The 49,184-nt window shown below is 43.9% G+C and carries 45 protein-coding genes and 1 riboswitch; of the genes, 15 read left to right on the top strand and 30 right to left on the bottom strand.

The window, feature by feature from the left end; genetic code table 11:
- The first annotated feature begins 152 nt into the window (after positions 1–152).
- Positions 153–2,723: a diguanylate cyclase gene (locus D9603_RS04280; RefSeq protein WP_128730378.1), complete on the top strand. Its 2,571-nt coding sequence runs from the start codon at positions 153–155 to the stop codon at positions 2,721–2,723.
- Here the strand turns inward: D9603_RS04280 and rep are convergent.
- Complete coding sequence (gene rep / locus D9603_RS04285; protein ID WP_128730380.1) at positions 2,709–4,724, bottom strand: DNA helicase Rep; 2,016 nt, start codon at positions 4,722–4,724, stop codon at positions 2,709–2,711. The two genes, D9603_RS04280 and rep, sit on opposite strands and share 15 nt — an antisense overlap.
- A gap of 194 nt (positions 4,725–4,918) precedes the next feature.
- Here rep and D9603_RS04290 point away from each other — a divergent pair, with 194 nt between their 5' ends.
- Complete coding sequence (locus tag D9603_RS04290) at positions 4,919–5,188, top strand: accessory factor UbiK family protein (protein ID WP_125251507.1); 270 nt, start codon at positions 4,919–4,921, stop codon at positions 5,186–5,188.
- 174 nt (positions 5,189–5,362) lie between these two features.
- On the opposite strand, the gene can is transcribed toward D9603_RS04290, so the two are convergent.
- The 9 genes from can to ilvG all read right to left on the bottom strand — a co-directional run bounded on the left by can (position 5,363) and on the right by ilvG (position 15,292).
- Positions 5,363–6,034, bottom strand: coding sequence for a carbonate dehydratase (gene can, locus D9603_RS04295; RefSeq protein WP_128730382.1), 672 nt, complete (start codon positions 6,032–6,034; stop codon positions 5,363–5,365).
- Between the two features lie 14 nt (positions 6,035–6,048).
- Positions 6,049–7,221: a methyltransferase gene (locus D9603_RS04300; protein WP_128730423.1), complete on the bottom strand. Its 1,173-nt coding sequence runs from the start codon at positions 7,219–7,221 to the stop codon at positions 6,049–6,051.
- Positions 7,222–7,257: 36 nt separating this feature from the next.
- Positions 7,258–8,310, bottom strand: a complete 1,053-nt coding sequence (locus D9603_RS04305; protein ID WP_128730384.1) for an ABC transporter substrate-binding protein — start codon at positions 8,308–8,310, stop codon at positions 7,258–7,260.
- Positions 8,311–8,416: 106 nt separating this feature from the next.
- Entirely contained in the window at positions 8,417–8,794 is a 378-nt protein-coding gene (locus tag D9603_RS04310; RefSeq protein WP_128730386.1) for a hypothetical protein, read from the bottom strand.
- Positions 8,795–8,953: 159 nt separating this feature from the next.
- A complete protein-coding gene (ilvA, locus tag D9603_RS04315; protein WP_125251503.1) occupies positions 8,954–10,495 on the bottom strand; it encodes a threonine ammonia-lyase, biosynthetic in 1,542 nt (513 codons plus the stop codon).
- A gap of 2 nt (positions 10,496–10,497) precedes the next feature.
- Complete coding sequence (ilvD, locus tag D9603_RS04320) at positions 10,498–12,354, bottom strand: dihydroxy-acid dehydratase (protein WP_128730387.1); 1,857 nt, start codon at positions 12,352–12,354, stop codon at positions 10,498–10,500.
- Positions 12,355–12,442: 88 nt separating this feature from the next.
- Positions 12,443–13,366: a branched-chain amino acid transaminase gene (locus D9603_RS04325; RefSeq protein ID WP_125251501.1), complete on the bottom strand. Its 924-nt coding sequence runs from the start codon at positions 13,364–13,366 to the stop codon at positions 12,443–12,445.
- Between the two features lie 25 nt (positions 13,367–13,391).
- Positions 13,392–13,634 (bottom strand): acetolactate synthase 2 small subunit, encoded by a 243-nt coding sequence (ilvM, locus tag D9603_RS04330; RefSeq protein WP_125251500.1) that lies wholly within the window; start codon positions 13,632–13,634, stop codon positions 13,392–13,394.
- Positions 13,631–15,292, bottom strand: coding sequence for an acetolactate synthase 2 catalytic subunit (gene ilvG / locus D9603_RS04335; protein WP_128730389.1), 1,662 nt, complete (start codon positions 15,290–15,292; stop codon positions 13,631–13,633). Before ilvG ends, ilvM begins: the two co-directional genes overlap by 4 nt.
- A gap of 524 nt (positions 15,293–15,816) precedes the next feature.
- Between ilvG and D9603_RS04340 the strand changes: the two genes are divergently transcribed.
- Positions 15,817–16,692, top strand: a complete 876-nt coding sequence (locus D9603_RS04340; protein ID WP_125251498.1) for a TraB/GumN family protein — start codon at positions 15,817–15,819, stop codon at positions 16,690–16,692.
- 158 nt (positions 16,693–16,850) lie between these two features.
- Positions 16,851–17,468 carry a hypothetical protein gene (locus D9603_RS04345; RefSeq protein ID WP_125251497.1) on the top strand — a complete coding sequence of 206 codons (618 nt, stop codon included), beginning with the start codon at positions 16,851–16,853 and terminating at the stop codon, positions 17,466–17,468.
- A 6-nt stretch (positions 17,469–17,474) separates the two neighbouring features.
- Here the strand turns inward: D9603_RS04345 and D9603_RS04350 are convergent, their stop codons facing one another.
- A complete protein-coding gene (locus D9603_RS04350) occupies positions 17,475–19,166 on the bottom strand; it encodes a response regulator (RefSeq protein ID WP_128730391.1) in 1,692 nt (563 codons plus the stop codon).
- 208 nt (positions 19,167–19,374) lie between these two features.
- Positions 19,375–19,550, top strand: a riboswitch (Lysine riboswitch).
- 115 nt (positions 19,551–19,665) lie between these two features.
- On the opposite strand from D9603_RS04350, the gene dapA reads away from it, so the two are divergent.
- From dapA to D9603_RS04375, 5 genes are all read left to right on the top strand, one after another.
- Entirely contained in the window at positions 19,666–20,550 is an 885-nt protein-coding gene (gene dapA, locus D9603_RS04355) for a 4-hydroxy-tetrahydrodipicolinate synthase (RefSeq protein ID WP_128730393.1), read from the top strand.
- A gap of 11 nt (positions 20,551–20,561) precedes the next feature.
- On the top strand, positions 20,562–21,302 hold the full coding sequence (locus D9603_RS04360; RefSeq protein ID WP_128730395.1) for a 2,3,4,5-tetrahydropyridine-2,6-dicarboxylate N-succinyltransferase: 741 nt from the start codon (positions 20,562–20,564) through the stop codon (positions 21,300–21,302).
- The gene (locus tag D9603_RS04365) at positions 21,302–22,507 is read left to right on the top strand and encodes a PLP-dependent decarboxylase (RefSeq protein ID WP_128730397.1); all 1,206 of its coding nucleotides are present in this window, start codon (positions 21,302–21,304) and stop codon (positions 22,505–22,507) included. The genes D9603_RS04360 and D9603_RS04365 overlap by 1 nt, the downstream gene beginning before the upstream one ends.
- Positions 22,508–22,509: 2 nt before the next feature.
- Positions 22,510–23,622, top strand: coding sequence for a succinylglutamate desuccinylase/aspartoacylase family protein (locus tag D9603_RS04370; protein ID WP_128730398.1), 1,113 nt, complete (start codon positions 22,510–22,512; stop codon positions 23,620–23,622).
- 253 nt (positions 23,623–23,875) lie between these two features.
- Positions 23,876–24,898 carry a phospholipase A gene (locus D9603_RS04375; protein WP_128730400.1) on the top strand — a complete coding sequence of 341 codons (1,023 nt, stop codon included), beginning with the start codon at positions 23,876–23,878 and terminating at the stop codon, positions 24,896–24,898.
- 48 nt (positions 24,899–24,946) lie between these two features.
- On the opposite strand, the gene D9603_RS04380 is transcribed toward D9603_RS04375, so the two are convergent.
- Positions 24,947–25,846 (bottom strand): bifunctional GNAT family N-acetyltransferase/hotdog fold thioesterase, encoded by a 900-nt coding sequence (locus D9603_RS04380; RefSeq protein WP_128730402.1) that lies wholly within the window; start codon positions 25,844–25,846, stop codon positions 24,947–24,949.
- Positions 25,847–26,017: 171 nt separating this feature from the next.
- Here D9603_RS04380 and D9603_RS04385 point away from each other — a divergent pair, with 171 nt between their 5' ends.
- A complete protein-coding gene (locus D9603_RS04385) occupies positions 26,018–26,707 on the top strand; it encodes an SAM-dependent methyltransferase (protein WP_125251489.1) in 690 nt (229 codons plus the stop codon).
- Between the two features lie 92 nt (positions 26,708–26,799).
- Here the strand turns inward: D9603_RS04385 and dtd are convergent, their stop codons facing one another.
- The 3 genes from dtd to D9603_RS04400 form a co-directional block, all read right to left on the bottom strand.
- Complete coding sequence (gene dtd / locus D9603_RS04390; protein ID WP_128730404.1) at positions 26,800–27,240, bottom strand: D-aminoacyl-tRNA deacylase; 441 nt, start codon at positions 27,238–27,240, stop codon at positions 26,800–26,802.
- 16 nt (positions 27,241–27,256) lie between these two features.
- Complete coding sequence (locus tag D9603_RS04395; protein WP_128730406.1) at positions 27,257–28,201, bottom strand: alpha/beta fold hydrolase; 945 nt, start codon at positions 28,199–28,201, stop codon at positions 27,257–27,259.
- Between the two features lie 109 nt (positions 28,202–28,310).
- A complete protein-coding gene (locus D9603_RS04400; RefSeq protein WP_128730424.1) occupies positions 28,311–29,192 on the bottom strand; it encodes a virulence factor BrkB family protein in 882 nt (293 codons plus the stop codon).
- Between the two features lie 154 nt (positions 29,193–29,346).
- Here D9603_RS04400 and D9603_RS04405 point away from each other — a divergent pair, with 154 nt between their 5' ends.
- The gene (locus D9603_RS04405; RefSeq protein WP_125251486.1) at positions 29,347–29,994 is read left to right on the top strand and encodes a DUF2959 domain-containing protein; all 648 of its coding nucleotides are present in this window, start codon (positions 29,347–29,349) and stop codon (positions 29,992–29,994) included.
- A gap of 390 nt (positions 29,995–30,384) precedes the next feature.
- Positions 30,385–30,990: a PLAT/LH2 domain-containing protein gene (locus D9603_RS04410; protein ID WP_128730408.1), complete on the top strand. Its 606-nt coding sequence runs from the start codon at positions 30,385–30,387 to the stop codon at positions 30,988–30,990.
- Between the two features lie 77 nt (positions 30,991–31,067).
- Here D9603_RS04410 and D9603_RS04415 read toward each other — a convergent pair whose 3' ends face one another.
- Genes D9603_RS04415 through D9603_RS04425 form a run of 3 tightly spaced genes read right to left on the bottom strand, consistent with a single transcriptional unit; the run spans position 31,068 to position 34,335 of the window.
- Complete coding sequence (locus tag D9603_RS04415; RefSeq protein WP_128730410.1) at positions 31,068–31,823, bottom strand: 3-hydroxybutyrate dehydrogenase; 756 nt, start codon at positions 31,821–31,823, stop codon at positions 31,068–31,070.
- Between the two features lie 13 nt (positions 31,824–31,836).
- The gene (locus tag D9603_RS04420; protein ID WP_128730412.1) at positions 31,837–33,015 is read right to left on the bottom strand and encodes a homoserine O-acetyltransferase; all 1,179 of its coding nucleotides are present in this window, start codon (positions 33,013–33,015) and stop codon (positions 31,837–31,839) included.
- A gap of 15 nt (positions 33,016–33,030) precedes the next feature.
- The gene (locus tag D9603_RS04425; protein ID WP_128730414.1) at positions 33,031–34,335 is read right to left on the bottom strand and encodes an SLC13 family permease; all 1,305 of its coding nucleotides are present in this window, start codon (positions 34,333–34,335) and stop codon (positions 33,031–33,033) included.
- A gap of 248 nt (positions 34,336–34,583) precedes the next feature.
- Here D9603_RS04425 and D9603_RS04430 point away from each other — a divergent pair, with 248 nt between their 5' ends.
- Together D9603_RS04430 and D9603_RS04435 are read left to right on the top strand one after the other, a co-directional pair.
- Positions 34,584–36,866, top strand: coding sequence for a TonB-dependent receptor (locus D9603_RS04430; protein ID WP_128730415.1), 2,283 nt, complete (start codon positions 34,584–34,586; stop codon positions 36,864–36,866).
- 97 nt (positions 36,867–36,963) lie between these two features.
- On the top strand, positions 36,964–37,629 hold the full coding sequence (locus D9603_RS04435; protein WP_128730417.1) for a response regulator transcription factor: 666 nt from the start codon (positions 36,964–36,966) through the stop codon (positions 37,627–37,629).
- Here the strand turns inward: D9603_RS04435 and D9603_RS04440 are convergent, their stop codons facing one another.
- The 12 genes from D9603_RS04440 to rpsJ all read right to left on the bottom strand — a co-directional run bounded on the left by D9603_RS04440 (position 37,630) and on the right by rpsJ (position 46,221).
- A complete protein-coding gene (locus D9603_RS04440) occupies positions 37,630–41,088 on the bottom strand; it encodes a PAS-domain containing protein (protein WP_128730419.1) in 3,459 nt (1,152 codons plus the stop codon).
- Positions 41,089–41,256: 168 nt separating this feature from the next.
- Positions 41,257–41,514 (bottom strand): 30S ribosomal protein S17, encoded by a 258-nt coding sequence (gene rpsQ / locus D9603_RS04445; RefSeq protein WP_125251479.1) that lies wholly within the window; start codon positions 41,512–41,514, stop codon positions 41,257–41,259.
- Positions 41,514–41,705 carry a 50S ribosomal protein L29 gene (rpmC, locus tag D9603_RS04450; RefSeq protein ID WP_058031280.1) on the bottom strand — a complete coding sequence of 64 codons (192 nt, stop codon included), beginning with the start codon at positions 41,703–41,705 and terminating at the stop codon, positions 41,514–41,516. Before rpmC ends, rpsQ begins: the two co-directional genes overlap by 1 nt.
- Positions 41,705–42,118, bottom strand: coding sequence for a 50S ribosomal protein L16 (gene rplP, locus D9603_RS04455; protein WP_095728988.1), 414 nt, complete (start codon positions 42,116–42,118; stop codon positions 41,705–41,707). The genes rpmC and rplP overlap by 1 nt, the downstream gene beginning before the upstream one ends.
- A 13-nt stretch (positions 42,119–42,131) precedes the next feature.
- A complete protein-coding gene (gene rpsC, locus D9603_RS04460) occupies positions 42,132–42,833 on the bottom strand; it encodes a 30S ribosomal protein S3 (protein WP_010376374.1) in 702 nt (233 codons plus the stop codon).
- Between the two features lie 12 nt (positions 42,834–42,845).
- Entirely contained in the window at positions 42,846–43,178 is a 333-nt protein-coding gene (gene rplV, locus D9603_RS04465) for a 50S ribosomal protein L22 (RefSeq protein WP_010376375.1), read from the bottom strand.
- Between the two features lie 12 nt (positions 43,179–43,190).
- Entirely contained in the window at positions 43,191–43,469 is a 279-nt protein-coding gene (gene rpsS / locus D9603_RS04470) for a 30S ribosomal protein S19 (RefSeq protein ID WP_010376377.1), read from the bottom strand.
- Positions 43,470–43,485: 16 nt separating this feature from the next.
- Positions 43,486–44,310: a 50S ribosomal protein L2 gene (rplB, locus tag D9603_RS04475; protein ID WP_010607737.1), complete on the bottom strand. Its 825-nt coding sequence runs from the start codon at positions 44,308–44,310 to the stop codon at positions 43,486–43,488.
- Positions 44,311–44,327: 17 nt separating this feature from the next.
- The gene (gene rplW, locus D9603_RS04480) at positions 44,328–44,630 is read right to left on the bottom strand and encodes a 50S ribosomal protein L23 (protein WP_095728987.1); all 303 of its coding nucleotides are present in this window, start codon (positions 44,628–44,630) and stop codon (positions 44,328–44,330) included.
- Positions 44,627–45,229 carry a 50S ribosomal protein L4 gene (rplD, locus tag D9603_RS04485; protein ID WP_125251478.1) on the bottom strand — a complete coding sequence of 201 codons (603 nt, stop codon included), beginning with the start codon at positions 45,227–45,229 and terminating at the stop codon, positions 44,627–44,629. The genes rplW and rplD overlap by 4 nt, the downstream gene beginning before the upstream one ends.
- Positions 45,230–45,246: 17 nt before the next feature.
- Positions 45,247–45,882 carry a 50S ribosomal protein L3 gene (gene rplC, locus D9603_RS04490; RefSeq protein WP_010376387.1) on the bottom strand — a complete coding sequence of 212 codons (636 nt, stop codon included), beginning with the start codon at positions 45,880–45,882 and terminating at the stop codon, positions 45,247–45,249.
- Positions 45,883–45,909: 27 nt separating this feature from the next.
- On the bottom strand, positions 45,910–46,221 hold the full coding sequence (gene rpsJ, locus D9603_RS04495) for a 30S ribosomal protein S10 (RefSeq protein WP_010376390.1): 312 nt from the start codon (positions 46,219–46,221) through the stop codon (positions 45,910–45,912).
- A gap of 458 nt (positions 46,222–46,679) precedes the next feature.
- On the opposite strand from rpsJ, the gene plsB reads away from it, so the two are divergent.
- Entirely contained in the window at positions 46,680–49,106 is a 2,427-nt protein-coding gene (plsB, locus tag D9603_RS04500; protein WP_128730421.1) for a glycerol-3-phosphate 1-O-acyltransferase PlsB, read from the top strand.
- The last annotated feature ends 78 nt before the right edge of the window (positions 49,107–49,184 follow it).

Here is a 49,184-nt window from a genome sequence, read left to right on the forward strand (position 1 = left end):
TTCAAATTGAGCAAGTATTAATGCTAATTGGTATGACAGATCAAGCCACAAAACAAGCTTGTAGGAATGAGAAAATTGCACTTGACCACTTAGGTTAAAAGTGAAATTATTAAGCTCAATAATTAAACAAAAATAAGAACCGGTTTTCATCATTGGAAGAGCCACAACAACAGGTTAAGAGACTATCTCGACGAGCCGCAAGATTAGAGTCTTTACTAGAAAAATATAAAAGAAAGTCTCAACTTCAATACACATTAATTCAATTATCAGAACAGGCAAGTACTGTTGCTGAGTTAACCCTGTTGTACCCCGCAATTCATAATATTCTTTCTCAATATCTACCAAGCAAGAGCTTCTATGTGGTATTACAAAACCGCTTTACACAAGCACTTGAACTTTCTTACTTTGTAGATGAAAAAGATGCTGTGGCTATTCCCTTACATGAGGCACATCACTTCAAAGATGGCGTTACAGGTCATGTTTTTAAAACTGGCAAAACAGTTTACCTCACCAAAGAAGAGATGCTGTCGCGAGCAAAAGCTGGTGAGTTCAAAATCCTTGGTAGCCAAGCAGAACATTGGGTAGGGGTGCCAATATATCGCGATGGCGCGATTATTGGTGTCATGGTGTCACAAAGCTATGAGGCTGAACAGTCATACAGTGAGCATCAAGTTGAGCTGCTTGAAGTGATGTCGCTATACCTAGCCACTGCAATCGAGAGAGTCAAAAAACGCGAATTACTCGAGTCAGAAGTTAAGATACGCACTCGCGCGTTAATGCAAAGCAATGAAGCGCTGAACAAGGAAATTGATAATCGTAAACGTGCGCTAGAAAGGCAGCAGATCTTGTTTCAAATATCAGAACTGGCAACTCAGTTTTCTGATATCGATGATGTTTATAAACAGGTTCATGACATTATCCGGTCAATTACCTTTGCCGATAACTTGTATATCGCGCTTTATAATAAAGAAGAACAATGGCTAACCTTCCCCTATAGTGTTGATGAAAAAACTCGCTATAAAACCAGATCTTTTGCAAAAGGATATAGCGAGCTGGTTATTCGCACGGAGCAAAGTCAACTGATCGACTGCACTCGAGCCAAAGCTCTCGCGATGGAGGGGATTGTAGAGCGACCAGCGGGATACAACCATAATTTAGCCGCGACAAGTTGGCTCGGTGCTCCATTAAAAACCGCCACTGGCGTTATTGGCTTAATAGCATGCCAAGCGTATGATCATAAATATGAATTTGACTATGACGATGTTGAGCTAATTTCGTTTGTATCAAATCAGATTGCATCGGTATTACAGACTCATTTAGCAAATCAGGCATTAAAGATCAGTCACCAGCAACTCGAACATCGCGTTGCAGAGAAGACCAAAGAATTACAGCAAACGAATTTGCATTTACAAATGCAAATGGAAGAGCGCAAAAAAATAGAGCAGCAGCTATATCACGACGCCCACCACGACTCACTTACCGGTCTACCAAACCGCAGCCTATTTTTAACCCAACTTGAAAAAACATTGAAGAAACATCACCGCTATCCTGAAGATAACTTTGCTGTGCTGTTTATTGATTTAGACAAGTTTAAAGATATTAATGATGAACTTGGTCATCAGGCTGGTGATCAGTTTTTGGTTTGGGTATCACAATCATTCTCAGAGTGTATTCGTGAACATGACTTGCTAGCCAGACTAGCTGGTGATGAATTTGTGGTTTTACTTGATCATCTAACCGATCGCCAACAAGCAGAAGACGTGGCGAAACGGATAATCAAGGTAATGCAACAGCCATTTTGCCTCAAAGGCGTATGTATGCAAAGCGGTGCAAGTATCGGCATAACGTATAGTAACAAGCTATATCGCAATACCGATGAAATTATTCGCGATGCAGATGCTGCAATGTATTACGCAAAGAATGCCGGTCGTGGCCGCTACGAGTTTTATCATCCGCTACTCAGTGCCAGCTCTAGCGCTCAGAAACAACATGATCAGCACCACCTTGATAAGCTACCAACACATTTTCGCTATACCGAGATAGTCAACTGGTCTGACAGTGCAGAGCCCATCGGATTTATCGAGGCTTTTGGTGAACACCCAGTACTAGGTAGCACAAGCTTTGATATTCTAAAGAAGTTTGCAGCTGAAAAACCCCAACACCTTGAGATCGAATTGCAATTACTTAAAAAAGCTCAAGATGTTGCGGCTTGTCGGAATGACGACATTTTATTTAACTGTTCAACCATGTTGTTGGAAAACAACCATTTTGATGTACTAAAGCAACAGTTAGTCACTGAAGGTAACGCACTTTGCTTATTGTTTGAAGAAAGTGAAATTCGTTTTGCTTCTAGTCAGCAAATTTTAAACTTAAAGTCGTTGGCTGAAATGGGGATCCCTATCGGGTTAAATAACTTTGGCAAAGATCGTTGCGATCTTACCCTGATCAGCCAAATTGACTTTACCTATGTTCTACTTAGCTCTACCTTTAGTAAACGTGTACTTCAGCAAACGAGCTATGAGGTTCAATTGCAGGGCATTTTGGCCGTTACCCAAGTAAAAGGCATTAAAGTCATTGCTCGCGGACCTGCAATATTAAATTTCAGAAGTTTGTTAGAAAAGCATGGCTTGCAGCTGTTTTTTGGCAAGCAACAAGCTTTAGATAAAGGGCAAGAAACATGCGCCGTTATCCCCACTTTTGATAACGAATCAATCCCTTCTTAACATAGCGCGTAGATTCGCCACGTTAGATTTTCCTTTTTCCATTCGTTCTGCCTGTGTCGCCACAGGCTTTTTACCTTCAATTTGCAGATCGTCTTGAGGTAACTCTTGCACAAAGCGGCTCAACTCAGGAGTGATCTGCTCACCAAATTGACGGCGACTTTTTGTATAAGTCAACGTTAACGTTTGCTGAGCACGAGTGATCCCTACATAAGCCAAACGCCTTTCTTCTTCAACATTGTCTTCATCGATACTAGTTTGATGAGGTAACAGGCCTTCTTCCATGCCAACCATAAACACGTGCGGGTATTCTAATCCTTTAGAAGCATGTAACGTTAACAGCTGCACGGCATCAGAATCATCCTCTTCCTCATTGCGCTCAAGCATATCCCTCAGCGTCAGTTTACTAACAACCTCTGGCAAGGTCATCGCCGGATTATCTACATCCCCTGTTAGCATATCACTGATCCAGCGATATAATTCCGAGACATTTTTCATCCTCATCTCTGCCGCTTTAGCACTTGGGGATGATTCGTATAGATAAGCCTCGTAGTTGATTTCTCGGATCATATCTTTAACGGCTTCCAAAGTATCACCCCGAGTGGCTCTATCAGAAAGCTCAACTACCCAACGAGCAAATCCCATTAAGGCCTTTAGCCCTCGTCCCGCCATACGCTCTAAAAGTTCAGACTCAAAGCATGCTTCAAATAAACTAATATGACGTTCATTGGCAAAACTGCCAAGCTTTTCTAAAGTCACCGGGCCAATCTCACGTCTTGGTGTATTAACGATACGCAAAAACGCATTGTCATCATCTTGATTTACCAAGAATCGTAAATATGCCATGATGTCTTTGATTTCACTGCGAGCAAAAAACGACATACCACCACTGATTTTATAAGGGATACGGTTGGTCATTAAAGCTTTCTCAAATACCCGAGCTTGGTGGTTTCCGCGATAAAGCAAAGCATAGTCCCGATAGCTCGTGCGCTTCATAAATTTATGCGAAATAATTTCAGCTACTACTCGCTCAGCTTCGTGCTCTTCGTCACGGGTAGCAATCACCCGAATAGGATCACCGTACCCTAGTTCACTAAATAGTTGCTTATCAAACTCGTGTGGGTTATTCGCGATTAGAATATTAGCTGCTTTTAAGATCCGTCCAGCACTACGGTAGTTTTGTTCTAATTTAATCAGCCTTAAACCAGGAAAATCTTTACTTAGTAGTACTAGGTTTTGTGGTTTAGCACCACGCCATGAGTAAATCGATTGGTCATCATCACCTACCACAGTGAAGCGAGCACGCTCCCCCACTAAGCGCTTTACCAGCTGATATTGGCTGGTATTGGTATCCTGATATTCGTCGACTAATAAATAACGAAAACGCTGCTGCCAACGCTCTCTAACATCAACCGACTGATTCAGCAGCAATGTTGGGATCATGATGAGATCGTCAAAGTCTAGTGCGTTATATGCACGAAGCTGAGTCTGGTAACGGGCATACAACTGAGCGAACAGCGCTTTTTGAGGCTCTCGAGCTTCTCGAATAGCACGTTCGGGTAAGATCAGTTCATTTTTCCAATTACCAATTTGCATTTTTAGCAAGTTAAGCAGATCTTTGTCACGCTCCAGCTCTTTTTCAGTCAGTTCACTTAACAACTGGTTGGTATCTTGATCATCAAACAAAGAAAAGCCTGGCTTGTAGCCTAAGGTTTTAACCTCTTTTTTGATGATCTCCAGACCCAATGTATGAAAAGTCGAAACCCACAGCCCTTTAGCTTCTTGTTTGCCTAATGTTTGCGCTACACGTTCACGCATTTCTTTGGCGGCTTTGTTGGTAAAGGTGACCGCAGCGATATTTCTCGCTTTGTATTCACACTGTTGAACTAAGTAGGCAATTTTATTGGTAATAACACGGGTTTTACCAGAGCCTGCCCCCGCTAACACAAGGCATGGGCCACTAATATACTTTACTGCTTCGTCTTGTTTTGGGTTGAGCTTCATGCAACTAATCCGGTTATCTTCTCGCTTGGCGCACTTTTGGTTACAACTTTGAGTGCAGAGGGGTTGAGGAATTCTTATAAACTAAGCGCGCTAGTTTACCGTATCAATGTAAAACTATGAAGCGAACCTTTTCGACCTCTCGTGCATAAGGTAAGATGGTACATGTATACTGACTCGCAAGCTAAGGTAAGAAAATGATTAACCCAGCCAAAATTGAAGAGATTGCCAAACAGATTTCAAGCAATATGCCACAAGGTGTTAAGAGCCTTGCCGAAACGTTTGAAGCCAGAACCAAGCAAGCTATTCAAAGTAAACTATCAGAGATGGACTTCGTCAGCAGAGAAGAATTCGATATTCAAAGCAAAGTATTGATCCGCACCCGTGAAAAGCTAGTAGAGCTCGAAGAAAAAGTAGCACAGCTTGAAGCGCAACTGGCTGACAAGCAAACAGACTCTCACGAGTAATACCGTACTGGCAGCACTGCGTTGGTGTTTTGCTGCCATCTCATTGTCTGGTGTTTAATACCAATTAGCCTTAATTGTTGATATAACATCAAGGTTTTGTGGAAGCAGGATATTAGTGCTGCAACCTGTATAGCCTGACGCTAATATCATAGACATCCGTTGTTCGCTTGCAGTTTAAGAGCAATAGCGTTGATTCACACCGAGTAACGACTTTTCATAACACAAAGATAGCTGCTCACTGTCAGCCACTGCACCAACAACCTCATTTAATAATCCATCAGCAAGGCCATATACCCAACCGTGTACGGTCAGTGTTTGACCACGTAACCACGCACCCTGCACAATGTTGCTCTGACAAACATTGCGCACTTGCTCCACCACATTAAGTTCACATAATGCTGCGCATTGTTGCTCATCAGCTATGCGCTCAATAATTGCCTGATGCTTCTCTTTGACATCAGCAACATGACGAAGCCAGTTGTCAATTAGTCCAAACTTTGCATTGTCTAGCACCGCTTGAACACCACCGCAACCATAGTGGCCAACTACCATAATATGGTCGACTTTAAGTACTTCTACTGCATACTGCATTACCGATAAACAATTATGATCAGTATGTACCACTACATTTGCAACATTACGGTGAACAAATAGTTCACCGGGCATTAAATCAACAATTTCGTTGGCCGGTACTCGAGAATCTGAGCACCCTATCCAGAGATAATCAGGGTTTTGCTGCTGCGACAACTTTTTAAAAAATTCAGGGTCACTGGCATTGGTGCGCTCTGCCCATTGCTTATTGCTATTGAGCAAATGGCTCAGCGGGCTCGAATTAGAATTACACATTAGTGGTTCTCCGGCTAACGTTCAGCCTGTATCAAAATATTCCTTGGGGTGAGTGACTTTTCGCAAAAAGTACTAAGCTCAACATCATACCCCGATGCTTGTAAATATAAAGCTCTATCTAGCACTAACCATATTTCAATAGCACGGCGGAACAAATGACGAACCAACTCAACTCTGTCAGTAACTTGCTTTCTCTGGCGGCCAATTCGCTCATACCTTTCAAAGTCGATGCTTGCAGGTAAGATGATTTGTTTTTGCTCTGCCGCCCAGTAACAAAACTCATCAAACGTCCCTGAAAAAATGGCTTTATTCACAGAGGGAACCGAGACATAGTTATCACTACCGTCCAACTCTCTTCTCAACGCATCAAAACCCAGTCGCCAACTCACTTCTTTTTTGCGAACTGCCGCGACTCTGCCCGGTGCGGTGACGGTTTCTTGTAATGCTAGCTTCATATCATGATGAGATAAGTTCAGCGCACTGGCGCTAGCTTCTACGCTCATCGCTTCATACTGTTGTGGTGTAAAAAGGTGATAGCAGCAAGGAGAAAGCGATAGCTTTTTCATTCCATTATCAACAGCTTGGCGGATAAATACACGGTGTAATTCACCACAAGCATGTAATGCAATACCATGGCGATTTTCAACAAAATGGTGATGAATATCATCTTTGAGTACATCAGCACAATGAAAGTGAAGGTTTAGATTCTGCCGTTTTGCACTCTCCTCTCCTTGACGACATAAATCTTGTTGTAGCTCAATACTATTGACTTCAGGCGCACCATGGTAGGCAAGCATACGCCCTAAGTGCCCTTTACCAGCACACCATTCAAGCACAGCAGACTTGGTTTCGTTTATAGCAGCAACAAAGTCTTGTAGCTGCTCAAGCTTACGCCCTTTAATTCCATTACTTAGCCAAAATGGCAGTGCATCTCGATGACCTTCAATCTTGGGCAGCATACAAAGGGTATGTAATTGCTCCAGTTCAGGGATAGTACTTTTGAAGAAATCACGATGCGCTTGCTCGTTGTTGTCTAACTCATGCACGGCCTGATCGCTAAGTTGCAGTAACGTAGACTCAAGCTCAGGCCAAGGAATGGCTAAATGCTCAAATGCAACGATCTGCCAATACTGACGAGTATCAAATAATAATTTATCTAAACGTAGAAAACGCGTACTTAAGTCCAAAGTAGTTACAACCACCAGCAATACAATATACTTATTCTAGCGTAAATGTGACTTATTTTTCCGAGAAAAGATGAGCTGAATATACATGGGAATACAAACTAAGGTTAAAACAGCGGCAATCACCAACACCCAAGATAATGAGGCCGGATCTTGTTTGACTTCTGAGTAAATAAAATCAGCCTTATGTTCGTGAAATTGGCTTACATCCAAATGATACAGCTGTGCTATCCACAGCCACTTTGCAGCTGACATTTTTCCGATAGGGATACCCGAAACCCTAATAAAATCTTTGAGCTTCTCTGCTTCATAAGCCAATTGTGCGAGTGACTTATGGGTTGCATAGTTCGCTTTGGTAACGGCAAGCGACTCTTCTAAATGGAGCATCGCATATCGCCAACCTTTGAGACTGGCACGGCGAAATCGCATTACCTGCTGCGGACGATCGCGTAACATTGCTTCGGTCGTAAATAGCACGTCTGCGTAGACATTTAAACCAAACTGTTTAGGGCAAATTTCTCGAGTCGCCACGCCCAATTGCTGTGCCTGATAAGGTTCGTTTGTGCTATAAACCTGCATCGCATCAAACTTTCCAGCGATGAAATCATCAAAGGGTTTCTTGCCCGAGTAGAGCAACATGCTGTCGGTATTTACACCTGCTCGTTGCAACATCATCAGCAACTCACCATTTTCAGTATGCCCAAGGTGGCTGATGCGCTTTCCCTGAAAATCACGTGGGACATATATCCCGCTTTGCGCTTTAACCATCCAACAGTAAGGAGAGGATTGTAATATTGCAGCCAGCGCCACAAAAGGTTTTCCTTCAAGGCGTTGTTTTAGTAAACCAGAGTGAAACACACCAAATTGCGCTTGTCCGTATAGCACACGAAAGTCAACATTAGGGTTGTTCGGATCAGCGGGGACGATGATAACGTCAAGCCCTTCTTCTTGATAAAAGCCCTTTTCTTTTGCCATATAGTATCCAGCAAACTGGAACTGATGCGTCCACTTCAACTGAAGCGTTACCTTCTCTAATGCCTGTATTTGGGTACTGAAGATAAGAAGCAATAACACTGCAAAATACTTAGACATTATGTCCTTATTTCTTGTGCGAGAATAATGGCTAACTATAGTCGATGGGCAGAAGCTTGCCATAGCAATAGCCGCGATTTCAAAAACAGCTTAAGGAAAGTGAGTGCTATATACTATGTACAGTACAGTTTTCAAAATGCTCTGCGAGTAGGTTTTTAATATGATGATGAATTTGGTCGCGACTTCCTGTGCATGTAATGTCGTAACCATTACCGTTGCTTTGTTCTATCAGCCCCAAGTAGTTTTTGCCTATCGCAATAGACTCTATACGCGCTATCGGTATGGTTACTTTTCCGATCCCATGTGAGATGATCAGTGTATCGCCTACTTTTGTTAATAATGATTCCACTCTTTGGTTACCATATCCGCCACCGCCTAATACCAGAGATAACATCAGCATTGAGCAAGCTGTAGAGAAGAAGATACCACTTTGAAAATCTGGCCAACATATCACTAGCACTACGTAAAGGCCTGCTAGTAACATAAGCTTCTTTATTAATGCAGCCCATCTTGATTTAGTTTTACCAGGCTGTAACACTCGTCTCTCCCGCTAAATTAACTCCTCGAGATGGCAAAGCACCCTCTCATTGCTCTGTGAAATTAAATTGGCAATAATATTATCTAAGCGCCAAACGTAACCCCACTAGCCTGCTTTTTGCTTTTGCAACTGCTCACCATATAAAAAGCGTGCAAAGCAAGGGTTCTGTGTTTCCTCTTGAAATTGATACGCCAGCTTAGCTAAATGAGCATCAAAACATTCATAATCCTTTGGTTCTACCTCAAACGCTGCTAATACATTACCCTGTGCTGCACCGTGATTTCGATAGTGAAATAATGTTATATTCCAGTTACTACCTAGCATGTCTAAAAACCGCGCCAACGCCCCTGGATATTCTGGAAACTCAAATCGTAATAGACGCTCGTTCATTACCGCAGGAGGCTTTCCACCTACCATGTATCTAACATGTAATTTCGCAAGCTCGTTGTCTGATAGGTCATCAAACTGATACCCATTTTGATGTAATGAAGTCCTCAGTTCATCCAGCTCACTTTGCCCATTTCTCAAACCTACGCCAACAAAAATCTGTGCTTCTCCACAGCCAGCATAGCGATAGTTAAACTCAGTGATTGCGCGTCCACCTAGAGAGTGACAAAAGCGTTTGAAGCTACCTTTTTCTTCAGGAATTGATACGCCAAGCAATGCTTCATGCTTCGCGCCTAATGCTGTTCTTTCGGCAATATATCTAAGCCTATCAAAATTCAGGTTAGCTCCAGATAGGATTGCAGCAACACTTAACCCTTTTTCACCAGTTTGTGCCAGCCACTTTTTTAAACCTGCTGTTGATAACGCCCCAGACGGCTCTGCAGTTGCTCTTATTTCAACAAAAATATCTTGCACCGCAGCGCATATTTCATCGGCATTAACTGTGATCACCTCATCACAAAACTTTTGTGCCAGCCTGAAGGTCTCAGTACCAATAAGCTTAACTGCAACACCATCGGCGAAGCCACCAACCCTCTCTAATTCCACAGGCTTGCCAGCTGCCATTGCAGCCTTAAGACAAGCACTGTCATCAGCTTCTACTCCAACAATACGAATGTCTGGCCGCAGTGATTTTAAATACACCGCCATACCCGCGAGTAGACCACCACCACCAACCGGTATAAATACCACATCCAACTCATCAAGCTGTTGAATAAGCTCTCGCGCTACCGTACCTTGACCAATGATCACGTCTTTATCATCAAATGGAGGAACAAATACACCACTTTGCGCTTCACACAACTCCAAGGCATATTGTTTTGCAGCATCAAAGTGATGGCCATGTAAAATCACTTCACCACCGAGTTTACGCACGGCATTCACTTTAATTTCTGGCGTAGTCACAGGCATTACAATAGTGGCATGCTGACCTAAATGCGTTGCACTTAGTGCAACTCCTTGAGCATGATTACCCGCTGAAGCGGTATACACCCGAGACCCTTTCGGCAACTGACGCAGTTTGTTGTACGCACCACGTAATTTGAAAGAATAAACCGGTTGTTGATCTTCTCTCTTTAGCCAAATCTGATTACCAAGCTGGGCTGACATTTGCTCTAATTGATTGACTTGCGTTACCTCAACGAGCGGTGCCACATTCGCTTGAATGATGGCTCTGAAGTAATCAAGCTCTTGGGAAACCATCGCTAGCTCAACTCCTCAAGTTTTTGTAAGTCACGAACAGCACCTTTGTCAGCGCTAGTTGCAAGGAGTGCGTAAGCTTTCAATGCGGGACTCACATAGCGCTCTCTATTTAGTGGCTTATAAGCATCTTTACCACGAGCCAGCTGTTTTTCATGGCGCAGTGCTAGCTCAGTTTCATCCAGCTTTACATCAATACTGCGGTTATAGATGTCGATAGCGACAACATCGCCGTTTTCAACCAGCGCTAAATTACCACCACTGGCAGCTTCTGGAGACGCGTGACCAATAGAGAGCCCTGAAGTACCGCCAGAAAAGCGGCCATCGGTGAGCAAAGCGCAGTCTTTGTCTAGATCCATCGACTTCAGGTAACTGGTTGGGTATAACATTTCCTGCATACCCGGGCCGCCTTTTGGCCCTTCGTAACGAATGATCACTACATCACCTTTTTTAACTTGGCCGCCCAGTATCCCCTCGACTGCATCGTCTTGAGATTCGAATACCACAGCAGGCCCCGTAAAGCGCAGCATTTCATCGGCCACTCCTGCACTTTTCACGATACAGCCGTCAGGCGCTAAGTTACCTTTTAATACGGCAAGGCCGCCGTCTTGTCTAAAGGCATGCTCGATAGAGCGAATACAGCCGCCTTCACGGTCTAAATCTAGCTCGTCCCAGCGACACGCTTGACTCATTGCTTGGGTAGTACGGATCCCAGCAGGTCCCGCACGATAGAAAGTTTGTGCCCGTTCATTATTACTGTCTGCGGCATTCCAGCGTGCAATAACCTCACCTAGATTTCCGCCAGCCACATGCCCTACCGACAAGTCTAATTTATCCCCTTTAGCAAGCTCGTTTAGAATGGCCATAATGCCACCTGCACGGTGTACATCTTCAATATGATATTGCTGTGTTGCTGGCGCCACTTTACACAAAAATGGGGTACTGCGAGATAAACGGTCTATGTCGTTCATATCAAAGTCGACAAAACCTTCTTGTGCCGCCGCCAATAAATGCAGCACCGTATTGGATGATCCACCCATCGCAATATCTAATGTCATGGCATTCATAAATGCCGCTTGATTTGCAATATTGCGTGGCAGCACTTGCTCATTGTCTTTGCCATAGTATTCATCACATAAAGCCATGATGCGCTTTGCTGCGCCCAAATACAGCTGTTGGCGGTCTTTGTGTGTCGCTAGTGTTGTACCATTACCAGGCAACGCTAAACCCAGCGCTTCTAATAAGCAGTTCATCGAGTTTGCAGTGAACATACCTGAGCATGAGCCGCACGTAGGGCAAGCAGAGCGCTCTACTTGCTCAGACTCCTCATCACTGACTGTTGGATCCGCTCCTTTTACCATGGCATCAACAAGATCCAACTTTAAATCGATATCCGCTAAGCGAGTTTTACCCGCTTCCATCGGGCCGCCGGAAACAAAGATCACCGGAATATTCAACCGCAGTGCGGCAAGTAGCATACCTGGGGTGATCTTGTCGCAGTTAGAAATACACACCATAGCATCAGCACAATGGGCATTGACCATGTATTCGACTGAATCAGCAATTAAGTCTCTCGATGGCAGCGAATACAGCATACCGTCGTGCCCCATGGCAATGCCATCGTCAATTGCTATGGTATTAAATTCACGAGGTACGCCGCCTGCTTCTGTTATCGCATCAGCCATCAATGCGCTGAGTTGATTGAGGTGAACATGACCCGGAACAAACTGGGTATATGAATTTACAACTGCAACTATAGGTTTATGAAAGTCACTGTCGGTCATTCCTGTTGCTCGCCACAACGCACGGGCGCCCGCACGTTGCCTGCCTTCAGTCGTTGTTTTACTCCGTAATTTAGCCATGTCTCACCTTACGCTCGGTTTTCCGAGTTCCTCATTCCCAAAATTTACAATGCTTTGCTTCAGGGTGCATCACCCTGAAGCAATAAGATTAATCGTTTACGTACTCTAACCAGCCGTTTTCGTCTTCAGCCTCACCCTTTACAAGTGCAAAGTATGCTTGCTGCAGTTCCTCTGTGATTGGACCACGCCCGCCGTTACCGACAGGGATTTTGTCAACGCTACGAACTGGTACAACTTCAGCTGCGGTTCCAACCATAAAGAATTCATCCGCCAAATACAGGGCTTCACGTGCAATCGCCTCTTCACGCACTTCATAACCTCGCTGCTTGGCTAAATGAATAATAGTGTCACGGGTTAGGCCCGGTAAGATGCAGGCTGTCGTGGGTGGCGTATAAAGCACGCCTTTTTTCACCACAAACAAGTTTTCGCCCGCACCTTCACTGAGATAACCATTCACATCTAGCGCAATTCCTTCAGCATAACCATTGCGTTTCGCTTCGCCTGAAATAAGCTGAGAAGACAGATAATTACCACCAGCTTTTGCTGCCGTTGGCATGGTATTTGGCGCCAAGCGACTCCACGAAGACACACATACATCCACACCTTGCGCTAAGCCCTCTTCACCTAGGTACGCGCCCCACTCCATTGCAGCAACTGTCATATCAGCGCGATGTGATTTTGGATTCAAGCCAAGACCTACATGACCTAAAAAGGCAAATGGACGAAGATACGCATTGGTAAAGTTGTTTGCTCGAATCGTCTCTTTACACGCAGCAATTACTTCCTCTTTTGTATATGGGATCTCCATACGGTAGATTTTTGCAGAATCAAATAAACGCTGGATATGATCGTTTAAACGAAAAACCGCAGGGCCATTTGGCGTGTCATAAGCACGGATCCCTTCAAAAACTGAGCTGCCATAATGCAGAGCATGACTAAGCACATGAGTGGTTGCTTGAAAGTAAGGAACCATTTCACCGTTGTGCCAAATAAGTTCTGATGTCTGTGTCATTGTTTAACTACCTTAATTAATTCTTTTAAATTGCCTGTTTCTGTAGTGTGTGCAAGTCAACTGCCTGCACCTCTACTAGCTTACTCAGTTGTGAGGTTAATAAATAGATAGGTTTGTCACTATCTACTGTCATTTTGACGTGGAATAAATCATCTTGCCCTTGAAGCTCTAAATTAGTAAGACGAAATCCCCGATGTCTAGCCACTCGTAAAAAGCGTTCTATCGCAATACTCTGTTGTTTTACTGCAACGGTTAAATGGTGTTTCATGAAAAGTTCTCCGTCATCATTTCATCATTGGCAGCACCTGGAGGAACGAGTGGCCATACGTTTTCTTTATCATCAATACAAGCGTGAAGAATATAGGGGCCTTGCGCACTGACCAGTGCATCCACAGCCTCATCAACTTGACTGGCGTGAGTAATTGTCTGCCCTGGAATACCAAACACAGCAGCCAATGCGACAAAATCTGGATTATCTGACAAGTCTGTTTCGCTGTAACGACCGTCAAAAAAGAGCTGCTGCCATTGCCTCACCATACCTAATCTTTGGTTATCAAGTATCAAAATTTTAACGGGTAAGTTGTTTCTACGAATAGTTGCCAGCTCTTGAATATTCATCATGATGGAGCCATCGCCAGATACCGTGATCACTGTGTTATCTGGACGTGCTATTTGCGCGCCAATAGCCGCTGGAAGGCCAAATCCCATAGTGCCCGCACCACCGCTACTTAAGTGGTTACTCGGATGGCTAAATTTCATGTGCTGCGCCACCCACATTTGATGTTGACCAACATCGCAACATACCACAGCAGTTTTTGGCAGCTTTTGGCTAAGTTGATTTAGTAAATAAGGGGCAAAAACTTTTTCACCGGGATAGTCATAACGCCACGCATGTTGTCGTTGCAGGGTTGCAATTGTTTCAAGCCATTGCGTGTTAGTAACCACACACTCAAGCTGTGGTAGCGATTGCTTCAAATCAGCAATCAGTGATGCAGCTGCTGGTTTTCGTTTACCGACTTCAGCAGGGTCAATATCTAAGTGGATCACCTTAGCGCCGGCAGCAAACTTTGCTAAATTCCCCGTCACGCGGTCGTCAAATCGAGCCCCGATACACACCAATAAATCACATTGCTGTACAGCTAAGTTGGCAGCCTGAGTGCCGTGCATACCCAACATACCAAGGTCAAAGTCATAATCAGGTGTAACACTGCCTAGTGCTTTTAGAGTCGACACTGCCGGCATCCGTGTTTTCTCTAAAAACTGCATCAACTGAAGCTGAGCATCAGCGTTTTGCACACCACCGCCGATGTATGCAACTGGCCTTTTTGCTTCACATAGTAATTGATTAGCTTTCCCTACCTCGGCTTGTGATAGCATTGGACATTCATCTTGTGGCGCTGCAAATGGATGAAAAGGCACATTTGCGAGCTGAATATCTTTTGGAATATCAACTAAAACTGGGCCTGGGCGACCGGATTGGGCAAGGTACATGGCTTCTTGGAGCACTTCTGCAAGCTCTTCTGAGCGTTCAACCATGTAACTGTGCTTTGTACAAGATAAGGACATACCTAGTACATCAACTTCTTGAAACGCATCCGATCCAATCGCAGCAGTTGGCACTTGGCCTGTAATGGCAAGTAAAGGCACTGAATCCATCATCGCATCTGCAAGCGCAGTGATAAGGTTAGTCGCTCCGGGGCCTGACGTCGCAAAACATACCCCTAACTTCCCGGTACTACGCGCATAACCGACGGCAGCAAATCCGGCACCTTGTTCGTGGCGAGTCAAATAGTGCTTAACAGGCGCACCGTACAAAGCGTCGTAAATTGGCATGATGGCTCCCCCTGGGTAGCCAAATACGTGTTTGACGCCTTGCTCTTCTAGCACCTTGATAACAAGTTGTGCGCCGGTTGTTGAATTGCTCATGTTCTGCTCTCAGTTGCCTTTTTTGCCCTAAAACGAAAACGCCCCCCGAACCTTGTGGTGCGGGGGGCGCTTATGCTGATGGTTTTCTTACAGCACTAACTAGCCCCCGCGGTAATAATAATCACCACGCTGATAATCACGACTAGTAGAGTTGCTGTTAGTAACATTGCTTGAATTCCGAAAATTTAACTTTGCTAACGACTAGGTATAAACACTGCGTTGCCTCTTTTTCTATTAATACCGCGCGAACAGCACCCAAGTCAACCTAAAAAACTATGCCATTTAAATTTAAAAAAGCACACTGAAGACATAAAAAAACCCAAAAAACGCCATAAGTGGAATTAAAACAGCAACAAATACTAAATTGAGAATTTTATATTGGTTTTGCTTAACGATAACGAAAAATTTACTTTCTTATTTTGGCAATATGAAATTTTCTATACTTCTTGCTCATTTCTTTTTTAGTGACATTCGCTAGGCTATATCGCAGACTACCTTTTTAATAAAATCAACAGGGGATCAAAGTGGTAAAATTCCTTTCTCCATTTATATTTTTTTGTTTTTTCCTAAGCCTTTTTAGTGCTTTTGCAAATGCAGAAGTTGGCCTTTGGAAAGTAGAAAAAGGCCAAAAAACATCCTACTTGTTTGGAACTGTGCATGTTGGTGATAAACAAATGCAAGGGTTGCCAGTCAAAGTTAAAACCGCTATCAAAAACAGTGACAAAGTGATGGTTGAGGTGAACCTAGAGGCCTTATCTCCGTTGGCAATCCAACAACGCTCCATGCCTTTTATGCTACTAAAAGGCAATCAAACCTTAGCGTCTCAACTAAGCCCCGAAGTCTATAACAAGCTGAAAGCCTATTTTGCAGCAAAACAAATAGATATTGCTTTATTTGAACGTTATGCCCCCTGGGCTGTTATGGTGACTATGCTACAGCTGGAATATCAGAAGTTAGGTTTCACGGACAAAAATGGGATAGACAAGCAGGTTATCGCGTTTGCAAATGAAAGCAATATTGCAGTTGATGAATTTGAAACGCTTGAATATCAGCTTGAGATGTTTAGTCAATTGAGTGTACATAGCAACGACATGCTAAAAGAGACGTTTGCACAGATGGCGGACTTAAATACTTACTTTTTGGATTTAGTCGCGGCATGGCGTTCCGGCGACTTGAAAAAGCTATCTCATTATTACAATGTGAGCTTCTCTGATGATAAATATGGTCAATTAGCCGAACAATTGATGATCATTGAACGTAACAATAATTGGATTGAAATACTCAAAGAGCAATTACCGAACACCTCCTTATTTGTCGCAGTAGGTGCTCTGCACCTGGTCGAGCAGTACGGACTGATCGCTCAACTAAAAGCTGAAGGTTATACCATAACGCCGCTTTAATATGGCCATAACTTGGCAAAGAGCCAAAGCGCAGGTCACCTTTCAAGGCTCGTTGATACAACACTGCACCGAGCCTTCAAAAAAATTAAAATCTATTTAAACCTTTTCACCTGACACTGCGACTTACCTTACAAAGACACTCCTTAAAGGTAAAAAGAATGAAAAGAATCATCTGCGCTTTATTGGTGAGTAGTGCAGCAATCACTGCTCACGCAAACGAAACAAAAACAATTACAGCATCATTTTCAGGTAGCGATGTAATTGAACTCGAAATAGATGTTGCGGTGGGTAAAGTTGATCTAGAAACTTATCATGGTGACACCATTGAGGTTGAGATCCTAGTTGCACCAAAGGACTCTGACAGCTGGTTTAGCACACCTGACGTCAATGATGCCGAATTAACCAGTAAAAGCCATGCTGATAAGCTCTCTCTTGAAGTACCGTCAGATGATTATGAACTCTCTTGGCACGTAAAAGTACCGCAAAGTGTGGCTCTAGATATTGAGGTTGGAGTGGGAAAAATTGAAGTAAATGCCCTTAATAATTCTGCCGAGCTGGAGGTAGGTGTTGGTAAAATAAAGGTTGCCGCGATGGCCTCTGACTTTAAACAGGTCTCGTTAGACTCAGGTGTGGGTAAAACATCTATGTCAGGGTACCCCGCTAGTAACACAGCGAAAAAAAGCATGGTAGGATCAAAAACTGATTATTCCGGTGCTGGACGCTATGCTATCGATGCTGAAGTTGGTGTGGGCAATATCAGCCTGATAAAAAAATAGCAGAGATTATCTTTTATCAAGCATAGCGGTGAGTTTATCTGTTAATACTTCTGTTTGTAGCGGCTTATACAAATGAGCCGTTGCGCCCAACTCATATACTTTGTCTAAGTCTGCACTATTGGTATTTGCGGTCACAACGAGAATAGGAATGATAGGGTCGATTGCTCTGATCTTTCTTGTCGCCTCAAAGCCATTCATGATTGGCATATTTAGATCCATCAGTACCACATCAAACTTTCCAACCTGATATATTTCAAGTGCTTGCTCACCATGTTCAGCATGTGTTACTTGCTTAGCTATCGGTTGCAGCATTTTTTCAATCACTCTGGCGTTGATTAAGTTATCCTCAACGAGTAAAACATTGGTAGATAATTTTTCACGCTTGCTTGAGCGCACGTTCTCGATATCAACTTCTATCGGGATCTGAAGCTCTGCTCTCGTCCCAAATGGCTTTCGAGCTGTAAATTTAAGCTGTCCACCTAGCGCGGACACTAGCAACTGACAGCGTTGTAGTCCAAGTTGCGACCCCTGAAAATGCTCTGTTCGCATTGACTCCTGTAGACGTTTATAATCAAACCCCTCTCCTGTATCTTCAACAATAAACTCAAGATAAGACGCCTCTTGAGTCATCACAATATCTGCAAACACTTGAATACCACCACGCTCGGTAAATTTAATCGCATTGTTTACAAGTTCTCCAACGAGCCAAGCTATCCGTTTTGCATCACCGAAACAAGCCATATTTAGCGCATTCCCAAGGGCTAAATTAAACGTGAGAGACTTGTTATGTGCGCTCAGTTGGAACGAGATACAAGCTGTTTTTATCACATCGTGCAGCTGTATTTGATGCCGCTCAATGACAATATCTTGCTGAGATAAACTATTGAAATCTTCTACCGAGTAAAGCAAAATATCTAACTGATTAGCTGCACTCTTTACATGCTCCAATTGTTTTGCATCTGCACTTTTTATAAATTCATCCAAGTAACCATGGAGCGCTTGAAGTGGAGTTCGTAGTTCATGACTAACACGAGCCAAAAAGCGCGATTTCGATTGTAGCGCGTCATCCGCGAGCTTTTTTGATGCTTCAAGCTGCCTAAAAGTTTCGGTTATCTCTTTTGCCATTGGGCGAAATACAAATTTAGCCTCAATAAATAAAACCGTCAGCCCTAATAGCCAAATTAATAACTCTATTTTTCTAACCCGCTCGGTGTTTAACTTAGCTTGATGTTCAAACAGAGAGACCGCTTGGTTTAAGTTAGGTAGTAAAGTCTGTGATAATGTAAGTATGCCTTCTGATAACTGAGTATTTGGCTGTTTTAAGTGGCGTTTAGCCAAAGTAATAAACGTAAGACTCTGCTGATGTAATTGTATTGGGTTTTCATAATACAGTGACTCAAGCGACTCATTTAAGTGGTGATACTGACCCCCCTCTTTTTCTGTTAAAAAGTGATGGTTACCTTCAAAGTCATCAATAGCTAATCTGAGCGCCTCCAACCCTTGCGGCGAATCTATCGAACTGAACAGTGCAATCCGTTGAGATAACATCCGCTGCATACCAGCAAGATTGATCACTCGAGCATCCTGACTCTGCTGGTGGAGGAGGTATTGCATCACTACCATGGCCATCGACAGCAATAAAGCCATAGCCAACAGCGCCCCTATGTAGCGAAACTTCATGTTAGGTATTAACGACATATTGGTATATTTGTTCCCTCTTTAAAAAATGCCCACGCTTATTCAGTGTAGTGGACAATCATATTATTTACAGTCCTATACTTGACACCTAGACGGCCAAAATGTTTCAATGCGAGCTCACCCTATTTATGCAGTTTGATGCCAAAGCGTCAAACTTATACCAATGGTGCTTAATTAAATCGAATAGATATTAAGACCAAATGGTATTAGGGCTGGAAGAGGTGCGTTATTCAGGTAACTAAGTGAAGGAGAGCAAACTCCGTTGCAGCTTAGTAAGGGGAATACACGCCGAGAAACAGACAACTTTGCTATTCTCTGTTTCGGGCGACTGGGCTGAATCCCAGCGACTGTCACCAACACACTTGGTGGAGAGCTTCTGGTCTTAGAAAAATAAGGCCACAGGCTGCCTTATCCTTTTTAAGTCCATTGCTCTTCGAATTTTAACGGTTCGAAGTTTGGACACCCTCCTTACTACGAACATGATTTAAGTTCGGTAGAGATGAAATTACAATTCAACTTATCTGACTATCCATTATGGACGGCTTTAGTTACGCCTTTTGATGCTGAAAATCAGATCGATTTTAGCGCGTTGACGACCCTTGTACGGGATCAAGAGCAGGCACAAAATGGTATTCTGTTACTTGGGAGTACCGGCGAAGGGCTTGCGCTTACTCAGCCAGAGCAACAAAAAATCGTAGAGTTTGTTTGCCAACTTGCGCCTTGCGTACCATTAATGGTCGCAGTGGGTGGCAGCAACCTTGAGCAACAAATACAGTGGGTGCAGTTTTGCAACACACAGCCCATCGATGCTTTGTTACTCGGCTCACCAATTTATGCCAAACCCGGCAAAGTGGGACTTGGACATTGGTTTAATTCCCTCTTAAACGAGAGCAACGTGCCATGTATGCTCTACAATGTACCAGGACGAAGTGCCGTTGCCATCGCCCCTGAATTATTAGGGGAACTTGCAAATCACCCAAATCTTTGGGCGCTCAAAGAAGCTAGCGGCAATATCGCCACTTTCGAAGCATTTCGCCAAGCAGCCCCAAATGTCGCAATCTACAGCGGTGATGATAGCCTAATGCCTTACTTTGCCCAAGCGGGAGCAACAGGCTTGGTGTCTGTCGCTGCGAATGCTTGGCCGCAACAAACAGCTGAATTTGTAAGGCGCTCTCTTAGTGGCACGTCCCCTAATTTATTCACTACATGGTCAAAAGCTGCAAACAGCTTATTTGCAGTGGCAAACCCTATTCCGGTTAAGGTCTTGATGCATTTACAAGGAAAGCTGACAAGCCCGAACCTGCGCCCACCTTTGACACATTTAGAACTTACCCACACAGATGCGCTGACACGCGCCAACGAAACAATTTTATCTTGGAATTAAGGCAGTAAAACATGAGCTGGTTAACACTACTAAACAACCTCGAAAACGGCACTGTACGTGCGGCAACACAAGACGAACAGGGTCAATGGCATGCAAATGTAGAAGTAAAAAAAGGGATCCTTGAAGCATTCAAAAATGGCGTAAATACGGAATTCCCTGGTGGCTTCGTGGACAAAGATAACCTAGCGCCACGCGGTTTTGCAGCACAAGATGGCGTGCGCATGGTACCCGGTGGAAGCAGCGTAAGACGTGGTGCGTATGTCGCTGCAGGCACCATCATCATGCCACCGGCTTATGTAAATATTGGCGCATATATTGACGCTGGCACTATGGTAGATAGTCATGCTTTGGTCGGTTCATGTGCGCAAATTGGTAAAAACGTTCACCTAAGTGCTGCTGTTCAAGTTGGTGGAGTTTTAGAGCCTATTGGTGCAAGCCCTGTTGTTGTTGAAGATGATGCTTTTATTGGTGCGGGCTGTGTATTAGTTGAAGGTGTTGTCGTAAAGCGTGGTGCTGTCTTAGCGCCAGGTGTTCGTTTATCTGCCAGTATTCCAGTTTATGATTGTGTCAATGAGCGTTTACTAGATAAAGGCGAGGCGATCCCTGAAAACGCAATTGTGATCCCAGGCTCTCGCCCAGCCTCTAGCGAATGGGCGCGCCAACAAGGTTTAAGCATGTCCTGTGCACTTATTGTCAAATACCGTGATGAGCAAAGCGATGCGTCACTTGCACTAGAAGAGGTATTACGCTAATGAGCTGGTTGAGCACGTCACAACGAGCCGTTGCTGAAAGCTTAGTACAGCAACAAGATACCCCTTTTTTCTGCTACGACTTAGATAAACTCAGCGCACATGTAAAGCCGCTAGTTGATCAACAAGTTGTAAAGCTATGGTATGCCGTTAAAGCCAACCCACTGTCTCACATTATTAACACCCTAGATCACGCTGGGTTTAACTTTGATGTGGCCTCTAGTGGCGAGTTGGATCAGGTTTTATCACAAGGTGTCACTCCAGCGCGCGTGCTCAACACAGGTCCGGCGAAATCACTAAAGCAAATCCGCCACTTTGCAAACCAAGGTGTTCGCATCTTCGTAGCAGAGAGCCACAGCCAAGTTGCATGGTTAAATCAAGTAGCCTGTGAGTTCGACCTTCAATTTGATGTATTGTTACGGGTTCAGTTACGTTTTGATAAAGCACAACACAATCCACTAGGTGGTAATACATTGACCCCTTTTGGCCTAGGTAGTGAACAGTGGCAAGCTTTAACTTTAAGTGATTACACCCATTTAGATTTTGTCGGCCTGCATATTTTCCAATGGGGCAATATGCTCTGTAGCGATACCCTAGCTGAACTTTGGCAAGCCATGGTGTCACCCTTAGTACAGTTGGCTTCTGAACTTGGTATAGCGCTTAAAGTGCTCGACCTAGGCGGTGGTCTTGGGATCCCTTATGACGCGCACAGCACCGCACTTAATTGGACAAAGCTGCTAGATACACTCGCCTCTATAAAATCCGCCACTCAAGTTGATGAGCTGTGGATGGAATTAGGACGCTATGCTGTCGGCGAGTGCGGTTTTTACCTCAATCCAGTTGTTGAACAAAAACAGAATTACGGTGCTCACCAACTTATTGTCGCGGGCGGTGTGAACCACTTATTACGCCCAGCAGTTACTGGACAAGCATTCCCAGCTGAGCTGCTACGTCAGTCTGATGCCAACACAGCTGATTTTCATATTCATGGTCCACTTTGTACTGCGCTGGACAAGTTAGGCACTTTAGCTTTACCCAGTGACAGTGCAGATGGTGATTGGTTGGTGTTTAGTCAATGTGGTGCCTATGGTTACACTGAAAGCATGCCATTTTTTCTGTGCCACGAATTACCAGCGGAGTTTGTGATCTCTGGCGGTGAAGTTACCTGCGCTCGCGCAGCGCAACCTGCATCCAGCTATTTGAGGTAGAGATGAACATAATTACACAACAGAATATTCAAGTTGGTGAAATAGCGAACGGCTTGCCATTAACCATTCCTGTATATCGCATCAAAGGCGATGGTAACGGCCCAAAAGTTTATATCCAAGCCAATATGCACGGTGCAGAAGTCCAAGGTAATGCAGTCATTTATCAACTTCTTGAGCAACTTAAAACATTGTCACTGGCAGCCGGTATTACTCTAGTACCTTATGCAAACCCCATCGGTTGTAATCAAAAGTCGGGAGAGTTTACTTTGGGTCGCTTCGATCCAATAACTGGAACCAACTGGAACCGAATGTATCAAGACCATAGCTCTTTGGCATATGAATTTGTCGAAAAGTATGTTGATCTTCCGTTAGAGCAAATAAAGCCGAAGTTTCGCCAAGTGTTGCTGGAGCATACAACAGCACAATTAGACGCCCCGCTAGATAGACTCACCACGGGAAAACGCATTGCATTAAATTTGCAGCGCTTGGCTCATGAAGCAGAGCTAGTATTAGACCTACATACCGGTCCCATTTCAGCGAAACACCTTTACTGCCCTGAATATGCCAAGGAAAGTGCCCGCTATTTTGATATTCCACATGTGCTACTTATTCCCAACGAGTTCGATGGTGCTTTGGATGAAGCAAGCTTTTGTCCATGGTGGCACTTGAAATTAGCATATGAAGCAAAAGGACGAAACATCCCTGTATTCACTGAAGCATTTACTGTTGAACTCGGCTCGCAAGAAAAAATTGACCTAACAGAAGCACAGCATGATGCTAACAGCATTCTCAGCTATCTCAATTATAAACAAGCTTTTTATGGTGCACACTTCGCGCCAAAAGAGATTGCTCGTTACACTTGCCAATTAGAAAACTACCGTACTTTTTACGCACCGATGGGTGGTATGGTCGAATACACGGCAACACTTGGGGAGCATATCAAAGCAGGGCAAACAATTGCCAAGATATTAAGAATGGAACGCTATTTATCGGAAACGCCTTTGAACGAAATCAAGTTAGACGAGGATGCAATTGCCATTTTGCACTTTGCCTCTGCGAGTGTGAACCAAGGTACAGAGCTATACAAGTTTTTTACCCAAGTTGAGCGACTGTAATTTACGTAACCAATTGCGTGAGAGTAAGTCAAATAGCAACAATCAAAGGTTAGAAAGATGTTTACTGACCTATTATCTAGCTCTTTCGGTTGTTTCTGTAAACACTTACTAAGGTATGGCGGCAGCCGCCGCCACCTTTTTATCGAGACCTGTTTTTAGCTATCAGGGCATAGTTGACCTTACTGATTCATTTCCCTTTCATTATCATTAGTTAATAATGTAATCAATTGTACTCACTCTCGGCGCAAAGATAATGAAACTGACACACCTATCCCTACCCGCTTTGGCGTTATTGGCGTTACCGCTTTACGCTCAAGATACACAGCAAGAAGATGAAATTGACCTTGTTAAACAATGCGTACTCAACACGGTCTTAACCGGTGAGAAAGACAAAACCATTGAACAAGTTCGTCAAGAATGTGCAGAAGCAGACGCCGATAAAAACTTAAGTCAACTCGATAAACGTATGGCGCGGGAACGTGTCACAGAAAAAAACCGGAATGTCCTTACGCCACATAAGCGCAATTACATCTTACCAGTTTCCTATATGACCAATGTAAATAGCCGACCTTTTGACGGTTTAAAAGCGATTGACGATGAAGAGGGGGAACCAATTGATAACTTTGAGGCTAAGTATCAAATTTCATTGAAAGCACCCATTTATAAGAGCTTTTCTGACAAAGATCAGGCTATCTATTTTGCTTTCACACTGCAATCATACTGGCAAGTCTACAACAAAGATGTCTCTTCGCCCTTTCGTGAAACCAACTATGAACCAGAAATCTTTTGGATCAACTTTTTAGATGACGAGAATGTACTTTGGGGTGATGAGATGGCCTTTGTACTTGGAATTTCTCATCAATCAAATGGTCGTAGTCAACCTAACTCGCGTTCTTGGAACCGTATCTATGCTAACTTTATATGGGAGAATCGAGGCTTTGTATTTAGCTTCAAGCCTTGGTATCGACTACCTGAAAACACGAAAGACGATCCATTAGATCCACGCGGTGACGATAACCCTAATATTGATGAATATCTCGGACATTTTGAGTTTAACAGCGTATATCGTTATGAGGATCACGAATTTGGCATCATGTGGCGTAATAATTTACGCAGTGACAACCGAGGTGCTATTCAATTGGATTGGTCCTTCCCTATTTGGGGAAGATTACGTGGCTATGCACAGTACTTCAATGGTTATGGCGAAAGCCTAATTGACTACAACACGCATACGCAAAGGTTTGGCATTGGGGTGTTATTAACAGACATACTCTAATGGTTTAAAAGCTCTGGCGCATCACCAGAGCTTTAACTTCAGCTCTATTTATTGTGGCTTTATCACCACAAACTGCCCTTCAAACTTGGCAACTAGAACATCTCCATCATAAACATTTACTGGCACGACATACTTAGCCTTTGCATCACTTACCAAAGCTTGTAGGTCACCTTCACAGTCTGCAATGGTTACTGTCGCCGCAGGCGCTGTTGTTAGCGGCTTTAAGTACTTGATATTAGCATCTGCCAACACTATATCACCTTCAAGCCCAAGCTCTTTGAGCGCTAAGTATGTTGCTCCCCAACCCGTTAACGTCGCCATACTGTAAATGGAACCTGCGAACATTGAGTTGTGTAAGTTTAAGTTCGCTTTTAAGTCTGCCTTGGTAGAAAACTGCCAGTCAGTATAGCTTTCTACTTTAATACCCATGGCGTCACTGATGGGGATAGACTCACGCCATGTATTTTGCAGTACATGTGTCCAGTCTGGTTGTCTAAACCAACCAGGTTCAGTTGGCCGCTGTTTAACCATTTTCCAATGCTGAACATCACCGTAGGCTAAATGCGCTTTCTCGACTACTTCATAGCCGTGGCGCTGGTAAAATGGTAAGGCTCGTTCACGCGCAAATAAAACTAACTCTTGCGCTTTTTGAGTCCAAGCGATGATCTCTAACTCGTGCAGTAAACGACTACCTAAATGATGGCCTCTATGCCCTTCAGCCACAGCCATATATCGCACTTGAGCTTGCTGATGATTATTGAAGTGGAGCCTAGCAACCCCCAGCACTTCACCTTCGTTGTTTTTTATATAGCGATGATCTGCTTCTTGCTCTAAGTCATCCTGTTCGCTACCTCTCGGTTGATCCCATGGCGCTCTAAGTACTTGCCAACGTAATTGGTAGTAAGCTTGCCAATCTTCGCTACTTTGCGGTGAAGTTACCTCAAACATTACTGACTCCTGTTTTTTTTGTTAGCCTTATCGCTATTATTCTTAGGTTGAATACACCCTACAAGATAACCTCAGTGTAGGGAATAAAATGCGCTAAAACACTTAGTCTTTAGTGTAAAAACTAATGAACAAGCTGGCATTCACAAAATCCTCGTCTATGCTGATGTTATCATGGGAGAATTTATTACTCATTCAGGCACTATTAGTAACGATTTTGTGGTTCATAGCCACCAGCTAGGGCACTTGCTATATTGGCACAAACAAGGCCGAAACAGCATTCAGGTTCGCCAAGACAAGTCGTTGCGATGGCTGCTAATAAACAACACCTTACAATCCGTTGTGGAGCTAAACCACCCGGAACACCTGCTATTTCCCCACTTAAAAACATTTGCTAGCCGCTGGCAATTAGCAACACCACCGACAAGCGTATTAGAATTAGGACTTGGCGCAGGCGCTATCCGTGACTATCTAAAGGCCACGTATCCAAGTTGCCATATCACTACCATTGATAACAACCCTGATGTCATCCATTGTTATAAGCGTTATTTTGGCGGCGATCCCTTGTGTGATGTTAACTGTATTGATGTGTTCAAAGCACTACAGCAGGGCAAGCGTTATGATTGGATAGTATTAGATTTATTCAGCGAGTTAGAGCCTCCTCTTTTCTTGTTTCAGCATCAATTTTACCGCTTATTACGAGCAGCTATAAATGAAGGCGGGAGGCTATATATCAACTTTTTAACCGACCATGAATCGCAATTAAAGCAACTTCAGCATTTACTTATCACTAATTTCGGTAAAAAGCCTTATATCGAGAGGGTACCGGATTACGCAAATATCATCATTGATGTAAAGCGCTAGACTCGAGCTTTTATCTGTACATTATTGCTGCTTCAGCGGCGTTACTATACCTGCGCTCAATTGTAAAAAGCGCTCAATCAAAAGCAATTTGTTTACGTAATCGCGAAATTAAATGTGACGGGGCCATCGTTTACCAAGCTAACTTTCATATCTGCCGCAAATTGTCCTGTGGCAACTTTAAGCCCAGCTACTTTAGCCTGCGCCACAAAGTATTGATACAAGGTATTTGCTTGTTCAGGCGTCCCGGCACTCGAAAAGCTCGGCCTCATACCTTTTTTGGTATCGGCTGCCAAAGTAAATTGCGATACAATCAATAACTCGCCTTCAATATCTTTTAGACTCAAATTCATTTTGTCATTACTGTCTGTAAAAATACGATAGTTGATTACCTTATGGAGTAGCTTATCTGCCGTTTGTTCCGTGTCTGCTTTTTCAACTCCTAACAGTAACACTATGCCTTGACCTATCTGCCCTACGACTTCCCCCTCAACTTCGACTTTTGCTTCTGTAACTCGTTGAATTAGTCCTTGCACACTCTACCTCTATTTTTTAATGATGCTGGATTTTGCACAGTAATAGATCCGCTGCACGTCGGATAGCTTCTGCATACGCAGAGGTTGCACCACAATGCGCTACACCGTCGACAATAAACAACTGTGCGTTAACTTTCTGCGCCAGCTGATAAACAGGCGCATATCGGCACATTAAATCATGACGGCCATGAATAAACCAGATGGGTAAATGACGGATACTTTCCCCATGAGAGAGTATTTGCTGGGGCAGCATAAAGCAGTTGCGACTAAAAAAGTGCACCATTTGCTGCGCCTTGATGAGCTGTTTGTCCCCTTTACATAGTCTGATTTTTTCAATGTCGCCATCCATAGCAATTAAGTTATCCCATTCGCACCAACGTGTTGCCATGGTTCTTTTACGCAGCTCATCCTCGCCAAAAAGTGCTTGATGATAACAATTCAGGATAGACGTTAACGTCTCTAGGTTTTGTGCAAATTTATGATATTGTTCAGGATACATTTGAGCAGGTGCGCCGTGTCTACCATACAACCAATGTAAGTCTTCCTCTGTTCCCAAAAAACTTGACCACAATACCATTCCAGCAATCTGATCCTGATACTGCTGAGCGTAAAGTAGTGCCAACATTGCACCAAAAGACTCTCCTGCAAGTATCACCTTTGACAACCCTAAGTGTATTTTTATTGCAGTTATATCATTCAATAAGGCGACAGTATTAATGTGGCGAATATCACTTGGCGTTGAGTTGCCACACCCCCGCTGACTGAACAAAATAACGCGGTACTTTTTGGGGTTAAAGTAACCCAGAACCGCTGTGGAATGACCTTGCCCTGGTCCCCCATGGAGTACGATGATAGGAATGCCTGCAGGGTCACCATACTCTTCAATGTCGAGTTGATGACCATGACCAACAGCTAAGTGGAAGCGACGCAAAGCGTTGCTATGCTGATACAATAAGCTCATGATCCCCCTTACTTCGCACCAGTAAGCCTGATCTATGGATAACTAAGTGGCTTTGTTGAAGCAAGAAACTTAGCCATTACCCTTATTGTGTCACTTATATTTTACGGTACTACAACCCTTGCGCATCTGGTGGGTCAAACTCGGAGCGAGTATCCACTCCTGCCGCTTCCATATTTTGAGTTAAACAAACAGTAAACTCAGCGCCCAAGAGCACGACTATCCATGACAAATAAACCCATACAAATAAAATAGGTACTGTCGCGAGCGCCCCGTAGATTACTTCGTAAGACGGAAAGTGGCTGATATAAAGTGCAAAACCTTTTTTGGTAAGCTCAAATAACAGCGCAGCAAATAACGCTCCCGGTACCGCCGCTTTAAATGACACACTTGTGTTTGGTACTAAAGTATAGAGCATGATGAAGCCAATCATGGAAATTAAGTAGGGCAACATTTTAATAATTGCACCACTAAAACCCGGGATCCCTTGATCTGCAAACGAGACCAAAGAAACAATATAGGACGTCATCCCAATACTTGCCCCCAGTAGCACGGGGCCAAGTGTTAATACCATCCAGTAAATAGCAAATGAAATCATCAGGGGGCGTTTTTTTTCAATCCGCCATATTCGATTGAGCGTTGTATCTACATTGCGGATAAGTAACAAAGCAATAACCGCAAGAAAGCTTACACCTATGGCTGTCATCTGATTTGCATTACCTGTAAACGCGCTAATATGCTCTTTGATAGTATCAGTCGAGGTAGGCACAAAGTTATTAAAAATAAAGTGTTCAATTGCTACTCTGGTCTCTTCGAACCCGGGAAAAGCAGAAAATATTGCAACGCCAACGGCAACAAGTGGCACCAATGAAAGTAGCGTCACATATGCTAAATACCCAGCGTTGACCGTTATTTGATCTTCCACACAACGCTTAGCATAGCGCTGCCACCAGCGTGGTTGAGCACGAGAAAACCGTAAGGCAACAGCTTTCATTTCGGTGATTGTTTGCTTCATAATCAAGTTAATATTCATGGATCACTTTACACATCATAACAATCCCCCCCATAATTTATAGCGGTAAATCGTAATAAAATGACGGTCGTTGACCACTTACTGATTAATCACCCTTGATAGTCTGGGAGTACGAATGAAGAAACTGACCTTGAGTGTAGCGTTACTTTTGTTAGTAACTGGATGCCAAAGCGCTTATTACGCCACCATGGAAAAATTTGGTGTACACAAGCGAGAGATACTCGTTGATCGAGTAGAAGAAACCAAAGATTCTCAACAAGAATCGCAAAAGGAGTTCCAATCAGCATTAGATAGGTTAACGACTCTAATTAATTTTGATGGTAAGGAATTACAAGAAGCCTATAATTTACTCAATGATGACTATCAAGCAAGTCTTGCTGCTGCCAGTGCTGTAAGTGCGAATATAGACAAAGTCGAAGATGTGGCAAACGCACTATTTGACGAGTGGCAAGATGAACTTGAGCAATATTCGAGTGCAAACCTAAAACGCGAGAGTGCTAAGCAATTAAGTCAAACACAACGCCAATTTGAACGCTTACTTCGCTCTATGCGCAGTAGTGAAGCAAAAATGCAGCCCGTACTCGACTCACTACAAGATAATGTGCTGTATCTTAAACATAACCTAAATGCACAAGCGGTAAGTGCTATTAAAGGTGAGTTTACAGGACTAAAGCGTGATATAAGCGCCTTAATTGCAGATATGAATCGCTCAATTGAAGATTCTAACAAGTTTATTGCTGAGATGAATGCACGTAGAACTTGATACTGCAAAGTGCTTGGCTCTCTGAACTATTATTGAAATACAGTTGACTGTAATTTGATACCACTAAAGCCAAGAGCCTGAAAGTGGGACCACAACCTTCTACCCACTCTCAGGATTTTTAAGCCACAGCCCTACAAAAAATTACAAATAATTATTATTCAACATCAATAAACAATATGTGAGGCGTCTTCTCTACTTTTTCAGGAACCACCTCGTATTTCTAGCCTCCAATTAGAGCTTTGGTGCATAGCGCAAAACAATAAAAAACACATAAAACAAACAACCATGAAACAATATTGAAACAAAAAACACCTACTGATACTCTCTTCGCGTTGTCACTTCACAAGCTAGGCAACAGCACAATTTGAAAATCAAAAAGGAAATTTTAAGATGAAATATATGTTGAAATCGCTACTAGCCGCAGGGATATTAATCTCACCCATTTCATTTGCCAAAGAACAGACTGAGCACTTACCAACACCGAAAATTTCAAAACAGATATCTAACTTCGAAAGCAAGATGGCACTCTCTGGCTACCAAGATGAAGAATCTTATATTCAAGAATATATTTTTGAATTTGGAAATGGAGAAGCCGAGAAAATATTAGAACGCTCATCATTCTGTCAAGGACAAAATACTGAGTATATTGTTACTGTGTATACCTCAACTATCAAGTCAGCAGGTACTGATGCTGATATTAAAATGAAAATCAACTGGGCAGCGAACTCTCCATCAGCATGGAAATATTTAGATGATACGGGCAGAGATGACTTCGAAAAAGGCTCTGTAGACGATTTCTATATTTTCATGCCCAACGGTGGTCAACTGCGCAATTCATCACTCACGATCAATAGTAATAACGCAGGTGATAAGGCTGGCTGGTTTGTAGAACGCATTTCTATTGAGGACACATGTACTGGAGAAATAGCTACAGCCCAATTTAATCGTTGGATTTCAAAGTCTGTTGGCTTAACTTCAACAAGAAGATTGCGTTAATTCACTGTTTAGGCCACTCTGTTTGAGTGGTTTTTGCGGTATTTCTACCGCTGCACATGACTGCAGCGGTAGCCCTGCTACTGCACTGTCCAGCCGCCGTCTAGCACAATGGTTTGCCCTGTAATGTTGCGAGATTCATTTGCGAGTAAAAAATTGACTGCATGGGCAATTTCATCCAACCCAATAAAAGCCTTTTTCGGCATTGGCGCTAGCATAATATTGTTTATCACTTCATCTTCGCTGATCCCATGCTGGTTTGCTTGCGCCGTAATTTGCTGCTCCACCAAGGGAGTTTTTACATAAGCGGGGCAAATGGTATTCACGGTGATATCGCTGTCTGCGGTTTCCAGTGCCAATACTTTACCAAACCCGATCAATCCATGTTTTGCAGCAACGTAAGCTGACTTATATTTAGAAGCGACTAGAGCGTGGATAGAACCGATATTAACAATACGACCAAAGCCGCCTTTGCGCATATGTGGCAATACCGCCTTACACAGCATGGCAGGCCCTGTTAGCATCACGTCTTGCAGTAGTTGCCATTTATCTTCTGGAAAATGCTCCAGTGCTTCAACGTGTTGCACACCTGCATTATTGATAAGCACATCTATGTTATCGTGCTGACGGATAAAGTCAGCGATGTCTTGCTTATTGGCAATATTGAGCGCAAACGCTTGTGCGTTTCCGCCTTCACTGACGATAGACTCAGCCACCGTCTGTGCTTGCGCTAAATTCAAATCTACAAGCAATAAGCTGTAATCTTGTTTGCTCAAGGCCATCGCGATATAGCGACCAATGCCACTTGCAGCCCCTGTGATCAACGCTGTCTTCATCGTCACTCCTTGATTATTTTGCTAAGAACTGAGCAATGGTGTCAGCCTGCGATTGAATTGAAAAAATACCGTCTAAATGCCCCCAAACGCCTTCTATTTCTGTAATTTGCACGTCTTTATTCTTGGCTTTAAGGGTCTGTGCTAACTTACGAATAGGCTCAGGTCTTAATAACAAGTCATTGCTTGCAGGCATCAATAACACCTTTGCTGTGATTTTATCGATAGCGCTATCAAAATTACCTTGCATGCCTGCGGTATATAATTGCGAGGCGCGGACTAAATACAAGATAGAATTCGCATCTTGCGTTTCGGCCCTCGCTCGTGCACGCGTGGCTAGCGTTTGGCTGAGCCTAGGAAGCTGACGAATATCTTGTTTTGCTTTGGGATCAAGCACAATAAAGTCTGGAAAACTGGCGTTATAAATAGCGGGGTGCATTGCGTCTTGAGTAATATTAAGCATCGTGGCTGTCAATCCAGCAAGTGGCCTTTCCCCGTCGTAGTAGTCCCCGCCCTGCCAATTTGGATCAAGGCGGATGGGTAAAGCCCATTTCTCTAACGCCGCAACGGTCCAAGCATCCATCTTTGCCGCGCCAATCACATGAATTAAACGTGACACTTTTTCGGGGTAGCGCACCGACCATTCTAACGCTTGGAAAGATCCCATAGACGCGCCCATCACCGCATGTAGTTTGTCGATACCTAAGCTATCCAATAGTTGCTTCTGCACTTCAACAAAATCACCTATGGTCACCACAGGAAAATCCAAGCCATAAGGTTTACCTGTCTTTGGGTTAATGGAGGCAGGGCCCGTTGTGATCACATCTTTATTATGCCAATTTGCGTTGACCAAAGTATCTGAACTTATCACAAAGTACTTGTTCGTATCTATCGCTTTCCCAGGGCCGATAATGGCATCCCAGTAACCTGCCAATACGTCAGACTCTCGATACTTACCCGCAGCGTGAGATGTGCCTGAAAAGAAATGCGTGATCAAAATTGCATTGCTTTTGTCGGCATTTAATTTGCCATAGCTTTCCCAGCCGACCTTAACGTCAGGAATGCTGACTCCAGACTCTGTAGTAAAGTGCGCGAGTGTAAATGCCCGCTTTTCAACCAGCATAGATTTGTTTGTCTCACTGCTATAGACGATATGGCTGGCAACGAACAAAAGTAACAGGAAAATCCGCTTCATTGCTGTATCTCTCCGTTAAAATAAGATGAATAGGGTTAATGCGAGGGCAACCCCCACTAGCGGCACGACCGCAGTCAACGCTGCCATAGACCAATAGGCTCGTTGATGTGTTTCTTTACAGATAGCGCGAATGGTTGTAACCACATAACCGTTGTGCGGTAAGGTATCCAAAGCGCCTGAGCTAATAGCGACAACACGGTGTAATTGCTCTGGATTGACACCTGCATCGATGTAGTGCGGTGCCACTAGAGGTAACGCAATGGCTTGCCCACCAGATGCCGACCCGGTTAAACCGGCTATTACACTCACCGCCACAGCGGCGCCAAGCAGCTCATTACCCGGTATGTGTGTCATCATTTCAACCGCTAATTGAAATGCCTCAGTGTTTTTTGCGACCGCACCAAACCCCACTACAGCACTGGTATTACCGATAGCAACTAGCGCTCCTGTGGTGCCTAAGTTAATAGCATTCCCCATGTTGTGAAAATGCTTAAAGTTGATCGCTATAATACTGAGTACACCACCTAACAACGCTACAATAAGCGCACTTTGCTGTAGCGCATCATGAAGGGCAAAAGACAAAATCAACACCACAATCAGAGGTAATACACCTGTGACTGGGTGGGGATAATGGCGGTCATGAATTTCAGGGTCGTCATCTCTCGCTTCAAAGTGCTCACCATTTGCCACCGCTTTGGTTATCATCTTTTTCAACCACCAATAGCCAGTAATAGCCATAAATATGGCAACCACTAAACTGACTTCCCAAGCCGCATAAGGCGAAGTACCTAAATACTTTATTGGGATCCAGTTTTGAATTTCAGGAGAGCCTGCTGAAGTCATGGTAAAGGTGACAGAGCCGAAAGCCAGAGTTGCGGGAATAAAGCGCCTTGGTAAATTGGCATCTTTAAATAAGCTGAGCGCCATGGGGTAGACAGAGAAAGCCACAATAAAAACACTTACACCGCCATACGTTAATACCGCACAGGCAATCACTACCGCTAACACAGCATGTTTCATACCGAGTTTATTAACAATATAACGCGCTACACTATCAGCGGCACCGCTGTCTTCCATAAACTTACCAAATAAAGAACCAAGCAAGAACATAAAAAACCAAGCGCTCAAAAAACCTGCAAAGCCGTCCATATACAGTGTAATAAAGCTACTTTGCACTACATCTGAAGGAAATAAAGCAACGCCACTGGTTAGTGCGACCAATAATGCGCATAGTGGAGCTGCAATAAACAAATTTACACCACGAAGAGTTAGCCAAATAAGTAGGCCAAGTCCTCCTGCCAGTCCAAGCATACTGAGCATAAGGGCTTCCTTTTATTGTTATTAATGCCCGTTATAAATTGATGTGTTGGGCATACTGTTGATGAATACCAGTGTGGCGTGCAGGCGCAATAAAAACCATAGTACTAAGGTTATAGAAGCCCTACATCCCGTGTTAATCCTAGCGTATCAAGGTATTAGTACTAAGGTACTAATAGAAAAACTTTACAACTCCCCTATGCTTTGGTGTGACAACAAGCCCCAAATGACAATAATAAAGGGATCACTGGATGAACATTTACCAACCTAGATATTCAGCTATCGCGTTGGCTATTACACTGGCAACTCAAGTCAGCCCAGCGGCAGCAGAACAAGCAATACAATCACAAGGCAAGTTAGAGCGCATCGAGGTCACGGCACGCAAGTCGGTAGAAAACCTTCAAACCGTTCCGGTGGCAGTGACTTCTATCGGTGAAACCGAACTACTCGAAAATGGCATTTCGGTACTCTCTGAAGTCCAGCAGTTTTCACCTAATACCACACTTCAAGCCAGCCGTGGCACTAACTCTACCCTCACAGCCTTTATTCGTGGTGTTGGGCAACAAGATCCATTATGGGGTTATGAACCTGGTGTCGGTATTTACGTCGATGACATTTACTTAGCAAGGCCGCAAGGGGCTGTACTAGACCTCCTTGATGTACAACAGATTGAAGTACTACGTGGACCACAAGGAACGCTATATGGCAAAAACACCATTGGTGGCGCTATAAAATATGTCACTAAGGAAATGTCTGGCGATGCGACTTTTAACGTGGAAGGGACTGTTGGTAGTTATAATCAACGCGATCTTAAGATCACAGGTCAACTGCCGCTCGTGGAAGATACACTCTACCTAGGTTATGGCTTTGCGACTTTGAATCGAGATGGCTTTGGTGAGTTCAAGGTTTCAACGCTGCCCGGCCAAGACAAGGAAAACTACAATAAAGAAATTCAAGCTGCGCGGTTAACCTTGGAATATCGTCCAAGCGATGATTTGTTCTTCCGTTTAGCATGGGATAAAACCGACGATGACTCCAACTCTAAAGGGGGTTACCGCTTGTTGCCTAGCTTACTGACTGACGCTCCCGTGCCTGACAGCGTATTTGATTCTTACACCAGTATGCCAACGTGGAATAAAGTCGAGCTTGAGGGATATAGTTTGACCGCTCGCTGGGATCTTTCTGACGCCACCACAATAAAATACATCGGCGCTAGCCGAGATAGTTATTCCCCGACCAATATTGACTTTGATAATACGCCATTGCGGATCTTTGATGTACCCGCCATTTATGATGATGAACAAACCACCCATGAGATACAGCTAAGCCATGCAGGTAACGGCTATAAATTTGTCTCAGGTCTATATTATTACGATGGTGAGTCATGCGGCCAATTCCAAGCAATTTTGGAGGTATTAGGACAAAGCTTGGGCGCTCCCGGTCTTACGCGAGAAGTGAGTGGTTGTAATAACTCAAATAGTAAAGCCGCGTATATTCAAGGCACCATTGATTTAGCAGAGCAGTGGTCGCTCACATTGGGTGCTCGTTACACTAAAGACAGCAAAGAAGCACAAGTCAGCAATGGTTTGGTCTTTGATGTCGTGTATCCCGAATCAAATTGGATCCCAGGTTATACACGCCCTGCTGGTGAACTGGTACCGTCAGTGCTCGATGATGAAGAAGATTGGTCACGGTTTACGCCAAGAGTGGGAGTGGAATATCAATACAACCGCGATATCATGTTCTTTGCCAGCTATGCTCAAGGATTTAAATCCGGTACCTTCAACCCCAGAGCCAGCACCCCGGAGCCTGCTGCAGACCCTGAAATCGTAGATTCATTCGAAATCGGTATGAAAAGCGAGTGGAACGACAATCTAAGAGCCAATATCACGCTATTCACATTAGATCACAAAGACCGCCAATATATTTCCGTATTGCCTGGTGCAACTTCTGCCGATCTCAACCAACGACTTGGCAACATTGGTAAGTCTACAGCAAATGGTATTGAAGCAGAGCTGAGCTATGTCGCTACAGAGGCGCTGAGTTTTGACGCCGCGATAGGATATATAGACAGCGACTTTGAAGAGGTACTCGATACTAACCCAGACACGGGCGCGACATTTGACAAATCAGACCGCTTTAGTATTTCTAACACCCCTGATTTAACTTTTAACCTTGGGGCGACCTATAAACTCTACAGCGATATTGGCGATTGGGTATTCAATGCCAGCTACTACCATCGTGGTGATTATGTCTTATTTGAGGAAGATAGCCTACTGACGCAGGACAGCTATGGTTTAGTCAATCTGAGTATTAATTGGTATAGCACAGATGGCAATTGGCGTGTTGGTCTTCATGGGAAAAACCTGACCGATGAAGAATATATGATAGGAGGCTATCAGTTCGTGACACCAGATCCGAGCGATCCGAGTAATGTGAGTAAATACACGCCAGGACTTGGTGGTGATAATACTTTGATAGGCTACTTTGGCGACCCAAGAACCGTTTCGCTTACCGTAGGTTATCGTTTTTAGCACCGAAAGCGAGGTTGCAAGAGAGTCTCGCTATCTCAATCGCTTGATGTAGTTTTGGAAATACCCTATAACAACGGATACTAGGAGTTAGTTAAGGATGTCTCAGGTGCAAGCAATCATCGCTGATGACCACCCATTATTTCGCAGCGCACTTAAACACGCTGCTGCACAAGCGATTGGTCATGACCCCATTAAAGAAGCCAGTACCTTAGACAGCTTATTCGAGATGTTGCTCGCGCATCCTGAGACAGAGCTAGTATTTTTGGACTTGTCTATTCCTGGCGCGAAAGGTCTCGAAGGTCTTGCCCGGTTAAGAAATCAGTATCCAGACATACTAGTGATCATGGTTTCAGCCAACGAATCAGCATCCATTATTAGTCAATGTGTTGCCCTCGGGGCAAGCGCTTATATTCCCAAGTCTTCCTCACTAGAAGTGATTAGTGATGCTATCAAGCTCGTTATTGAAGGAGAAACTTGGTTGCCTGAAATCGTGGATATCGCGCCAGAAAGTGACAGCGAACAAGCGCAATTTGCACGTAATTTAGAAAAACTAACACCGCAGCAATATCGCGTGTTAACGATGATTGCCGACGGCCTTTTGAATAAGCAAATTGCATATGCAATGTCGATTCAAGAGACCACCATCAAACAGCATGTTTCAGCAATTTTAAAAAAGCTCAATGTGTATAACCGCACCCAAGCTGGGATCCTCTTTAATCAGCTGGCTACGGATGTACACCTCGACGATGAAGCGAGTGCTTAACTAAATTAGTCGTTTAATCATGCGCTTTAGGGCTGGTATTTTAAGCGGTTTATAAAGTAATGGGATCCCGGCATCACTTACTTGCTCGCGAATAGCCTCGTCGTGGTTAGCTGTACTGATAATGATTGGCATATTGTCCAGCGCAAGCGCCGTAATTACCTCAAGTCCGGTGACACCATGATCAAGCTGATAATCCGCGATCAACATATCAGCCCGACTCGTTGCTTGCAGTGCACTAAGCGCTGCTTCATCTCGCGCTACGGCCACCTTACACCCCCAACTTCGCAATACTTGTGATAGTGCATCAAGTGCGTTGGCATCATTATCGAGTAGCCAAATAGACAGACCCGATAATTGCGCATCACCAGTGGGTTTGTCAGCAATTACTTCGCTCTTTTGACCCGTCTGCATTCCAAAGCTTGGCAGTGTTAAGGTAAATTGCGTGCCTTTATTAAGTTGTGAGCCAAGGGTGATGGGTATTTCCAACACTTCACATATCCGTTTACTGATCGCAAGTCCAAGTCCTAATCCCTGCGCTAGCTCTTTACTATGCAGCTGTTTGAACTCTTGAAATATGGCGTCCTGATCTTGCTTTGCAATGCCTACGCCTGTGTCTTCAACAATGATTGAAACACTCTCTCCCTGACATTCAGCGATAAGCCTTATCGTACCAGACTCAGTGTAACGAATCGCGTTACTCAGTAAGTTTCCCAACACCCTTTTTAGGAGTGCTTTATCGGTGTAGAGCATGGCATCACAAACCCGCACAGTAAACGCTAACCCTTTGTCTTTCGCTATCGCCCCATATTCATTTTCTAATGGCTCCAACAGTGACGATAATACAAAGCGCGAACTATTAACCTTAAACGCACCGGCTTCTAACTTTGTGAGTTCAAGAATGCTCGACAACAGCTCTTCAGCACTTGCCAATGAACTTTTGATGCTTTGCGAAAGCTCAGCTAGTTCAGTCCCGTGGGCTTTTTCACTCATCAATGAACAAAACAGACTCGCTGCGTTAAATGGCTGTAACAGGTCATGGCTTGCTGCTGCGAAAAAACGGGTCTTACTCTCCGTTGCCTGCTCAGCTTGGCGTTTCGCAGTAGATAAAGCATGGTTGGCGTCTATCAACTCTTTGGTTCTTGCTGCGACCGTTTCTTCTAGGTTTGTATTAACTTGTTCTAGTAGGGACTGCTGTTTCACAAACTCCGTGATGTCAGTGTAGGTTGTTACAAACCCGCCACCCGGAAGCGGGTTACCTTGTATTTCAAACACGCGACCATCGTGGTGCTCGCGGCGGTAACGATACGCATTGCCTCGTCGTAAATGTGATAGACGCTTCTGTACTTGCTGCTCGACATCAGCATCACCAAATAGTCCGCGCTGTGCATTGTAACGAATAAGCTCAGCCACAGGGCGACCAATAAACAGTGCATTGTCTGGATAGTTAAACATTTCTGCATAGCGCTGGTTCCAAGCGACCAGTTGCAGTTGGCTATCTACTACACTAATCCCCTGACTGACATTTTCTATGGTCGACTGTAGCAAGTCACGATTAAAACGTAATACCTGTGACGCTTCATCGACAAACTCTGCAACTTGCTCTAAAGGCTGACGCTTTTCATCTTTGGCGACATCTAAAATCAGTTTCGCAGATGCCCCACCAACGAGGGTCGACATCTCCCGCTCAATGATACTTTCAACTTGCAAAGGTGCTGGCAGTTTCCAGTTTCCGGGCTCTTTAGGGAAATGAAGCTCTACAAGCTGCTGTGCTCGCGCCTGCTCGCTAAAGCGCTGCAGTAATGCTGCCAAGTCGTGGTAACTCAACACCGTGTTTGCAGACTGTGCAGATTTGGATGGCATAACAAATTTATTGCTTTGTAAGCGCTCAGCAAGACGTGCTGATGAAATAAATGGCACCAGAAAATAAACCAACAAATTTGCACTTAACGAGATCAGCACAGACTGACTCGTACTGTCTAACCCCAGACTCAAAAAGTCTAACGGTGCTAACCATGTGATACCCATAGGCCCCGCGCTCAACCAGTGACTTTCGAAGTTAAGGCCACTGATCAAGCTCGGTAACAACAGGGTGTAAAACCAAATAGCAAAACCTGTCACAATACCTAATTGCGCGCCTAAGCACGAAGCTCCTCGCCACCACAAACCAATCACCATCGCGGGCGAAAACTGTGCTACCAAAGCAAATGACATGAGTCCCATATTGGCTAATGTGTTACCCTCAGCAAGCACACGATGACTGGCGTAACTCAACAATAAAATGCCAACAATGACCACCCGTCTAGCATTGAGCAGATTAAACTTAGATAAACCACGATGGTGTGAATTTAAGTGCGAGCGGCGCAACAAAAATTGATTGATAAAATCATTGGTGATCATAATAGATAGCACGATGGCTGAAACTATTACCATGCTTGTCGCCGCAGAGAACCCTCCCAGAAAGGCAGTTAAAGCAACCAAAGGTGCATCAGATCCCAGCGGTAAGGCGAGCACAAACGTATCGTAACCAATATCTTGACCATTAAAATACACCAATCCGGTGTAAGCGATTGGCAAAATAAATAAATTAATCAGCAGCAAATAAACGGGAAATAGCCAGCGTGCGGTTTTAAATTGGTTTTGTTCGTCATATTCAATAAAAGAGGTATGGAATTGTCGTGGCAAACAAAGCGTTGCCAATGCACCCAAGAGAACATGGACTAAATAAACATAGGTTGGGCTGGCAGTTGCCTCTATTTGCTTGGTAATTCCCTGCTGCTCCACCTGGTTAAATAAGTGAGCTGGCGATTCAAAGAGCACAAAACAGACGTAGACACCAACGGCCATAAACGCCAACAACTTAATTAATGACTCAAAGGCGATTGCGGTCATCAACCCAGGGTTATGCTCACTGGGTCTCAGCCTACGTGTGCCAAACAAAATGGCAAATAGAGCCAACAGTAACGTAATGTAAAAAGTACTATCTTGCCAAAATGCGGCACTCACCAGCTGGGTTTCGCTTGTTAGCATACCGATACTAGCGCTGGTGGCATTAAGCTGAAGGGCAATATAGGGGACGACTGCAATGACAGAGATCAGAGAAATTAACCCTGACAGACTAGAGGAATTACCGTAACGCGTGGCAATAAAGTCCGCCATAGAGGTCAGTTGCTGCTGCCGACAGATTTCAGCAATACGAGTGTAGACTTGCCAACCAAATATAAACAGTAAAATCGTGCCAACATAAGTTGGCGCTAGCCACCAACCATTATTTGCAGCTTGCGCGGTAGTACCAAAAAACGCCCAAGAGGTGCAATATACCCCAAGTGACAAGGCATAGGTAACTTGCTTGGCATGATAAGAGCGAAATTTAGTACTTGCCCTATCCGCGCCCCATGCAATGGTAAATAAAAGCGCTAAATACAGCAGCGCAATAAGACTGATAAGTCCAATAGAAAACATAACTGTGATGATTTTTTATTATTTTTTCTAGCATAACGACTGTATCGTAAAAAGACAGCACACTTTAGTGCTACCGACCATCAAGGCGATAAAAAACGTCCCAGAAACGCAAGAGCCCCAGCTAATGCCGGGGCTTTATCAAAAGTCTAATTTAGTTCAAAACTAAAATTAAGCTTTCTTAGGACGTTCAATAACGTCAACTAGCATCCAAGATTTTTTCTTAGAGATTGGCGCACATTCGCGAATAGTCACGACGTCACCTGCTAGTGCCGTGTTGTTTTCATCGTGTGCGTGCAACTTAGTTGTACGCTTGATGAACTTACCGTAGATCGGGTGCTTAACCTGACGCTCGATAGCAACAACAATTGATTTGTCCATTTTATCGCTTACTACACGACCTTGAAGAGTACGGATCTTATCGCTCATTATGCACCTGCCTTCTGGTTAATAACCGTTTTAACACGCGCAATGTTGCGACGTACTTTTCTCAGTTCGTGAGTTTGAGCTAGCTGACCAGTGCTCGCTTGCATGCGCAGGTTAAACTGCTCACGAAGTAGCTCAAGAAGTTCAGCATTTAGCTCTTCTACGCTTTTGTCTTTTAATTCGCTAGCTTTCATTACATTACCGTCCGAGTTACGAAAGTTGTCTTGAATGGTAGTTTACGAGAAGCAAGGTTAAATGCTTCACGAGCAAGCTCTTCAGAAACACCTTCCATTTCGTAAAGCACTTTACCAGGCTGAATTTCAGCAACCCAGTATTCAACAGAACCTTTACCTTTACCCATACGAACTTCAAGCGGCTTTTCTGTAATTGGCTTATCTGGGAATACACGGATCCAGATTTTACCTTGACGCTTGACGTGACGTGTCATAGCACGACGAGCTGCTTCGATTTGACGAGCAGTCATACGGCCACGGCCAGTCGCTTTCAAGCCGAAAGAACCGAAGCTAACTTTGTTACCGCTGGTAGCCAGACCACGGTTGCGGCCTTTGTGTACCTTACGGAATTTTGTACGTTTTGGCTGTAACATTAGTCGCTACCTCTTACTTAGCACTTTTTTTAGCTTTCTTCGGCGCACGTTTAGCTGGCTTCTCTTGCTCTTGAACTAGTGGAAGACCACCAATTACTTCGCCTTTGAAGATCCAAACCTTAACACCGATGATACCGTAAGTGGTCAAAGCTTCTGAAGTTGCGTAGTCGATATCAGCACGTAGAGTGTGTAGAGGTACACGACCTTCACGGTACCACTCAGAACGTGCGATTTCAGCACCGCCTAGACGGCCGCTTACTTCAACTTTGATACCCTTCGCACCTAGACGCATTGCGTTTTGTACTGCGCGCTTCATAGCACGACGGAACATAACACGACGCTCTAACTGAGAAGAAATACCGTCAGCAACTAATTGTGCATCTAGCTCTGGCTTACGTACTTCTGCGATGTTGATTTGCGCAGGTACACCAGCAAGCTTAGTTACAGCTTGGCGAAGCTTTTCAACATCTTCACCTTTTTTACCGATAACAACACCAGGACGAGCTGTGTGAATTGTTACACGGATTGATTTAGCTGGACGCTCGATAACGATCTTAGCTACAGAAGCACTTTTCAATTCCTTAGTAAGGTATTGACGTACTTTGTGATCGCCAAAAAGCTGTTCAGAGAAATCTTTTGTATTCGCGTACCAAGTAGATACCCAAGGCTTTGAGATACCTAGGCGAATACCAGTAGGATGAACTTTTTGTCCCATTACTTATATCTCCTAGCTATCCGATACCACAACAGTGATGTGGCTTGTACGCTTAAGGATGCGGTCTGCGCGTCCTTTAGCACGTGGCATAATACGTTTCATTGTAGGACCTTCGTCTACAAATACTTTAGCCACTTTAAGCTCATCAATGTCAGCACCTTCGTTGTGCTCCGCGTTCGCGATAGCAGACTCAAGTACTTTCTTAACTAATACAGCCGCTTTCTTCGGGCTGTACGCCAGGATTTCTAGCGCGCGATCAACCGGAAGTCCACGGATCTGATCTGCCACTAGACGTGCTTTCTGCGCCGAACCAGAGGCGAATTTGTGTTTAGCTAATGCTTCCATCATACCCTCCGATTAACGTTTCTTAGCTTTCTTATCCGCAGCGTGACCGCGGTAAGTACGTGTAGGTGCAAATTCACCTAGTTTGTGACCGATCATTTCGTCTGTGATGAACACAGGAACGTGCTGACGACCATTATGGACAGCGATGGTCAATCCGATCATGTTAGGTATGATCATTGAACGACGGCTCCAAGTTTTAATTGGCTTCTTGTCACCGCTTTCCAACGCTTTCTCTACCTTCTTCAGCAAGTGTAGGTCAATAAATGGACCTTTCTTGAGAGAACGTGGCATGGCAATTCCTCAACTATTATTTAGTACGACGACGTACGATGAACTTATCAGTACGCTTGTTCTTACGAGTCTTGTAACCCTTAGTAGGTACGCCCCATGGAGATACAGGGTGACGACCACCAGAAGTACGACCTTCACCACCACCGTGTGGGTGGTCAATCGGGTTCATGGCAACACCACGAACTGTAGGACGGATACCACGCCAACGATTTGCACCAGCTTTACCTAGTGAACGTAGCATGTGCTCTGCGTTACCTACTTCGCCAAGAGTCGCACGACAATCAGACTCAACCTTACGAACTTCACCAGAGCGAAGACGTAGTGTTACGTATTGACCTTCACGAGCAAGGATCTGTACGTAAGCACCAGCAGAACGTGCAATTTGTGCACCTTTGCCAGGTTTAAGTTCAACGTTGTGTACTGTAGAACCTACAGGGATATTACGCATAGGTAGTGTGTTACCAACCTTGATTGGTGCATCAACACCAGATTGGATTGCATCACCTGCTTTAAGACCCTTAGGTGCAATAATGTAACGACGCTCACCGTCTGCATATAATACAAGAGCGATGTTTGCGCTACGGTTTGGATCGTACTCTAGACGCTCAACTTTAGCAGGAATGCCATCTTTTGTGCGTGTAAAGTCGATTACACGGTAGTGTTGCTTATGACCACCACCGATGTGACGAACCGTGATACGACCGTTGTTGTTACGACCGCCTGATTTAGAGTTTTTCTCTAGTAGCGGAGCGTAAGGCTTACCCTTGTGTAGATCAGGGTTAACCACTTTAACGACGTGACGACGACCCGCAGAAGTTGGTTTACACTTTTGAAGTGCCATAATTCTAACTCCCCTTATTACTCGGCGCCGCCGACAAAGTCTAGCTCGCTACCTTCTTTAAGAGTAACGTATGCTTTTTTCCAATCGCTACGACGGCCAAAACGCATACCAGTACGCTTTGTCTTACCCTTAACATTTAGAGTGCGAACACCAGTTACTTCTACTTCGAAAAGCTTTTCAATAGCAGCTTTAATTTCTGCTTTGTTTGCATCTTTTGCTACTTTGAAAACAATCGTGTTGTTTTCTTCAGCAGATACAGTGCTCTTCTCAGAGATGTGTGGAGCAAGGATTACTTTTAAAAGACGTTCTTCACGGATCATGCTAGCGCCTCCTCAAGTTGCTTAACAGCAGCAGCAGTAATCAGAACCTTATCGAAAGCGATTAGGCTTACTGGGTCGATGCCAGCTACGTCACGCGTGTCAACCTTGTACAGGTTACGTGCAGAAAGGAATAGATTCTCATCTACTTCTTCAGTCACGATTAGTACGTCTTTAAGCTCAAGTTCTTTAAGCTTAGCTACTAGTTCTTTAGTTTTTGGTGCTTCTAGACCAAAATCTTCAACAACTACTAGACGATCTTGACGAACAAGCTCAGAAAGAATGCTCTTGATCGCACCGCGATACATCTTACGGTTAACTTTTTGGCTGTGATCTTGCGGCTTAGCTGCAAAGCTCACACCACCGCTGCGCCAGATTGGGCTGCGGATTGTACCAGCACGAGCACGGCCAGTACCTTTTTGGCGGAATGGTTTCTTACCACCACCGCGTACTTCAGAACGTGTCAGTTGAGCTTTAGTACCTTGACGAGCACCTGCTGCGTAAGCAACAACTACTTGGTGTACTAATGCTTCGTTAAACTCACGTCCAAAAGTAGCTTCGGAAACTTCAAGCGCACCAGCGCCTTTAATTGCTAATTCCATCACTAAATCTCCAGGACTTATGCTTTAACAGCTGGTTTAACGATAACGTCACCGCCGATAGCGCCAGGTACTGCACCTTTAACTAAAAGCAAGTTACGCTCTGCGTCAACACGTACTAGTTCAAGGTTCTGTGTCGTAGAACGAACATTACCCATTTGACCGGCCATTTTCTTACCTTTGAAAACTTTACCAGGAGACTGGTTTTGACCGATTGAACCAGGAGCACGGTGAGATAGAGAGTTACCGTGAGTTGCGTCTTGCATGCTGAAGTTCCAGCGCTTAACACCACCTTGGAAACCTTTACCTTTTGAAGTACCAGTAACGTCTACTTTTTTCACTTCAGTGAAAAGTTCAACAGTTAGCTCTGAACCTACTTCAAATTCACCTTCACCGCCGTTAAGACGGAATTCCCACAGGCCGCGACCCGCTTCAACGCCAGCTTTAGCGAAGTGACCCGCTGCTGGTTTGTTTACACGGCTTGCTTTTTTCTCGCCTGCAGTAACTTGAAGCGCGTTATAACCGTCAGTTGCGTCAGATTTGATCTGCGTAACACGGTTAGGAGTCGCTTCGATAACTGTCACAGGGATAGATACACCATCTTCAGTGAAGATACGTGTCATACCCACTTTACGACCGACTAGACCTAATGCCATTTTCCTAAAACCTCTCTAATCTTCCGATTAACCCAGGCTGATTTGAACATCAACACCAGCAGCAAGGTCTAGGCGCATTAGCGCGTCTACAGTCTTGTCAGTTGGTTCTACGATGTCGATCAGACGTTTGTGGGTGCGGATTTCATACTGATCACGCGCGTCTTTGTTAACGTGCGGAGAGATCAATACTGTGAAACGTTCTTTGCGCGTAGGTAGTGGGATTGGACCACGAACCTGTGCACCAGTGCGCTTCGCTGTTTCCACGATTTCCGCCGTTGATTGGTCAATCAAACGGTGGTCAAAAGCTTTTAGGCGAATACGAATGCGTTGATTTGACATTCTTAAACCTCAAATAAAAAGAGCATTTAAAAAGAGCATAAAAAAAACGACCGAGACTAGCTCAATAATCTCTGAGAAGTCGGTTGTTAATTTATTTCTACCATTGAACTCACAATTGGAGTTCCTGTTCATATGGTCTGAAATCCAGACCTTTCATTTACTTTCAAAGACACTATGGTCAAGAAAGTCTGCATATTATAGTGATATTGGTGATAAATGCAACAACTATTATAAAGTAATTTTATGACCGTAAAATAACCGGCGTTTAGGCGCAGCCTTAGCAACTTTAGAGTAAAAGCAACCTGCACAAACAGCTTTCTATTATTGTCGGTTAAGATAACTGTGCTACTTTTTAAAGCATCAAAAAACAGAGCAAGATGGCTGAAAATAGCAGTTGAAATGGTCAGTCCAGTTAAATCTTGGTATTCTATAATTAATGATAATTGTTCGGTATTTCCATGCAGGTTTTTTCTTATTTGCTCACCACTATCGCTCGTTGTAGCAATTGGCTTTTCGTCAAAAGTAAAGTATTGCCAGAAAATCCCATTAATGACTATGAGCTTGACCCAAGCATACCTACTTTTTATGTGGCGACGTTAGATTCAACTTCAGATATGGTCGCGTTGGATATAATGTGTAAGAAGCTTGGCTTGCCAAGACCTTCCCAAAAAGAAAAAATAGGAAATAAAGAACTCAACCGGTTTGTTGGGATCCAAGCGCCACCGAGCGTATTTGGCAATAGTCACAAGCCAAGTAATGCCCTTGCTCATAGCAAGGCAATTTTTGAAGCGTTAAAAGCCGATATCAACCAAAATGTCCAAGTTATCCCTGTGACTATTCTTTGGGGTAGAAACCCAGGCAAAGAAAAACCAGGTGTGGGCACACTGTTATCAAATTCACTGACCCCAAGCTGGTTGCGAAAGTGCTTTGTAGTGATATTTTCAGGTCGTGACAACTTTGTTCGATTTTCACGCCCTATTGAACTTAACCAACTACTTACTGATAAAGCCGATGTTGAAGAGCTTCCTCATAAGCTTTTACGCGTTGCCAGAGTGCACTTTAGACGCCAAAAACTCGCAGCAACTGGACCAAAGCTCCCTTCTCGTGAGCAACTATTCAGTTCAATATTGGCATCACAAAGTATCAAAAAAGCCATTGCCGACGAAGCCAAAGCAAAAGGCCTTAGTCAAGAAGAGGCACGCTTACAAGCATTATCTTTACTTGATGAAATCGCGGCGAATTATTCCGATGCCATGGTGCGCGTAGCAGATAGGGCTCTGACTTGGCTTTGGAATAAACTTTATAATGGCATTGAGGTAAATAACTCTGATAAAGTCCAAGCACTTGCTGATAAAGGTCATGAAATCATTTATGTCCCCTGTCATCGTAGCCATATGGACTACTTACTACTTACCTATGTCATTTATCACCAAGGCTTAGTGCCTCCACATATTGCGGCAGGTGTTAATCTTAATTTCTTCCCTGCAGGCCCTATTTTTAGACGCAGCGGTGCTTTCTTTATTCGCCGCTCCTTTTCTGGAAATAAGCTGTATTCTGCGGTATTCAAAGAGTACCTCAGCCAGCTCTTCATTAAAGGCTACTCTGTCAAATTTTATACCGAAGGTGGGCGCAGTCGCACAGGTCGCTTATTGCCACCAAAAACGGGCATGCTGGCTATGACGGTCCAGTCTATGCTACGAGGTATCGATAGACCTATTTCGCTAGTACCTGTTTACCTCGGTTATGAACATGTGATGGAAATCAATACGTACCTAAAAGAGTTAGCCGGCAATAGCAAAAAAAATGAGTCTATATTTGGCATTTTTAAGGCTATTAAGAATCTGAAAAATTACGGACGAGGCTACTTAAATTTTGGCGAGCCAATTTCTGTCAATCAATTTTTAAACGAACAGCAGCCTGACTGGCGTGCATCAATCCACCCAACAGAAGCGCAAAAGCCTGTGTGGCTAAACAAACAAGTGGCTGATCTCTCTGAGGTGATCATGACCGAGATAAATAACTCTGCAGCGCTTAACTCTGTCAACCTTCTTGCCACAATATTGTTAAGTAATGAACAGTTTGCATTACCAAAGCCGCAGCTATTACAGCAGCTCGAATTGTACCTAGAGTTACACAGACAAGCCCCCTATCACAACAATGCTACAATCCCAGCTTGTAGTGCTGAAGCACTCTTGAGTCATGCTTTAAAGCTCGATAAGTTCGATGTCATTGACGATAGCTTTGGTAGCATCATCAGTGTTAAAGAACATGAGCGTGCGCTGTTAAATTATTATCGAAATAATATTCTTCATTTATTTGCGGTACCCAGTTTAATAGCGCAACAGCTTTTCAACCGCTACAGCTTAAGCATTGATGAATGCAGAAAAGAAGTAGAATTGCTATATCCTTTATTCGCTAAAGAGTGGTTTTTAACCGATCTTCAAGAAGATTATATCGAATCAATTTTAACCTTCTTTGCAGCCCAGAAGCTTATTTCATTTGACGGACACTTAGCTTCTGTTAACAAAGAGGGGGCAGCCTTAGCTCAACTTGAAATGCTAGGTAAAGTGATTCATTTGACCCTAGAGCGTTATGCAATCACCATCAACCTAGTTAAACACCATCAGGGTTTGAGTCGCAGTGAGCTCGAAAGCGAGAGCGCACTACTGGCCGAGCGACTTGGGACATTGCATGGAGTCAAAAGCCCCGAGTTTTTTGACAAGAAAGTACTAAGCGCTTTTGTTTCTAGTTTGAAAGAGCAGGGCTTTATTGAGCAAGATGAAGGTACAGGTATTCGTGGCACAACGGCTTTACTGACATTGGAGCAACATTTAAAAGCACTCCTTCCTGCTAGGATTTATCAGTCCATTCAACATATCGTATAATGCTAAAAGGCCCATGTTTTAGGGCCTTTTATACCAACTTGCTTGATTAAGCGAGCTAGTCGATTCTGAATATTGTTG

The sequence above is a fragment of the Pseudoalteromonas sp. PS5 genome (assembly GCF_004103255.1).
GTDB classification, from domain to species: Bacteria; Pseudomonadota; Gammaproteobacteria; order Enterobacterales; family Alteromonadaceae; genus Pseudoalteromonas; species Pseudoalteromonas peptidolytica.

What these genes read in the sequence shown, in the direction of transcription:
- rep (WP_128730380.1), bottom strand. Translation starts at nt 4,724, where the DNA reads ATGAAGCTCAACCCAAAACAAGACGAAGCAGTAAAGTATATTAGTGGC.
- D9603_RS04290 (WP_125251507.1), top strand. Translation starts at nt 4,919, where the DNA reads ATGATTAACCCAGCCAAAATTGAAGAGATTGCCAAACAGATTTCAAGC.
- can (WP_128730382.1), bottom strand. Translation starts at nt 6,034, where the DNA reads ATGTGTAATTCTAATTCGAGCCCGCTGAGCCATTTGCTCAATAGCAAT.
- D9603_RS04305 (WP_128730384.1), bottom strand. Translation starts at nt 8,310, where the DNA reads ATGTCTAAGTATTTTGCAGTGTTATTGCTTCTTATCTTCAGTACCCAA.
- D9603_RS04310 (WP_128730386.1), bottom strand. Translation starts at nt 8,794, where the DNA reads ATGTTACTAGCAGGCCTTTACGTAGTGCTAGTGATATGTTGGCCAGAT.
- ilvA (WP_125251503.1), bottom strand. Translation starts at nt 10,495, where the DNA reads ATGGTTTCCCAAGAGCTTGATTACTTCAGAGCCATCATTCAAGCGAAT.
- ilvD (WP_128730387.1), bottom strand. Translation starts at nt 12,354, where the DNA reads ATGGCTAAATTACGGAGTAAAACAACGACTGAAGGCAGGCAACGTGCG.
- D9603_RS04325 (WP_125251501.1), bottom strand. Translation starts at nt 13,366, where the DNA reads ATGACACAGACATCAGAACTTATTTGGCACAACGGTGAAATGGTTCCT.
- ilvM (WP_125251500.1), bottom strand. Translation starts at nt 13,634, where the DNA reads ATGAAACACCATTTAACCGTTGCAGTAAAACAACAGAGTATTGCGATA.
- ilvG (WP_128730389.1), bottom strand. Translation starts at nt 15,292, where the DNA reads ATGAGCAATTCAACAACCGGCGCACAACTTGTTATCAAGGTGCTAGAA.
- D9603_RS04345 (WP_125251497.1), top strand. Translation starts at nt 16,851, where the DNA reads ATGAAAAGAATCATCTGCGCTTTATTGGTGAGTAGTGCAGCAATCACT.
- D9603_RS04350 (WP_128730391.1), bottom strand. Translation starts at nt 19,166, where the DNA reads ATGTCGTTAATACCTAACATGAAGTTTCGCTACATAGGGGCGCTGTTG.
- dapA (WP_128730393.1), top strand. Translation starts at nt 19,666, where the DNA reads ATGAAATTACAATTCAACTTATCTGACTATCCATTATGGACGGCTTTA.
- D9603_RS04360 (WP_128730395.1), top strand. Translation starts at nt 20,562, where the DNA reads ATGAGCTGGTTAACACTACTAAACAACCTCGAAAACGGCACTGTACGT.
- D9603_RS04365 (WP_128730397.1), top strand. Translation starts at nt 21,302, where the DNA reads ATGAGCTGGTTGAGCACGTCACAACGAGCCGTTGCTGAAAGCTTAGTA.
- D9603_RS04370 (WP_128730398.1), top strand. Translation starts at nt 22,510, where the DNA reads ATGAACATAATTACACAACAGAATATTCAAGTTGGTGAAATAGCGAAC.
- D9603_RS04375 (WP_128730400.1), top strand. Translation starts at nt 23,876, where the DNA reads ATGAAACTGACACACCTATCCCTACCCGCTTTGGCGTTATTGGCGTTA.
- D9603_RS04380 (WP_128730402.1), bottom strand. Translation starts at nt 25,846, where the DNA reads ATGTTTGAGGTAACTTCACCGCAAAGTAGCGAAGATTGGCAAGCTTAC.
- D9603_RS04385 (WP_125251489.1), top strand. Translation starts at nt 26,018, where the DNA reads ATGGGAGAATTTATTACTCATTCAGGCACTATTAGTAACGATTTTGTG.
- D9603_RS04395 (WP_128730406.1), bottom strand. Translation starts at nt 28,201, where the DNA reads ATGAGCTTATTGTATCAGCATAGCAACGCTTTGCGTCGCTTCCACTTA.
- D9603_RS04400 (WP_128730424.1), bottom strand. Translation starts at nt 29,192, where the DNA reads ATGAAAGCTGTTGCCTTACGGTTTTCTCGTGCTCAACCACGCTGGTGG.
- D9603_RS04405 (WP_125251486.1), top strand. Translation starts at nt 29,347, where the DNA reads ATGAAGAAACTGACCTTGAGTGTAGCGTTACTTTTGTTAGTAACTGGA.
- D9603_RS04410 (WP_128730408.1), top strand. Translation starts at nt 30,385, where the DNA reads ATGAAATATATGTTGAAATCGCTACTAGCCGCAGGGATATTAATCTCA.
- D9603_RS04415 (WP_128730410.1), bottom strand. Translation starts at nt 31,823, where the DNA reads ATGAAGACAGCGTTGATCACAGGGGCTGCAAGTGGCATTGGTCGCTAT.
- D9603_RS04420 (WP_128730412.1), bottom strand. Translation starts at nt 33,015, where the DNA reads ATGAAGCGGATTTTCCTGTTACTTTTGTTCGTTGCCAGCCATATCGTC.
- D9603_RS04425 (WP_128730414.1), bottom strand. Translation starts at nt 34,335, where the DNA reads ATGCTCAGTATGCTTGGACTGGCAGGAGGACTTGGCCTACTTATTTGG.
- D9603_RS04430 (WP_128730415.1), top strand. Translation starts at nt 34,584, where the DNA reads ATGAACATTTACCAACCTAGATATTCAGCTATCGCGTTGGCTATTACA.
- D9603_RS04435 (WP_128730417.1), top strand. Translation starts at nt 36,964, where the DNA reads ATGTCTCAGGTGCAAGCAATCATCGCTGATGACCACCCATTATTTCGC.
- D9603_RS04440 (WP_128730419.1), bottom strand. Translation starts at nt 41,088, where the DNA reads ATGTTTTCTATTGGACTTATCAGTCTTATTGCGCTGCTGTATTTAGCG.
- rpsQ (WP_125251479.1), bottom strand. Translation starts at nt 41,514, where the DNA reads ATGAGCGATAAGATCCGTACTCTTCAAGGTCGTGTAGTAAGCGATAAA.
- rpmC (WP_058031280.1), bottom strand. Translation starts at nt 41,705, where the DNA reads ATGAAAGCTAGCGAATTAAAAGACAAAAGCGTAGAAGAGCTAAATGCT.
- rplP (WP_095728988.1), bottom strand. Translation starts at nt 42,118, where the DNA reads ATGTTACAGCCAAAACGTACAAAATTCCGTAAGGTACACAAAGGCCGC.
- rpsC (WP_010376374.1), bottom strand. Translation starts at nt 42,833, where the DNA reads ATGGGACAAAAAGTTCATCCTACTGGTATTCGCCTAGGTATCTCAAAG.
- rplV (WP_010376375.1), bottom strand. Translation starts at nt 43,178, where the DNA reads ATGGAAGCATTAGCTAAACACAAATTCGCCTCTGGTTCGGCGCAGAAA.
- rpsS (WP_010376377.1), bottom strand. Translation starts at nt 43,469, where the DNA reads ATGCCACGTTCTCTCAAGAAAGGTCCATTTATTGACCTACACTTGCTG.
- rplB (WP_010607737.1), bottom strand. Translation starts at nt 44,310, where the DNA reads ATGGCACTTCAAAAGTGTAAACCAACTTCTGCGGGTCGTCGTCACGTC.
- rplW (WP_095728987.1), bottom strand. Translation starts at nt 44,630, where the DNA reads ATGATCCGTGAAGAACGTCTTTTAAAAGTAATCCTTGCTCCACACATC.
- rplD (WP_125251478.1), bottom strand. Translation starts at nt 45,229, where the DNA reads ATGGAATTAGCAATTAAAGGCGCTGGTGCGCTTGAAGTTTCCGAAGCT.
- rplC (WP_010376387.1), bottom strand. Translation starts at nt 45,882, where the DNA reads ATGGCATTAGGTCTAGTCGGTCGTAAAGTGGGTATGACACGTATCTTC.
- rpsJ (WP_010376390.1), bottom strand. Translation starts at nt 46,221, where the DNA reads ATGTCAAATCAACGCATTCGTATTCGCCTAAAAGCTTTTGACCACCGT.
- plsB (WP_128730421.1), top strand. Translation starts at nt 46,680, where the DNA reads ATGCAGGTTTTTTCTTATTTGCTCACCACTATCGCTCGTTGTAGCAAT.